The sequence below is a fragment of the Gallibacterium genomosp. 2 genome, from assembly GCF_000771895.1.
GTDB lineage: Bacteria > Pseudomonadota > Gammaproteobacteria > Enterobacterales > Pasteurellaceae > Gallibacterium.
Window position 1 is genome coordinate 115,343 of sequence record NZ_JPXY01000014.1, and the last position, 57,671, is coordinate 173,013.

Annotated in this window: 52 protein-coding genes, 2 pseudogenes and 1 other annotated feature (2 of these 55 running past the window's edge); of the genes and pseudogenes, 35 read left to right on the top strand and 19 right to left on the bottom strand. The window is 38.4% G+C overall.

The window, feature by feature from the left end; translation table 11 throughout:
• From rsxD to P375_RS03015, 5 genes are all read right to left on the bottom strand, one after another.
• Positions 1-51, bottom strand: partial view of an electron transport complex subunit RsxD gene (gene rsxD, locus P375_RS02995; protein ID WP_039134170.1) — the 5' end (the start) only. The gene continues 1,020 nt to the left of window position 1, outside the view; only the first 51 of its 1,071 coding nucleotides appear in the window; the start codon lies at positions 49-51; the stop codon falls past the left edge of the window.
• Positions 44-2,365 carry an electron transport complex subunit RsxC gene (gene rsxC, locus P375_RS03000; protein WP_039134173.1) on the bottom strand — a complete coding sequence of 774 codons (2,322 nt, stop codon included), beginning with the start codon at positions 2,363-2,365 and terminating at the stop codon, positions 44-46. The genes rsxD and rsxC overlap by 8 nt, the downstream gene beginning before the upstream one ends.
• Before the next feature lie 10 nt (positions 2,366-2,375).
• Positions 2,376-2,984: an electron transport complex subunit RsxB gene (gene rsxB / locus P375_RS03005; protein ID WP_039134175.1), complete on the bottom strand. Its 609-nt coding sequence runs from the start codon at positions 2,982-2,984 to the stop codon at positions 2,376-2,378.
• Complete coding sequence (rsxA, locus tag P375_RS03010) at positions 2,984-3,565, bottom strand: electron transport complex subunit RsxA (protein ID WP_039134177.1); 582 nt, start codon at positions 3,563-3,565, stop codon at positions 2,984-2,986. The genes rsxB and rsxA overlap by 1 nt, the downstream gene beginning before the upstream one ends.
• A gap of 96 nt (positions 3,566-3,661) precedes the next feature.
• Positions 3,662-4,390 (bottom strand): SanA/YdcF family protein, encoded by a 729-nt coding sequence (locus P375_RS03015; protein WP_039134179.1) that lies wholly within the window; start codon positions 4,388-4,390, stop codon positions 3,662-3,664.
• A gap of 185 nt (positions 4,391-4,575) precedes the next feature.
• Between P375_RS03015 and rppH the strand changes: the two are divergent.
• The 16 genes and pseudogenes from rppH to P375_RS03095 form a co-directional block, all read left to right on the top strand.
• A pseudogene (rppH, locus tag P375_RS03020) lies at positions 4,576-5,044 on the top strand (RNA pyrophosphohydrolase); the annotation flags it as partial.
• A gap of 136 nt (positions 5,045-5,180) precedes the next feature.
• A complete protein-coding gene (locus P375_RS03025) occupies positions 5,181-5,969 on the top strand; it encodes a sulfite exporter TauE/SafE family protein (RefSeq protein WP_039134181.1) in 789 nt (262 codons plus the stop codon).
• 7 nt (positions 5,970-5,976) lie between these two features.
• The gene (gene lgt, locus P375_RS03030) at positions 5,977-6,792 is read left to right on the top strand and encodes a prolipoprotein diacylglyceryl transferase (protein WP_039134183.1); all 816 of its coding nucleotides are present in this window, start codon (positions 5,977-5,979) and stop codon (positions 6,790-6,792) included.
• A complete protein-coding gene (locus tag P375_RS03035; RefSeq protein ID WP_039134186.1) occupies positions 6,776-7,627 on the top strand; it encodes a thymidylate synthase in 852 nt (283 codons plus the stop codon). The genes lgt and P375_RS03035 overlap by 17 nt, the downstream gene beginning before the upstream one ends.
• Positions 7,628-7,926: 299 nt before the next feature.
• Positions 7,927-8,574: a cytochrome c biogenesis heme-transporting ATPase CcmA gene (gene ccmA / locus P375_RS03040; RefSeq protein WP_039134189.1), complete on the top strand. Its 648-nt coding sequence runs from the start codon at positions 7,927-7,929 to the stop codon at positions 8,572-8,574.
• Positions 8,575-8,576: 2 nt separating this feature from the next.
• Positions 8,577-9,239 (top strand): heme exporter protein CcmB, encoded by a 663-nt coding sequence (ccmB, locus tag P375_RS03045; RefSeq protein ID WP_039134192.1) that lies wholly within the window; start codon positions 8,577-8,579, stop codon positions 9,237-9,239.
• Positions 9,240-9,268: 29 nt separating this feature from the next.
• The gene (locus P375_RS03050; RefSeq protein WP_013746524.1) at positions 9,269-10,006 is read left to right on the top strand and encodes a heme ABC transporter permease; all 738 of its coding nucleotides are present in this window, start codon (positions 9,269-9,271) and stop codon (positions 10,004-10,006) included.
• 12 nt (positions 10,007-10,018) lie between these two features.
• Positions 10,019-10,231 (top strand): heme exporter protein CcmD, encoded by a 213-nt coding sequence (gene ccmD / locus P375_RS03055; protein WP_039081710.1) that lies wholly within the window; start codon positions 10,019-10,021, stop codon positions 10,229-10,231.
• Complete coding sequence (gene ccmE / locus P375_RS03060; RefSeq protein ID WP_039134195.1) at positions 10,228-10,767, top strand: cytochrome c maturation protein CcmE; 540 nt, start codon at positions 10,228-10,230, stop codon at positions 10,765-10,767. The genes ccmD and ccmE overlap by 4 nt, the downstream gene beginning before the upstream one ends.
• Entirely contained in the window at positions 10,764-12,722 is a 1,959-nt protein-coding gene (locus P375_RS03065) for a heme lyase CcmF/NrfE family subunit (protein WP_039134198.1), read from the top strand. The genes ccmE and P375_RS03065 overlap by 4 nt, the downstream gene beginning before the upstream one ends.
• The gene (locus tag P375_RS03070) at positions 12,715-13,281 is read left to right on the top strand and encodes a DsbE family thiol:disulfide interchange protein (protein WP_039134201.1); all 567 of its coding nucleotides are present in this window, start codon (positions 12,715-12,717) and stop codon (positions 13,279-13,281) included. Before P375_RS03065 ends, P375_RS03070 begins: the two co-directional genes overlap by 8 nt.
• 5 nt (positions 13,282-13,286) lie before the next feature.
• The gene (locus P375_RS03075) at positions 13,287-13,760 is read left to right on the top strand and encodes a cytochrome c-type biogenesis protein (protein WP_245176413.1); all 474 of its coding nucleotides are present in this window, start codon (positions 13,287-13,289) and stop codon (positions 13,758-13,760) included.
• Entirely contained in the window at positions 13,761-14,660 is a 900-nt protein-coding gene (gene ccmI / locus P375_RS03080) for a c-type cytochrome biogenesis protein CcmI (RefSeq protein WP_039134207.1), read from the top strand.
• Between the two features lie 19 nt (positions 14,661-14,679).
• Positions 14,680-15,192, top strand: a complete 513-nt coding sequence (gene mobB, locus P375_RS03085; RefSeq protein ID WP_039134210.1) for a molybdopterin-guanine dinucleotide biosynthesis protein MobB — start codon at positions 14,680-14,682, stop codon at positions 15,190-15,192.
• 3 nt (positions 15,193-15,195) lie between these two features.
• A complete protein-coding gene (locus P375_RS03090) occupies positions 15,196-16,599 on the top strand; it encodes a DHA2 family efflux MFS transporter permease subunit (RefSeq protein WP_039134213.1) in 1,404 nt (467 codons plus the stop codon).
• 129 nt (positions 16,600-16,728) lie between these two features.
• Positions 16,729-18,333, top strand: coding sequence for an ABC transporter substrate-binding protein (locus P375_RS03095; RefSeq protein ID WP_039134216.1), 1,605 nt, complete (start codon positions 16,729-16,731; stop codon positions 18,331-18,333).
• 74 nt (positions 18,334-18,407) lie between these two features.
• Here the strand turns inward: P375_RS03095 and hisD are convergent, their stop codons facing one another.
• The 4 genes from hisD to mtr all read right to left on the bottom strand — a co-directional run bounded on the left by hisD (position 18,408) and on the right by mtr (position 22,889).
• Entirely contained in the window at positions 18,408-19,694 is a 1,287-nt protein-coding gene (hisD, locus tag P375_RS03100) for a histidinol dehydrogenase (protein ID WP_039134219.1), read from the bottom strand.
• Positions 19,695-19,703: 9 nt separating this feature from the next.
• Positions 19,704-20,603 carry an ATP phosphoribosyltransferase gene (gene hisG / locus P375_RS03105; protein WP_039134222.1) on the bottom strand — a complete coding sequence of 300 codons (900 nt, stop codon included), beginning with the start codon at positions 20,601-20,603 and terminating at the stop codon, positions 19,704-19,706.
• 30 nt (positions 20,604-20,633) lie between these two features.
• Positions 20,634-20,753: a sequence feature (His leader region), on the bottom strand.
• A gap of 127 nt (positions 20,754-20,880) precedes the next feature.
• Positions 20,881-21,633 (bottom strand): class I SAM-dependent methyltransferase, encoded by a 753-nt coding sequence (locus P375_RS03110; RefSeq protein ID WP_432430738.1) that lies wholly within the window; start codon positions 21,631-21,633, stop codon positions 20,881-20,883.
• Between the two features lie 2 nt (positions 21,634-21,635).
• Positions 21,636-22,889, bottom strand: coding sequence for a tryptophan permease (mtr, locus tag P375_RS03115; RefSeq protein ID WP_039134227.1), 1,254 nt, complete (start codon positions 22,887-22,889; stop codon positions 21,636-21,638).
• Between the two features lie 311 nt (positions 22,890-23,200).
• Here mtr and P375_RS03120 point away from each other — a divergent pair, with 311 nt between their 5' ends.
• The 6 genes from P375_RS03120 to P375_RS03145 all read left to right on the top strand — a co-directional run bounded on the left by P375_RS03120 (position 23,201) and on the right by P375_RS03145 (position 30,746).
• Positions 23,201-24,472 (top strand): NupC/NupG family nucleoside CNT transporter, encoded by a 1,272-nt coding sequence (locus P375_RS03120; RefSeq protein WP_039134230.1) that lies wholly within the window; start codon positions 23,201-23,203, stop codon positions 24,470-24,472.
• Positions 24,473-24,576: 104 nt separating this feature from the next.
• Positions 24,577-25,356 (top strand): deoxyribose-phosphate aldolase, encoded by a 780-nt coding sequence (deoC, locus tag P375_RS03125; RefSeq protein WP_039134233.1) that lies wholly within the window; start codon positions 24,577-24,579, stop codon positions 25,354-25,356.
• 29 nt (positions 25,357-25,385) lie between these two features.
• Positions 25,386-26,615 carry a phosphopentomutase gene (gene deoB, locus P375_RS03130; protein ID WP_039134235.1) on the top strand — a complete coding sequence of 410 codons (1,230 nt, stop codon included), beginning with the start codon at positions 25,386-25,388 and terminating at the stop codon, positions 26,613-26,615.
• A gap of 20 nt (positions 26,616-26,635) precedes the next feature.
• The gene (gene deoD, locus P375_RS03135; protein ID WP_039134239.1) at positions 26,636-27,355 is read left to right on the top strand and encodes a purine-nucleoside phosphorylase; all 720 of its coding nucleotides are present in this window, start codon (positions 26,636-26,638) and stop codon (positions 27,353-27,355) included.
• 475 nt (positions 27,356-27,830) lie between these two features.
• The gene (locus P375_RS03140; protein WP_039134242.1) at positions 27,831-29,198 is read left to right on the top strand and encodes a diaminobutyrate--2-oxoglutarate transaminase; all 1,368 of its coding nucleotides are present in this window, start codon (positions 27,831-27,833) and stop codon (positions 29,196-29,198) included.
• Positions 29,199-29,213: 15 nt separating this feature from the next.
• Positions 29,214-30,746 (top strand): pyridoxal phosphate-dependent decarboxylase family protein, encoded by a 1,533-nt coding sequence (locus P375_RS03145; protein ID WP_039134244.1) that lies wholly within the window; start codon positions 29,214-29,216, stop codon positions 30,744-30,746.
• A gap of 93 nt (positions 30,747-30,839) precedes the next feature.
• On the opposite strand, the gene P375_RS03150 is transcribed toward P375_RS03145, so the two are convergent.
• The 3 genes from P375_RS03150 to mobA are packed head-to-tail and all read right to left on the bottom strand — an operon-like array spanning position 30,840 to position 33,071.
• A complete protein-coding gene (locus P375_RS03150; protein WP_039134247.1) occupies positions 30,840-32,201 on the bottom strand; it encodes a PFL family protein in 1,362 nt (453 codons plus the stop codon).
• Between the two features lie 10 nt (positions 32,202-32,211).
• Positions 32,212-32,484: an ACT domain-containing protein gene (locus P375_RS03155; RefSeq protein ID WP_013746546.1), complete on the bottom strand. Its 273-nt coding sequence runs from the start codon at positions 32,482-32,484 to the stop codon at positions 32,212-32,214.
• Positions 32,481-33,071 carry a molybdenum cofactor guanylyltransferase MobA gene (mobA, locus tag P375_RS03160; RefSeq protein ID WP_021460759.1) on the bottom strand — a complete coding sequence of 197 codons (591 nt, stop codon included), beginning with the start codon at positions 33,069-33,071 and terminating at the stop codon, positions 32,481-32,483. Before mobA ends, P375_RS03155 begins: the two co-directional genes overlap by 4 nt.
• A 74-nt stretch (positions 33,072-33,145) precedes the next feature.
• On the opposite strand from mobA, the gene P375_RS03165 reads away from it, so the two are divergent.
• From P375_RS03165 to P375_RS03175, 3 genes are all read left to right on the top strand, one after another.
• Positions 33,146-33,412, top strand: a complete 267-nt coding sequence (locus tag P375_RS03165) for a YihD family protein (protein WP_039134255.1) — start codon at positions 33,146-33,148, stop codon at positions 33,410-33,412.
• Between the two features lie 13 nt (positions 33,413-33,425).
• Positions 33,426-34,067, top strand: a complete 642-nt coding sequence (gene dsbA / locus P375_RS03170) for a thiol:disulfide interchange protein DsbA (RefSeq protein ID WP_039134259.1) — start codon at positions 33,426-33,428, stop codon at positions 34,065-34,067.
• 69 nt (positions 34,068-34,136) lie between these two features.
• Positions 34,137-34,466 (top strand): DUF413 domain-containing protein, encoded by a 330-nt coding sequence (locus tag P375_RS03175; RefSeq protein WP_013746550.1) that lies wholly within the window; start codon positions 34,137-34,139, stop codon positions 34,464-34,466.
• A 73-nt stretch (positions 34,467-34,539) separates the two neighbouring features.
• Here the strand turns inward: P375_RS03175 and nirK are convergent, their stop codons facing one another.
• Positions 34,540-35,634 carry a copper-containing nitrite reductase gene (nirK, locus tag P375_RS03180; protein ID WP_039134263.1) on the bottom strand — a complete coding sequence of 365 codons (1,095 nt, stop codon included), beginning with the start codon at positions 35,632-35,634 and terminating at the stop codon, positions 34,540-34,542.
• Between the two features lie 303 nt (positions 35,635-35,937).
• Here nirK and pdxA point away from each other — a divergent pair, with 303 nt between their 5' ends.
• The 5 genes and pseudogenes from pdxA to P375_RS03205 all read left to right on the top strand — a co-directional run bounded on the left by pdxA (position 35,938) and on the right by P375_RS03205 (position 40,318).
• Complete coding sequence (gene pdxA, locus P375_RS03185) at positions 35,938-36,936, top strand: 4-hydroxythreonine-4-phosphate dehydrogenase PdxA (protein ID WP_039134265.1); 999 nt, start codon at positions 35,938-35,940, stop codon at positions 36,934-36,936.
• A gap of 26 nt (positions 36,937-36,962) precedes the next feature.
• Positions 36,963-37,409: pseudogene (locus tag P375_RS03190) on the top strand (ROK family protein); the annotation flags it as partial.
• A gap of 376 nt (positions 37,410-37,785) precedes the next feature.
• On the top strand, positions 37,786-38,553 hold the full coding sequence (locus P375_RS03195) for a tetratricopeptide repeat protein (RefSeq protein ID WP_039134268.1): 768 nt from the start codon (positions 37,786-37,788) through the stop codon (positions 38,551-38,553).
• 63 nt (positions 38,554-38,616) lie between these two features.
• The gene (locus P375_RS03200) at positions 38,617-39,444 is read left to right on the top strand and encodes a nucleotide-binding domain containing protein (RefSeq protein WP_280643090.1); all 828 of its coding nucleotides are present in this window, start codon (positions 38,617-38,619) and stop codon (positions 39,442-39,444) included.
• 118 nt (positions 39,445-39,562) lie between these two features.
• Positions 39,563-40,318: a DeoR/GlpR family DNA-binding transcription regulator gene (locus tag P375_RS03205; RefSeq protein ID WP_039081680.1), complete on the top strand. Its 756-nt coding sequence runs from the start codon at positions 39,563-39,565 to the stop codon at positions 40,316-40,318.
• 155 nt (positions 40,319-40,473) lie between these two features.
• On the opposite strand, the gene P375_RS03210 is transcribed toward P375_RS03205, so the two are convergent.
• The 4 genes from P375_RS03210 to P375_RS03225 all read right to left on the bottom strand — a co-directional run bounded on the left by P375_RS03210 (position 40,474) and on the right by P375_RS03225 (position 44,728).
• Positions 40,474-41,415 carry a hypothetical protein gene (locus tag P375_RS03210; protein WP_039134270.1) on the bottom strand — a complete coding sequence of 314 codons (942 nt, stop codon included), beginning with the start codon at positions 41,413-41,415 and terminating at the stop codon, positions 40,474-40,476.
• 9 nt (positions 41,416-41,424) lie between these two features.
• Positions 41,425-42,828, bottom strand: a complete 1,404-nt coding sequence (gene uxaC, locus P375_RS03215) for a glucuronate isomerase (protein WP_039134273.1) — start codon at positions 42,826-42,828, stop codon at positions 41,425-41,427.
• Between the two features lies 1 nt (position 42,829).
• Positions 42,830-43,675 carry an SDR family oxidoreductase gene (locus P375_RS03220; RefSeq protein WP_039134332.1) on the bottom strand — a complete coding sequence of 282 codons (846 nt, stop codon included), beginning with the start codon at positions 43,673-43,675 and terminating at the stop codon, positions 42,830-42,832.
• Positions 43,676-43,744: 69 nt separating this feature from the next.
• Complete coding sequence (locus P375_RS03225; protein WP_039091230.1) at positions 43,745-44,728, bottom strand: TRAP transporter substrate-binding protein; 984 nt, start codon at positions 44,726-44,728, stop codon at positions 43,745-43,747.
• Between the two features lie 239 nt (positions 44,729-44,967).
• Between P375_RS03225 and P375_RS03230 the strand changes: the two genes are divergently transcribed.
• Genes P375_RS03230 through uxuA form a run of 5 tightly spaced genes read left to right on the top strand, consistent with a single transcriptional unit; the run spans position 44,968 to position 51,177 of the window.
• The gene (locus P375_RS03230) at positions 44,968-45,453 is read left to right on the top strand and encodes a TRAP transporter small permease (RefSeq protein WP_039134276.1); all 486 of its coding nucleotides are present in this window, start codon (positions 44,968-44,970) and stop codon (positions 45,451-45,453) included.
• 15 nt (positions 45,454-45,468) lie between these two features.
• Positions 45,469-46,770 carry a TRAP transporter large permease gene (locus tag P375_RS03235; RefSeq protein WP_039134284.1) on the top strand — a complete coding sequence of 434 codons (1,302 nt, stop codon included), beginning with the start codon at positions 45,469-45,471 and terminating at the stop codon, positions 46,768-46,770.
• Between the two features lie 22 nt (positions 46,771-46,792).
• Complete coding sequence (locus P375_RS03240; protein ID WP_039134286.1) at positions 46,793-49,186, top strand: TIM-barrel domain-containing protein; 2,394 nt, start codon at positions 46,793-46,795, stop codon at positions 49,184-49,186.
• 9 nt (positions 49,187-49,195) lie between these two features.
• Complete coding sequence (locus P375_RS03245; protein ID WP_039134288.1) at positions 49,196-49,957, top strand: FCD domain-containing protein; 762 nt, start codon at positions 49,196-49,198, stop codon at positions 49,955-49,957.
• A 35-nt stretch (positions 49,958-49,992) separates the two neighbouring features.
• A complete protein-coding gene (uxuA, locus tag P375_RS03250; protein ID WP_039134290.1) occupies positions 49,993-51,177 on the top strand; it encodes a mannonate dehydratase in 1,185 nt (394 codons plus the stop codon).
• A gap of 70 nt (positions 51,178-51,247) precedes the next feature.
• On the opposite strand, the gene P375_RS03255 is transcribed toward uxuA, so the two are convergent.
• Both P375_RS03255 and P375_RS03260 read right to left on the bottom strand, forming a co-directional pair.
• Positions 51,248-51,709: a toxin-activating lysine-acyltransferase gene (locus P375_RS03255; RefSeq protein ID WP_080735123.1), complete on the bottom strand. Its 462-nt coding sequence runs from the start codon at positions 51,707-51,709 to the stop codon at positions 51,248-51,250.
• Positions 51,710-51,744: 35 nt separating this feature from the next.
• Positions 51,745-57,671 carry the 3' portion of an RTX toxin GtxA gene (locus P375_RS03260; protein WP_039134293.1) on the bottom strand. Its footprint extends 190 nt past the window's final position, so 5,927 of the gene's 6,117 nt are visible here — the last part of the coding sequence; its start codon lies beyond the right edge, outside the window; it ends in the stop codon at positions 51,745-51,747.

Here is a 57,671-nt window from a genome sequence, read left to right on the forward strand (position 1 = left end):
GGCGGTCAAACTATGGGAATGTACGTGAGGGGAACTTGCCATTCTAAACATTATCTTGATTTCCTTCTCTTGCTACTTTTTTTGCCTTTGCTCTGGCTATTGCTGCTGCAATTGCCGCTTTTCTAGGATCTGTATGCTGATGATTATCAATGGAATGATGATCAGCACTAGGACTTTGTTGCTGATCTAATGTTTCGTCTGTTGTTATTAAAATGACTTTTTCTGCTTCCGCAAGCGTTTGTGCTTTTTTCGCTTTAGCTCTGGCGATAGCAGCGGCAATAGCTGCTTTACGTGGATCGGTATCCGCGCTGCTTTCAGTTGCCACTGAAGAAGATTCGGTAGCACTATTGTTGTTTTCCGCTTGCTGCGCTTTTTTCGCTTTAGCTCTGGCAATGGCGGCGGCGATAGCGGCTTTACGTGGATCGGTATCTGCGCTGCTTTCAGTTGCTGCTGAAGAAGATTCAACAGCATTATTGCTGTTTTCCGCTTGCTGCGCTTTTTTCGCTTTAGCTCTGGCAATGGCAGCAGCGATAGCGGCTTTACGCGCATCGGTATCTGCGCTGCTTTCAGCTGTTACTGAAGATTCGGCAGCACTATTGTTGTTTTCCGTTTGCTGCGCTTTTTTCGCTTTAGCTCTGGCAATGGCGGCGGCGATAGCGGCTTGTTTATTCTCTTTATCCGTTGTTTCCAACTCTGTCAGTTGAACGGTTTGTGTTTGTGCCTGTTTGGCTAAACGGCGAGCTTTACGAGCTGCCATAATATCGCTGTTATCAGGCAATATTTCACCTTTATCGTTAATGATAGTTTTGATTTGTGGTATTGCATTGGTTGCCTGTTTTTGACGAACACGTTCCAATGCAGCTTGCACAGGGTCAATGCCTTGTTGTTTTGCCATCTCTGCTCGACGAGCTTCCGCCGCTAGTTGAGTTCGGCGATCTCGTTCCTGTTTTTCTCGTTCCATTCGAGCTTGTTTAGCTTCAAAACGGACTTTCGCCTCTTCCGCTAGTTTTGCTTTTAATTTCAATTCTGCAATTTTGGCTTTTTCTTGGCGAAAATACTGGATAAGTGGAATATTGCTCGGGCAGACATAGGCACAAACGCCACACTCAATACAATCTTTTAGGTTGTACTGTTCTGATTTTTCGTGATCTTCGCTGCGCGCAAACCAATAGAGTTGCTGTGGCATCAATTTAATTGGACAGTGATCGGAACAGGAAGAACAACGAATACAATTACGCTCTTGCGGTGGTGGCTGATATTCAAAATGATCCGGCGCAATTAGGCAGTTAGTCACTTTGGTTACCGGTGAGTTGAGATTTGGTAAAATAAATCCCATCATCGGTCCGCCCATAAATATAGGGAAACGATCATCATATTGATAACCGGCTTGTTGTAACAGGTGGTAAATCGGTGTCCCGATTCTTGCCCACACATTACGAGGTTGAGGAATTTTATCACCAGTTAGAGTTACTACACGTTCAATCAATGGTTCATCATCAATAATCGCTTTTTTTACCGCAAATGCAGTAGCAACATTGTTCATTAGCACGCCAATTTGTGAAGAGCGCCCATTATTCGGCACTTCCAGACCAGTTAAAACCTGAATTAATTGTTTCGCCGCACCGGAAGGGTATTTGGTTGGAATCACGCGAATTTCAATATCGTTAGCACCGGATAAGGCTTGTTGCATAGCCTCAATAGCTTCCGTTTTATTATCTTCGATTGCCAACACCACTTTTTGTGGTCGTAAAATATAACGTAGAATCCGAATGCCTTCGAGAATATCAAGACTGCGATCACGCATTAAGCGATCATCACAGGTAATATAAGGTTCACACTCTGCGCCGTTAATAATCAATAATTTAACTTTATTTTCTGCACTGGCGATTTTAGAGGCAGTCGGAAACGCGGCACCGCCTAAACCGGCAATGCCGGCTTGATAGATTTTTTGTAACAATTGTTCAGGCGGTACAGTAAGAAAATCTTCGATAGGTTGGCGTTCATGCCACTGATCTCTGCCATCGGCTTGTAAAGTGATAGTCGTTTCTGGTAAGCCGGACGGATGTGAAGAAGCATAATCGCCGATAGCGGTAATGGTGCCGGAAGTGGGAGCGTGTACGGGTAACGTGCGATAATCATCGCCTTGAGTTAAGGCTTGCCCTTTTAGTACATAATCGCCAACTTGAACTAAGAGCTGACCAGCTTTACCGGAGTGCTGTTTCAATGCAATGTAGTAAGTGTTAGGTAGTTTTAATCGGGAAAGTCTAGTGCCATTCGATTGCTGTTTCATTTCCGGTGGATGAATCCCGCCGGGAAAATCCCATAATCGATTTTTATTTATTCTGATTAATACATCATCTAACATCTTAACTTTCCTATGATTTTACTTGCTCCGGCTCATTTTGCGGTTGTACCTGCACGACAGGGATAATTAATTTTTGATCATATTTCCAGTTCCAAGAATCGAGGGAAGGTTTGACTTTTTCCATCGTAATACAATCAGTCGGACAAGGAGCAACGCATAATTCACAACCGGTACATAGCTCAGGAATAACAGTGTGTAATGCTTTATTAGCACCGATAATGGCATCAACTGGGCAAGCTTGAATACATTTTGTGCATCCAATACACATTTCTTCGTGGATAAAAGCAACTTTAGGCACAGGTTCTTCTTCAAATACGCCTTGCGGTGCATCCACACCGAGTAAATCTGCCAATTTTTCGACTAAAGGTTGTCCGCCGGGAACGCATTTAGTGATGATATCGCCATTGGCAATCGCTTCTGCATAAGGTCGACAACCCGGATAACCACATTGTCCACACTGGCTTTGTGGTAATAAAGCATCAATTTTGTCCACAATTGGGTCAGCTTCTACTTTCAGTTTAATCGAGGAAAAACCTAAAATGGCTCCGAAAATTAAAGCAAGTAATGCAATACTGATTAAAATCCACATATAAGGGGATAGAGATAATAACCAAGACATCAGACTCTCACTAATCCACTAAAACCCATAAAGGCGACAGACATTAATCCGGCGGTGATTAAAGCAATCGATGCACCACGAAACGGAAAAGGTACATCGGCAGCTTCAATCCGTTCACGAATAGCAGCAAACAGCACCAGTACTAAAGAAAAACCAAGTGCAGCACCAAAACCGTAAATAACAGATTGGATAAAATTATGTGCTAAATTAACGTTTAATAAAGCAACACCAAGCACAGCACAGTTGGTGGTGATTAACGGTAAAAAGATACCGAGTAAGCGATAAAGTGTAGGGCTAGTTTTATTAATAACCATTTCTGTAAATTGCACGACAACGGCAATCACTAAAATAAAGACTAATGTGCGTAAATAGATAGCGTTTAATGGTAACAAAATATAGTGATCAACCAAATAGGCAACTAATGAAGCAACAGTTAAAACAAAAGTTGTTGCTAGCCCCATTCCAACAGCAGTATCCACTTTTTTGGAAACTCCCATAAATGGGCATAAACCTAAGAATTTGACTAACACAAAATTGTTGATTAATGCAGTACTGATAATTAAAAGAATATAACTCATCATTGATCTATCGCTAAAAATAAGAGGGCTATTATCGTGTTTTCTTGAGGCAAGAACAATAGCCAAAAGCGAGTATTTGTTCGATTTTTATCGTAAGAATTACTTTTCAGGGGGCGGCAAAATTGGTGGCGGTAGCGGTTCTGGTTTGCCTAAAAAATAGGGCTGTTTACCGAGCATAATATCTAAAACTGCTTGCACACGGGCAAAAAATTCACGAAAACGCACCCAAGTATAGCCTTCTGGATTATCCGCCTCATAGCAAATAGCATCAATATCATAATGTTTGGCAATAAATAAGGCTCGTTCACAATGGAAACGCTGGGTGATAATGGTTAAAGATTGTGCTTTGAAAACTTTATCAGCACGAACAACTGAATCAAGCGTGCGAAAGCCGGCATAGTCAAAAAACATAGTTTGTGACGGTACCCCCATTTTTAATAAATCTTTAAACATTCTTTGTGGTTCATTGTATTGGAGCGTTCTATTATCACCGCTGAGCAACAGATAATTGACTTTATGGTGTTTAATTAATGATTCAGCAGCGGATAGGCGATTATAATAAAATAGATTTAACGTATTGTTTTTAAAATATTTTGAAGTTCCCAGCACCAATCCATAAGGTCGATAAGGCAGAAGATCAATATTGCGATAGATACGATCTTTTACCCACCAGCTGATGCCAACATCAACGGTAACCAACAATACGATAGTAAGTGAAAGCAGTGAGAGTATAAACATAAGGCATTTTTTGTAGTGTGTAGCGGCGACACGTTTGCAGTAAGCAAACACATTATGTATCAATGTCTGTAATGCGTGTGATTTGCTCATTTGCTTAAACTCTTTTTGCTTCAATTATCAGTGATAGATTTTATACTATCATAAAAGCAGAATGAGATCTGTGATAATGCGTGATTTTGTGTATGGAGCCGAATCGGAAACTTGAGAAAAAAACGATAGTATGAAACAATCAACGTTATCTTTTTTATCTGAATGTAAGTTTAAGGTTGTCGATAGTGATCGATTTCGACGGTTATCGTCCTAACGTCGGTATTGTTATTTGTAACCAAAAGGGACAGGTCTTTTGGGCGAAGCGATATAATCAAAATTCGTGGCAATTTCCTCAAGGTGGCATTAATCCAAAAGAGACGCCGGAACAAGCGATGTATCGTGAGCTCTATGAAGAGGTCGGCTTAACCGCCAACGATGTCAAAATTATTTATAGTTCAAAACACTGGTTGCGTTATAAATTACCTAAACGTCTTATCCGCCACGATTCACGTCCGGTTTGTATCGGGCAGAAACAGCGTTGGTTTCTGTTACAACTCGTCAGCTCGGAAAAGAATATTAATATGAATGTTGGCTCATCGCCGGAGTTTGACGGTTGGCGCTGGGTCAGTTTCTGGTATCCGGTCAGACAGGTGGTGTCATTCAAACGGGATGTTTATCGCAAAATTATGAAAGAATTCTCAACGGTCTTATTTAGCCAAAGAGAAGATGAAGCTGTTTCATCTCCGGTAAATTATCAGAACGTTCAAAATAAGCGTACTTACGCCAATAATAAACGCTCTTCTTCCGCTAAATATCCAAAACGTTTGTTTAACAAAACAAGGGGTTAGCAATGCTCACATTTTTTCTTATCTGTTTAGTGGTCGGTGCGCTTGTCGGATTTCTCGCCGGGTTATTCGGCATCGGCGGGGGGTTAATTATTGTGCCGGTGCTGGTCTATTTATTACCGATGGCAGGCATTCCGGATAATTTATTGATGTCATCAGCGTTGGGCACTTCGTTCGCCACCATTGTCGTTACCGGTTTTTCTTCCGCACAACGCCACCATAAATTGGGCAATATTGTTTGGGATGCCGTGAAAATTTTGGCACCTGTCATTATGGTAACTACATTTATTTCAGGGCTGTTTATTGGCAAACTGGATAAAGCGATTGCCAGTAAAATTTTTGCCTGTTTAGTCGTCTATCTTGCATTGAAAATGGCGTTGTCGATTAAGCCAAAACAGGCAGTGAAAACATTGACTAAAACGGCTTCGGTAGTTGGTGGAATATTGATTGGTATCGCTTCCAGTGCTGCCGGAATTGGGGGCGGCGGTTTTATTGTGCCGTTTTTAAATTCTCGTGGCATCGATATGAAAAAAGCGATTGGGTCGTCCGCTTTCTGTGGAATGCTGCTTGGTTTGTCCGGTATGTTAAGTTTTATTATTGGCGGCTGGAATGCCGATATGCCGGATTACTCTTTGGGTTACGTCTATTTACCGGCGGTGGTCGGCATTACCGCGACCTCATTCTTTACTTCAAAATTGGGTGCGACAACAACAACCAAATTGCCGATTCCTACCTTAAAACGTTATTTTGCGTTGATGTTGATTGCCATTGCGATAGATATGTTTATTAAATAGAGTGGTTATGAATAGCGAATTTTTTACCTATCCTCAATTTGATCCTGTCATTTTTGCTGTCGGACCGATTGCGCTGCGTTGGTACGGCTTGATGTATTTGATCGGTTTTTTATTTGCGCGCTGGTTGGGAATGCGTCGAGTAAAACGCCCTAACAGCGGCTGGAGTGCCGAGCAGTTTGATAATTTGCTTTTCAATGGATTTTTAGGTGTATTTTTGGGTGGGCGTATTGGGTACGTGCTATTTTATCAATTTGATCTTTTTTTACAGGATCCGCTTTATCTGATTCGTGTATGGGAAGGTGGAATGTCATTTCACGGCGGTTTAATTGGTGTGATCGTTGCGATGTGGTTGACAGCTAGAGCACAAAAACGGCAATTCTTTGCGGTAGCTGATTTTATTGCTCCACTCATTCCATTTGGTTTAGGAATGGGAAGAATTGGTAATTTTATTAACGATGAATTATGGGGTAGAGTAACGGATGTTTCTTGGGCGGTGTTGTTTCCGAGCGGTGGCTATTTACCACGACATCCGTCACAACTATATGAAGCCTTTTTGGAAGGCGTGGTGTTGTTTATTATTTTAAATCTGTTTATTCGTAAACCTCGTCCAACCGGCGCAGTTTCAGGTTTGTTCTTGTTCTGCTATGGTGTATTCCGTTTTATTGTTGAATTTTTTAGAGAGCCGGATCCTCAGTTAGGGCTTTATTTTGGACACGAAATTTCAATGGGGCAGATTCTTTCGACACCAATGATTATTATTGGGCTTTTAATTATTTGGTTTGCATATCAGCGTAAGGGGAAAAACAATGAAACAGTATCTTGATCTTTGCCAGCGTATTATTGATGAAGGCGTTTGGGTAGAAAATCAAAGAACCGGAAAACGTTGTTTGACCGTGATTGATGCCTCATTAACTTACAATGTTGCTGATAATGAATTCCCGCTGATTACCACTCGAAAGAGTTTCTGGAAAGCGGCTATTGCTGAGTTATTAGGCTATATTCGTGGTTATGACAATGCTGCGGATTTCCGTAAATTGGGAACAAAAACTTGGGATGCGAATGCTAATGAAAATGCGGCGTGGCTTGCTAATCCGTATCGTAAAGGTGAAGATGATATGGGGAGAGTTTACGGTGTTCAGGGGCGTTCTTGGCGTAAACCAAATGGAGAAACTATCGATCAGTTGCGTAAAATAGTTAGTGATTTAACCAAAGGGATTGATGATCGAGGTGAAATTTTAACGTTTTATAATCCGGGCGAGATTGAGCAAGGCTGTTTGCGTCCTTGTATGCACACACATACATTTTCCCTATTGGGGGATACTCTATATTTAACTAGTTATCAACGTTCTTGTGATGTGCCACTCGGTTTGACTTTTAATCAAATTCAAGTGTTTGTTTTTTTAGCATTAATGGCACAAATTACCGGACATAAACCTGGAAAAGCGTTTCATAAGATTATCAATGCACATATTTATGAGGATCAACTGGCATTAATGCGTGATGAGCAATTAAAGCGAGAACCTTACCCTTTACCACAGTTAGAGATTAATCCTGATATTAAGACATTGGAGGATTTGGAAACTTGGGTTACGTTAGATGATTTCAAAGTGCATAATTATCAGTGTCATCCGGCAATTAAATATCCGTTTTCTGTTTAGTTGAATAAAAGATAGCACTGTATATCCCAGGTTTTAAGCAGTGCTATCTTGGTTATTTAAGTAACTTCATAAAAAGATCCAGCATTGGTGCTATTTTGCGGTAGATCAAAAAAAAGTGTGTTACTAATATATCAAAAAGAACTTATATATCAATGAATTAAAATTCATTTAATCTTATTTTATACCGAAAATTACTACCAAAGAGGTATAATTCGTATTCAGATAAAAATACCACCTATTGACTGCTTGTGTTAGAATTTCCGCCCGTTAAATTAATCTCAAAGTGCATTTATAAATATATGAACTCGATCAATCAGTTACAGCTTAATCATCTCAGTTGCCAACGAGGTGAACGCATTTTGTTTAACGATGTTAATCTCTGTTTCCAGAGTGGTGATTTTGTACAGATTGAAGGGCATAACGGAGTGGGTAAAACAACGCTGTTACGTGCATTAAGTGGGCTTTCTCGACCAAGAGAAGGGCAGGTTTTGTGGAATAATGAGCCGATTTTGCAACAGCAGGAAGAATTTAATCAAAATTTACTGTTTTTAGGGCATCATTCTGGCACTAAACCAGAATTATCAGCTTGGGAAAATTTGCGTTTTTTCCAAAAAACAACTAATAGTCGTCAACAGGTGGAGGTATTGTGGGAAACCTTACAAGTTGTGGGATTGCTAGGGTATGAAGATATTCCGGCAAATCAATTGTCGGCTGGGCAGCAAAAACGTGTAGCATTGGCGAGATTATGGTTATCAACCGCTCCATTATGGATTTTAGATGAGCCGTTTAATGCGATTGATAAACGTGGCGTGCAGGTTTTGACAAATTTATTTGAGTTTCACATCAATCAAGGTGGAATCGTGATTATTACCAGTCATCAAGATGTACCGAGTCGATTAGTGCAAAAAGTGCAGTTGGAAAAATATAAATTTATTGAAAGCGAATAAAGATGATTTTTTACGAAGTAATTAAGCGAGAATTACAAATCGCAATGCGAAAACCAGGTGAGATCTTAAATCCGCTGTGGTTTTTTTTAATTGTAATTACGCTATTCCCATTGGTTGTCGGGCCTGAACCTCAATTGTTATCCCGTATTGCTCCAGGTATTGTTTGGGTTGCAGCATTATTGTCGGCATTACTCTCTTTTGAACGCTTATTTAAAGATGATTATTTGGATGGTTCTTTGGAACAGCTGATTTTATTGCCGATGCCTTTAGCAATGACCGCACTTGCCAAAATTTTCTCACATTGGCTATTAACTGGATTTCCTTTGATACTGTTATCGCCGATTGCTGCGCTTTTATTATCACTTGAAGTGGATGTATGGTGGGCATTGGTACAAACCTTATTTATCGGCACACCCATTTTAAGCTGTCTAGGAGCTGTAGGAGTAGCGTTAACTGTGGGGTTAAGAAAAGGTGGTGTGTTATTAAGTTTATTAGTTGTGCCGTTATTTATTCCGGTGCTTATTTTTACAGCAGCTGTATTAGATGCCGCTTCATTACATTTGGCGTACGGTGGACAATTGGCGATTTTGGGCGCAATGTTGGTGTTGGCTTTGGTCAGTTGTCCTTTTGCGGTAGCGGCGGCATTACGCGTAAGTTTGCAATAACAATAAATAAATAGAAGGGTAGAAAAATTATGTGGAAATGGTTACATCCATACGCAAAACCGGAAACGCAATATCGTATTTGTCAGCGTTTGATCCCGTTTTTAGGCATTGCTTCACTGCTTGTACTTATGATCGCGATGATTTGGGGGTTGGCATTTGCACCGGCAGATTATCAGCAGGGCAATAGCTTCCGCATTATGTACATTCACGTGCCAGCAGCCATTTGGTCAATGGGCATTTATGCTTCAATGGCAATCGCTGCTTTAGTGGCATTGGTTTGGCAAATTAAACAGGCGAATCTTGCTATGGTGGCAATGGCGCCGATTGGTGCCGTGTTTACTTTTTTGGCATTGGTAACAGGGGCAGTTTGGGGAAAACCGACTTGGGGAACCTGGTGGGTTTGGGATGCACGATTGACTTCTGAATTAATTTTATTATTTCTCTATTTTGGCGTTATTGCGTTATATAGTGCCTTTCAAGATAAGAGTATCGGTGCTAAAGCGGCAGGTATTTTATCGATTGTCGGTGTGGTGAATTTACCGATTATTCACTTTTCGGTGCAATGGTGGAATACCTTACATCAAGGGGCAAGTATCACAAAATTTGAAAAACCATCTATTGCTACAGAGATGTTGATCCCGTTATTGTTAGCGATTTTAGGTTTTATGTTATTGAGTGTTTATTTAACAGTGGTGCGTTATCGTAATGAATTGCTCAGTGCGGATAGGAAACGTGCGTGGGTGCAAACATTGGTCGCAAAAAAGTAGAAGGAAGAAAGAATGACACCATTTTTTGACAGTTGGAGTGCTTTTTGGCAGATGGGAAACCACGGTTTATATGTGTGGCTCTCTTACGGTATTTCAGTGATTTCAGTATTGGCATTAGTGGTTATTAGCCATAGAAATAAAGCAAAAATTTTGCAGGAAATTGCAAAAGATAAACAACGTCAACAACGAATGAAACAACAAGCCTCAACGGAGAACGGATTATGAACCCACGTCGTAAATCAAGACTGTATTTAGTGTTATTTGTACTTGCCGGTATTGCGATTGCGGCAGGGCTAATGCTGTATGCGTTACGTCAAAATATTGATCTTTTTTATACACCGAGCGAAGTAATATATGGCAAAAATAATGATGCTGTTTTGAAGCCTGAGCCTGGGCAACGTATTCGGGTTGGTGGAATGGTAGTAACCGGAACGGTTGAACGAGATCCGCAGAGTTTAAAAGTGAAATTTCAATTAAATGATATTGGACCGGCAATTAATGTGGAATATGAAGGGATTTTGCCAGATCTTTTCCGTGAAGGACAAGGTATAGTTGCACAAGGTACGTTAAAAGATGCAACGACATTAGTGGCAAGTGAAGTATTGGCAAAACACGATGAGAATTATGTTCCACCTGAATTGGGTGAACAAATGAAAAAAGTTCATAATCCAATGGGCGTATCTGAGAAAGATCTTAGCTCAGAATCGGAACGGGATAAAATGATGTTAGAACAAAAATCGCAAGCTGAGGAGAAACAATGATTGCTGAACTCGGGAATTATGCGTTAGCGTTGTCATTGGCGATAGCTGTTTTACTGACAATCGTGCCGTTATGGGGTGTTAAACAAAATAATCCATTATTAATTTCCTTAGCAAGACCGATGACGGTGGGGTTATTTTTAACCCTCTCCTTTGCCTTTTTTGCATTAATGTATCTGTTTGCGATTAACGATTTTAGTGTGCAGTATGTGGTAAATAACTCAAACAGTCAGTTACCGATCTATTATCGTTTATCCGCCGTTTGGGGATCGCACGAAGGATCTTTGTTATTGTGGATTTGGTTGTTAAGCTGTTGGAGTTTGGCAGTTGCTGTTTTTAGCCGTCGCTTACCTCAAGATTCTATTGCCAGAGTATTAGCAGTAATGGGAATGATCAGTATCGGCTTTCTGATTTTTGTCATTTTTGCGTCTAATCCATTTACACGAACATTTCCGGAGCTACCGGTTGATGGTAAAGAGTTGAATCCGATGTTGCAGGATATCGGGCTGATTTTCCATCCACCGTTGTTGTATATGGGATATGTTGGTTTTTCAGTGGTTTTTGCATTTTCTATTGCTTCTCTAATGAGCGGTAATTTGGATACTGCTTGGGCAAGATGGTCAAGACCTTGGACATTAGCGGCTTGGTGTTTCCTAACTTTGGGAATTGTGTTGGGATCTTGGTGGGCTTATTATGAACTCGGTTGGGGTGGCTGGTGGTTTTGGGACCCAGTAGAAAACGCTTCTTTTATGCCGTGGCTTGCCAGTACAGCGTTATTGCACTCTCTTGCGGTAACAGAAAAACGTGGCAGTTTTAAAGCTTGGACGGTTTTATTGGCAATTCTAGTCTTTTCTCTCTGTTTATTAGGCACATTTTTAGTGCGTTCCGGTATTTTAGTTTCCGTGCACGCGTTTGCTTCTGATCCAACTCGAGGATTGTATATTCTGGCTTATCTAGTGATTGTGATTGGCGGCTCGCTGGCGTTATATGCTTATAAAGGTAGCCAAATTCGCTCTCGGGATAATTATCAACGCTATTCACGAGAATCAATGCTGTTACTCAATAATGTGTTATTGATGACGGCGTTGGCGGTAGTGTTGTTAGGTACATTATTGCCATTGGTACATAAACAGTTGGGCTTAGGTTCAATCTCAATTGGTGCACCGTTTTTTGATCAGATGTTTTTAATCATTATGGTGCCTTTTTCTTTATTGTTAGGCATTGGGCCTTTAGTGAAATGGCGGCGTGATCAATTTTCCGTTATTAGAAAACCGGTTGTGATCAGTGTAATTGTAATGGCGTTATTGGGTTTTATTTTGCCGTTAATATTAGCAGATAAAATAACAGTTAGTGTTGTCTTAGGTACAATGATGACGGTAATTATCGTATTGTTAGGTGCTTATGAATTACAGCAACGTGCTACACATCGCAGTTCATTTTTGCAAGGTATCAGTAAACTTTCTCGTTCACATTGGGGAATGTTTTTTGCCCATATTGGTGTCGCAGTAACCGTGTTCGGCATTGCTTTTAGTCAGAATTTCAGCATTGAAAAAGATGTGCGAATGAGTGTCGGAGATAGTGTCGAGGTCGCAGGTTATCAATTTACTTTCAGTCAGGTTAAAGAGAGTAATGGGCCTAATTATTTAGGTGCTACTGCAGAAATTGATGTGAGTAGAGAGGGCAAAAAAATTACTCGATTGGAGGCAGAAAAACGTTTTTATCAAGTAAGTCGAATGAGTATGAGCGAAGCGGCAATTGATGCTGGCATTACACGCGATCTTTATGCAGCGTTGGGCGAACGTTTGGATAATGGTGCTTGGGCGGTAAGACTCTATTATAAACCATTTATCCGTTGGATTTGGTTTGGTGGTTTATTGATGGCATTCGGCAGTGTTTTATGTATGTGTGACCGCCGTTATCGTTTCAGTAAATTGGTTAAGGGTGCAGTTTATGAATAAAAAACTCTATTTGCCGTTAATTATTTTTTTAATCTTTGTGATTGTTGCAACAGTAGCGTTGATTCGTAATGCACAGGGAGAAGATCCGAAAGCCTTGGAATCTGCATTGGTTGGTAAAAAAGTACCGGTTACAGCACACTTAATGAATCTATTTGATCAGAGCAAATCTTATAACGATCAACTATTTTTACAGCAAAAACCGCTATTGTTAAATGTATGGGCAACTTGGTGTCCAACCTGCTTTGCTGAACATCAGTATTTAAATCAATTAGCGAAACAAGGAATTACCATTATTGGCATCAACTATAAAGATGATGTTGAAAAAGCAAAAAAATGGCTGAATGATTTAGGTAATCCTTATCAAGAGGTGATTAACGATCAAAAGGGAAGCTTTGGTTTGGATCTCGGTGTTTATGGTGCACCGGAAACGTTTATTGTTGATTGCCAAGGCATTATTCGTTACCGCCACGCTGGAGACATAAATCAGCAAGTGTGGCAGCAGAAATTACAGCCGCTTTATGAGAAATATGCGGAGGAGGCGGTATGTTCAGCCAAATAAAAAAAATGTTGTTTGTGCTGTTGTTATCTTTCGGATATGTTGTTGCTGCTAATGCTGCTAATGCTGCTAATGCTGCGATTGAGGCGTTACATTTCAGTTCTACTGAGCAGGAGCAAACTTATCATCAATTAACTCAGGAGTTGCGCTGTCCGCAATGTCAGAATAACAATATCGCTGACTCTAATGCTTTAGTGGCGACAGATATGCGTGGCAAAGTGTTTGAACTGCTACAACAAGGGAAAAGCAAACAAGAAATTATTGATTATATGGTAGCTCGTTACGGTAATTTTGTTACTTATGATCCGCCACTTACTGCTGCGACACTGGTTTTATGGTTGGTGCCATTATTTCTTTTAGTTGTTGGTGTGATAATTTTTTGGCGTAAACGTCATTCATTAGCAGATAATGCAATTGAAGAAGATTTAGATGATGCTCAACAACAGCGGTTACAGCAGTTATTAAAAAAGGATAAAGCATAGATGAATTTTTGGTTAAGTGTTTTAGCATTAACATTGGTAATTGCCGTTATCTGTTTTTTACCGTTGTTACGAAAAACTAAAGAAGCAACGGAAATAAAACGTGAAGTATTTAATAAAGCCTTTTATTTCGATCGTGTGAGAGAAATTGAGGAGGCTGCAAAGCAGGGATTATTGGATAACGAGCAACAATTAAAAACAGAATTACAGCAGTCGTTATTATCCGATATTCCGGAACAGTCTAACGCGACACCGCTTTCAGTACGGCACTTCGGCAAAATATGGTTTGTTTCCGCTTTTTTGTTGTTGCTAACAATGGCGTCAGCAAGTTATTTTGCAGTTGGATCTTGGCGAGCTGAACAGATGTTGGAGCAATCTTATCAAAACTTACCGCACTTTTTTGAGCGTTTGAAAGATGAACAAAAACAACCATTATCCAATGCTGAATTGGAGCAGTTTATTGTTGCGTTGCGCCAGGAATTGCAGCGTAATCCTGAAAATGCTGAATATTGGTGGTTAATGGGACAGATGGCGATGGCAACAGATAAAGCACAATTAGCGATGGATAGTTATGCCAAAGCCTATCAATTACAGCCAAGTGATCTTACCTATAAATTGGCTTACGCCAGAATTTTAATGTTTTCTCAAGATCAAAATGACAATAGCAAAGGACGGGCGTTATTATCGGAAGTAATTCGTCAAGATCATAGTAATGCCGATGCATTAGGCTTGTTGGCATTTGATAGTTTTCAGCGTGGTGATTATAAAATGGCGATTGTCAGTTGGAATATGATGTTGCAACTGTTGCCAAAAGATGATCCGAAACGTGAATTATTGGAGCGTAGCATTGAAAATGCGCGTCAAGAAATGCAACGGCAACAGCCAAATTCATCACAAAAATAAAAAAGAGGGGGTAGTGATAATGATCCCGATGCTGGGTATTACAGGATATAGTGGTACCGGAAAAACGACATTATTGGAAAAGTTATTGCCATTATTAGCAGCACGTGGGATTCGTACGGCAGTGATCAAGCATACTCACCACAATGTGCAGTTGGATAAACCGGGAAAAGATAGTTGGCGAATGCAACAGGCAGGGGCAAAACAGGTTATTATGACTTGTGATCAACGCTGGGCATTGATGACGGAAACGCTCGCACCGGTTTCACTGAATTATCTTGCAGCTCAATTTGATCCGCAGTTGGTCGATCTCATTTTGGTAGAGGGGTTTAAACAGGAACCTATTGCAAAAATTTTGTTGCATCGTCAACAATTGGAAAAGCCACTGCCTGAAGTAGATGATTACACCATTGCATTGGCGTTAGATTATCGTTTATCCTTAAGCACAACAAATGTACCTCAGTTAGATATTAATCAACCACAGCAAATCGCTGATTTTATTGTTAAATATTTCAATCATAATCAAGGGAAGTAGTCTATGGCTTCTCAGCTAAGTAAAGAGTATCGAGGCTTGGCGTGGATCTCATCGATTGCGTTTTTTATGCAAACGCTCGATGTTACTATCTTAAATACTTCATTACCGACTATTGCACGCGATTTAAATGAATCACCGCTAAATATGCAGTTAACCATCATTAGTTATGCATTAACTGTAGCATTGTTTATGCCACTTAGTGGCTGGATTGCAGATCGCTATGGTACGTTGAAAGTTTTTCGCTATTCAGTGGCGATGTTTGTTATCGGCTCGATATTCTGTGCTTTCTCCTCTTCATTAAATGTTTTAATTTTATCTCGTATTGTGCAAGGTGTTGGTGGCGCAATGATGATGCCAGTTGCCAGATTAACTTTGATCAAAACAGTGCCGAAAAGTCAGTTGTTATCGGCGTGGAATTTAATGGCAATGGCAGGATTAACCGGACCGATTATGGGACCGTTACTTGGTGGTTTTTTGGTAACTTATATGTCTTGGCATTGGATTTTTTTAATTAATATTCCGGTTGGTGTCATCGGTATTTGGTGTGCACGTTTTTATATGCCTAATTTGATAGGAACAGCAAGTAGATTTGATATTATTGGTTTTGCCCTGTTTTCCGGTGGAATTGTTCTGGCTACATTAGGTTTGGATTTTATTGGTGAAGCTATGCGTAATAAGGCTTTGGCTTCTTCATTTGTTGCCATTGGCTTTTTACTGGTTGGAAGTTATGTGTTGTATGCTAAAGGTAAAAAACGGGTGCTATTTCCGCTTTCAGTCTTTAGAAATACCACTTTTTCGTTAAGTATGATTGGCAACATTTTGATCAGACTTTCTTCCGCCGGCGTACCTTTTTTATTACCGTTAATGTTGCAGTTGGGTTTGGGCTATCCGCCGGATAAAGCCGGAATGATGATGGTGCCGTTGGCAATCAGTTCAATTATTATGAAGCCGATTAATACTAAAATTATTGCGAAGTTCGGCTATAAAAAGACTTTAATTTGTGTCAGCATTTTATTAACTTTGGCTATTCTATGTTTGGGCTTGGTCGGTATTTATCAGCAATTATGGTGGACCATTATCAGCATAATGTTTTATGGTGCTTGTATTTCAATGATTTTCTCCAGTGTCAATACTTTGATGGTCAGCGAATTAAAAGATGATCAAGTTAGTGCTGGTACAACGCTATTAAGTGTGGTACAACAGATTGGTATCAGTTTAGGAATTGCCGCTGCTTCTGTGGTATTAAACTTATACTATCAGCATACAGCACAAGGTACGGAGTTGATTGCGAGTTTTAGTTATACCTTCTTTACCTTATCTATTTTTGGCATATTATCGTTGGTAACATTCTTGTTTTATCGAACAGATGTTGGGGCTGTAATGCAAAATAAACGTGGTGAATCATAGTTATTCAATTTGGTTATAAAACGAAACTTTTTGTTATTTCAGTTTAAGTTCTGATTGACTATGCTATATCGCTATAGTGCGTAAGTTTGATCTTGGACGCATAATAAAACATTACTTAGGAGTAATCAGATGAAGTTAAAATCAATTTTTGCTTTAAGTGCAGTGGCAGCGACTTTATTAGGAGCAGCTAATTTTGTTTATGCAGATAAAACCTTTATTAACTGTACCAGCCGTTATCCGCAGGGAATTAGCCCGGCATTGGTAATGGATGGCATTTCTTATAATGCCAGTTCACAGCAAGTTTATGATCGTTTAATTAACTTTAAACGAGGATCAACTGAGATTGAACCGGGATTAGCAGAAAGTTGGGATATTTCTACCGATAATTTGACTTATACTCTACATCTTAGAAAAGGTGTAAAATTCCACAGTAGTAAAAATTTCAAGCCAACACGTGATTTCAACGCTGATGATGTGATTTTTTCTTTTATGCGTCAGCTTGATCCTAATCATCCTTATCACAACGTGTCGAAAGGCACCTATCCTTACTTTAATGCGATGAAATTTCCGCAATTATTAAAATCGGTTAAAAAAGTGGATGATAATACCGTAGAAATTACCCTAACTCGTCCAGATGCTACCTTTTTACCGACATTAGGAATGGATTTCCTCTCTATCTACTCATCGGAATATGCAGATCAAATGATGAAAAAAGGTACGCCGGAAAAAGTAGATACCGATCCGATTGGAACAGGTCCATTTGTTTTTGCAGGTGCAAAATTGGATCAGGCACTGCGTTATAAAGCTAACCCAAATTATTGGCGTGGTAAAACCCCGATTGATACTTTAATTTTTAGTATTACGCCGGATGCCACAGCACGTTATGCAAAATTGCAGAAAGGGCAGTGCGATATGATTGATTTCCCGAATGCTGCAGATCTTGAACGGATGAAGAAAGATCCTAAAGTTCAATTAGTTTCTCAACCGGGATTAAATGTTGCTTATATTGCGTTTAATACTGAGAAAAAGCCGTTTGATAATGAAAAAGTACGTCAGGCATTAAATTATGCTGCGGATAAATCAGCGATTATTGAATCCGTGTATCAAGGTGCTGGTATTCCTGCAAAAAGCCCTTTGCCACCTACAATTTGGAGCTATAACAACAGTATTCAAGATTACCCATTTGATTTAGAAAAAGCGAAACAGCTTTTAGCGGAAGCAGGTTTCCCTAATGGTTTTGAAACCGAACTATGGGTGCAGCCGGTGGTGCGTGCTTCTAACCCTAATCCTCGCCGTACCGCAGAAATTTTACAGAATGACTGGGCAAAGATTGGTGTAAAAGCAAAATTGGTCAGTTATGAATGGGGTGATTATATTAAGCGCACTCGTGCTGGAGAGTTTACTGCCGGAATTTATGGTTGGTCAGGTGATAACGGTGATCCGGATAACTTTTTATCGCCGTTGTTAAGTTGTGAAAATGCCAATAACGGTAGTAACTATTCTCGTTGGTGTAATAAAGAGTTTGATGCTTTGCTGGCAAAAGCGATCGTCACTTCAGATAAAAATGTGCGTACTCCGTTATACGAACAGGCACAGGAAATTTTCCATAAGGCAGTGCCGTGGATTCCAGTGGCTCATTCGGTCAGTTATACTCCGTTAAGCCCACGTGTTCGTAATTATGCGCAGAGTCCTTTTGGCTATAATGCGTTTTATGGTGTTGATGTTGTTGAGTAAAGTTTAAAGAAGCAAAAGAAAAAGCAAAAGTGGGTAATTTGATTTACCCGCTTTTTGTTTGCTTTGTTACCTGCTTATTTTAAGCTGTTGCATCTCAGGGTAACGGCATTTTTATGCGCTTGTAACTGTTCAGCTTCTGCCATTAATTCAACGGTTTGCGCTAGATCTAAGAAGCCTTGCGGCGTTAATTCCTGAACGGTCATTCGTTTACTAAAATCTGCTAAACCAAGACTGGAGCTAGTTTTACTATAACCATAGGTTGGTAAAACGTGGTTGGTACCGGAGGCATAATCACCCATACTTTCCGGTGAATAGGCACCTAAGAAAATTGAACCGGCGTTATCCAACTGCGGCAATAAGGCTCTTGCCTCTTTCACCTGAACAATTAAGTGTTCAGGCGCATAATCATTACTGATTTCAACACATTGCGCTAAATCCTGTGCCAAAATAATACGACTGTGTGATAACGCTTTTTCAGCCGTTTCCGCACGTGGCAGCTGTGCAAGCTGGCGTTGAATTGCCAATTCTGTCTGCTGTGCCAATGTTTCACTGGTGGTAACCAAAATAACTTGAGAGTCAGTACCGTGTTCTGCCTGTGATAACAGATCTGCCGCCACAAATTCCGGATTAGCAAATTCATCAGCGATAACCAATACTTCTGAAGGCCCAGCTTGCATATCAATAGCAGCACCGTTAGGATCTTGGCTAACTTGACGTTTTGCTTCAGTAACAAAAGCATTTCCCGGTCCGAAAATTTTATCTACTTTCGGGATAGATTCTGTACCGAATGCCATAGCCATTATCGCTTGAGCGCCGCCTACCTGATAAATGGTTTCTACTCCACATAAAGAAGCTGCATATAGAATTTCATCTACAATAGGCGGTGGGGAACAGAGAATAATCTGTTGACAACCAGCGATTTTAGCCGGTGTTGCTAGCATTAATACTGTTGAAAACAGCGGCGCAGAACCACCCGGAATATAAAGTCCAACTTTGTTGATTGGGCGAGTTAACACTTGACAACGAACGCCTGATTGAGTTTCTAAATCAACAGGTTGTGGTTTTTGTGCTTGATGAAAAGTTGCAATATTACGTTGTGCAGTCTGAATAGCTTGTTTTAATTGTGGATCAATACGAGCTTCAGCTTCAGTAATCTGTTGTTTGGTTACTTTTAGCTGGGGCAATTTAACCTTATCGAAACGCTCATTGAGTTGAAACAGCGCCGCATCGCCTTGAGAAAGAACTAATTCACGGATTTCATCCACTGCCGCTTGAATCGTTTTTGAACTACCGATAGCTGGGCGTTGCATTGCTTGGCGGCGTTGTTGTTGATCTAAATTATTCCAAATAAGAGTCTTCATAACGATTCCTTAATTCATCATTTTTTCTATTGGTAATACTAGAATAGAACTTGCACCGATTGCTTTTAATTGTTCCATTGTTTCCCAAAATAGGTTTTCTTGGCTTACCATATGGAGTGCTACACGATCATCTTCGTTTGCCAGTGGCAAAATAGTTGGATCTTCAACCCCCGGTAATAAAGCGACAACTTCTTTTAATTTGCTCTTAGGCGCGTGCAACATAATGTATTTAGATTCTCTTGCCTGCATTACGCCTTGAATACGTGTTAATAATTTATCAATTAATTGTTGCTTTGTCGGTTCTAAAGTTCCGGTTTGTTGAATTAAGCAGGATTTTGAACGATAAATAACATCGACTTCACGTAATCCATTTGCTTCAAGAGTCGCACCGGTAGAAACTAAATCGCAAATGGCATCGGCTAATCCGGCACGAGGCGCTACCTCAACCGAGCCGTTTAATAAACAGCTTTTGAATTTTAAGCCACGTTCATTCATAAAGCGTTTTAATAATTGCGGATAAGACGTTGCGATACGCATATTATTGAGTGATTCTGGTCCATTATATTCGGCATCTTGAGGCACGGCTAATGATAAACGGCAGCCACCGAAATCAAGACGAGTCAACATTTTATAATTGGCTTCTTCACCGCTGGATAGTCGTCGAAGTTCTTCTTCCTCCAGCACATTCTCACCGATAATACCAAGATCTACCACTCCATCGAAAACTAATCCGGGAATATCATCATCACGAACACGCAAAATATCTATTGGTAAATTCTCTGCGTAAGCGATTAAACGCTGTTCATTTAAATTAATTTTTACCCCGCATTGTTTGAGTAATTCTTGTGATTCTTTACTTAAACGACCTGATTTCTGCATGGCGATGCGTAAACGAGATTTATTTGACATTGTGTAACTTCCTTTTTTTACTTGTTAAATATTAAAAAACCCTTCGAAATAACTTCCGAAGGGTGTAGCTGAAATTTGTACTCTCGGAAGTTGAATCTTCCAAGCAATACCAAACGCCTGAAAGATTATTCAGTAACGTGATGGTGATGATGAGAGTAACGAATAAATAACATTTGCTTAATCCTAATTGAAAAACTTTATTTAAACTATGCGATTTTTTTTGATTATGCAAGTTTTTTCTCTAAAAAAAGGATAAATTTTAAACTCTTTGTAACCTTTATTGTTTTATTGCTTTCACAAATAAGAGTACTGGACGATGTTGTAGATCTTTAAACTCCTGATGCCATTGCTTTTGATCGGTAAGCATAGGTTCTTGCAATTGTTCTATTTGAAAACCGTTATTGATCAGATCATTAACGATGGTTGATATAGTACGATGATAGGTTTTAAATGGTTGTTTAAACCAATTTCGTTGTCGTTCTCCTTCATCACGATAAAAGTTGAGCCGATAAGCAATTTGCTGTTTATTTTCATCTTTTAACCATCGATCGCCACCTTGATAGCAGGTTACAATTGGGTGTTCCTGAGAGAAAATGAGCTGTCCGTGCGGTAGCAATTTTGCGTAAATTTGTCGTAATAAATCAGGAAAATTTTCGATGTAATGAAAAGCAAAAGAGCTAGTAATGATGTCAAATTGCAGATCGGTATATTGAGATAGATCCTGCATCGCTCCAGCAAACAATTTAAATTGATTAGTATTAAATCCGGCACTTTTAAGATTTATAGCCGCTTGTTCTAGCATTTTTGTTGATAAATCAATGCCGGTTACTTGTTTAGCGCCTTGCTGTAAATAGTGCAATAAATGCGAACCAGTTCCGCAACCGAGATCAAGGATAGTTTTATTGCTCACATCCCCAACCATTGCAAACATCGTTGGTTTTTCAACAACTTCATTTAAGCTAATCGGATTTTTCCGAAGTTTTTGATATAACTCGAAAAAATCCGCTTGATCATAGATGCTGGTTTGCATTATTAACCTTTAAATATAGGTAAATAGCCGAAACGAGCAGCTAACTGTGCAATGATATTTAACACACCGAATAGGATGATGAAGTAAATCATAAAATTGCCACCGAATACAGTATAGCTTTGCTCAGGGAATTTTTTGCGGCAGGCGCGAGCCAATAATGCCGGAACAATTGCAGCCCAAATTGTTGCAGCCAAACCGGCATAACCAATGGCAATAACGAAACCGAAAGGGAACTGCAAACTAAGTAATAGCGGTGGTAAGAAAGTGATCAACGTTGTTTTAGTTCTACCGCTAATGCTGTCATCAAATTTAAAGAGATCAGCAATGTAATCAAAAAGCCCTAAAGTAACACCTAAGAATGAACTGGCAATTGCCATATAGGCAAAGAAATTCAGAATAACCGCCATATATTCTGTTTGAATATATTTATTCAAAGCACCAAGCAATGCTGCAATATCACCATCTTTTTCGATAACCGGTGCAAATTCTTGACGAGGCAAATTTCCTTGAATTGCCAGCTGCCATAATACATAAATAAATAATGCGATTAATGTACCTAAAATGATCGCATTTTGTACTCGTTTACCATCGCGATCATAATATTTCACTAAGCTTGGCACATTGCCGTGGAAACCGAAAGAAACTAAGCAGACAGGCAATGCTGCAAGCAAATAAGGTAGATAACTTTGCTCACCTTGGGCAATGGTATTGAATAAAACTTCAGTTTTTACTGAAGTTAATAAGCCGGTGGTGGAAAGGAAAAAAGCAACGACCATACCAAAAATTAACACAGTGGTAAAACGGTCTACCGCTTTAGTTGATAACCAAACAAATGCGGCAAGAATTAAGCAGAAGATAAGTGAACCATAGCTTCTTCCCAGTTCAACTGCATTGCTATCGGTGGTAAGTAGTTGATTAAGCAAATTTTCTGTAATGCCACCACCTGAGGTTATATAGGCGTAAGTTAAAATATATAGGACAAATACAAGTGATAAACTATTGATAATATTCATACCATTACCAAGCAAATCTTTAACAATGGTGCTGAAACTTGCTCCGGTAGGATAATGAAGATTAGCCTCTAGAATCATTAATCCGGAGGTAGTCATACAGAACCAAGTATAGATTAACGCAAGAATTGAGCCGACAAACCATAAGCCGGCGGTCGCGGTCGGGTTAGCAAACATTCCGGCACCGATTGCCGTTCCGGCGATAATCATTGCACCACCAAGTAAGGAAGGAATTTTTTGGTTCATAATCTGTTCTCCGATAAAAATTTTGCACTATTATAGTAGTACATTTTAAAAAGTAAATAGTGAAACGAATGTATTTTTCAGTAGATAAAGCGAACAAGAAAAATTTTTTTGTTATAAAAAATGAGGCTAAATGATAAAAATGTGCTTTAAGTAATCGATTCCGTTCTCATTTTTACAATTTTTTCAGCAAATTTTTCAGAAAAAAGGTATAGTTATCAGCGTTTATCCTAAGGTAGAGAATATTTGATGCTATGGGATAACTTGAGGGTTTCTTCTATCAATTAATAGCCATTTTCCAATTAGGGGTAGTTATGGACTCACTTATGAGTATTATCGGCATTATTGTGTTATTGGCAATTGCCTTTCTATTATCAAATAATCGCAAAGCGATCAGTCTTAGAACGGTCGGTGGCGCATTCTTAATTCAAATCGGTATCGGCGCATTGGTGCTTTACTCGGAGTTAGGGCGTCAAGCATTGCTCGGTGCGGCAGAAGCTGTGAACAAAGTTATTGCATACGGTAATGAAGGAATTAGTTTCCTTTTCGGTGGTTTGGTCAGCGATAAAATGTTTGAATTGTTTGGCGGTGGCGGCTTTATTTTTGCTTTCCGGGTCTTGCCGGCAATCGTTTTCTTCGCTTCTTTAATTTCTGTGCTTTACTATTTAGGAATTATGCAATGGGTTATCCGTTTAATTGGTGGTTTCCTTCAAAAAATTCTTGGTACATCTAAAACAGAGTCTATGTCAGCCGCTGCCAATATTTTTGTAGGACAAACTGAAGCCCCATTAATCGTGCGTCCGTATATAGCCACAATGACCCAATCTGAATTGTTTGCAATTATGTGTGGTGGATTAGCTTCTGTAGCTGGTTCAGTAATGATCGGTTATGCACAAATGGGCGTACCGCTTCCATATTTGATCGCTGCATCCTTTATGGCAGCACCGGGTGGATTATTATTTGCAAAAATTCTATTCCCACAAACTGAAAAAACGAACGATGATTTGAAATCAAATGATGTTGATGAAAAGCCATCCAATGTGCTTGATGCGGCAGCAATGGGCGCTTCGTCAGGTATGCAATTAGCAATGAATGTCGGTGCGATGTTACTTGCTTTCATTGCATTAATTGCGTTATTGAACGGTATTATCGGTGGCGTTGGCGGTTGGTTCGGTTATGGTGAGCTTAATCTACAAACTATTCTTGGTTGGGTGTTCCGTCCGTTAGCTTGGGTGATCGGCGTACCTTGGAATGAAGCTGAAATTGCCGGTGCAATGATTGGTGAAAAATTGGTATTGAATGAATTCGTTGCTTACGTTGATTTCGTTAAATATCTTTCTCCTGACTCTTCGATAGTCTTGGCGGAAAAAACGAAAGCGATCATTACTTTTGCGCTTTGCGGTTTCGCTAACTTCAGCTCAATTGCGATTTTAATCGGTGGCTTGGGTACAATGGCACCGAATCGCCGTAAGGATATTGCTCGTCTTGGTATTAAAGCGGTTATTGCCGGTTCGCTTTCTAATTTAATGAGTGCGGCAATTGCAGGATTATTTATCGGTTTGGTTGGGCCTGTATTAATGGGATAGTAGTTGTGCTAGAATAGCTCATAGTGAAACACCACGACAATTTGTCGTGGTGTTCTGTTATCAGGGGATAGAAAACGTTTGCTTTTTATAAAAAAGGAATAATTATGACAATACTTACTCTTACTCAAGCGGCTGAATTAGCCCTATCCTTAATGGATTTAACCACATTAAATACCGATGATACTGATGAGAGTGTGATCTCACTTTGTGATAAAGAACAAAATAGTATCGGACAGACTGCAGCGGTTTGTATTTATCCACCATTTATTCAAACTGCAAAAACAAGATTACAACAACTAGGTTATCCGCAAGTGAAAGTGGCAACTGTAACTAACTTTCCACAAGGCGCAGCAGATATTGAATTGGCGAAAGCCGAGACTGAAATGGCAATTAAAGCTGGAGCTGATGAAGTGGATGTAGTATTTCCATATCGTGCTTTAATGGCAGGCGATGAGAAAATTGGAGCAGAATTGGTAAGAGCCTGTAAACAGGTATGTGGGAATAAAGTACTCAAAGTGATTATCGAAAGCGGAGAATTAAAAACGGCGGAGTTGATTCGTAAAGCTTCTGAAATTGCCATTCGTGCTGGTGCTGATTTTATCAAGACTTCAACTGGAAAAGTGACGGTTAATGCAACTTTGGATGCGGCAAAAGTTATGTTGGAAACTATTCGTGATTTAGGTGTTCAAGATCGTGTCGGTTTTAAAGCAGCAGGAGGTGTTCGCACTGCTGAAGAGGCTCAGCAATATTTACAACTTGCAGCGGATTTGTTCGGTGAACAGTGGCTTATACCTCGTCATTTCCGTTTTGGTGCTTCAGGTTTATTAAATGATTTATTATCAACTTTAGGTGAGAAGAAAATAGCGGCGAGTGTCGGTTATTAATCATCATAATCAAATGAAAGAGGGATATTATGAAACGTGTATTTATTATGATGTTGGATTCTTTCGGTATTGGGGCGGCGGAAGATGCTGATAAATTTGGTGATGCCGGTTCTAATACTTTGGGTCATATTGCACAACGTTGTGCTGATGGATTGGCTAATGAAGGGCGTGAAGGCGTATTGAAAGTGCCTAATTTGACTAAATTAGGGCTAGGATTGGCAGCGAAAGAGTCGTGTGGCGTATTTCCAGCTGGTTTGGATGAAAATGCGGAGATTATTGGCGGTTATGCTTATGCGAAAGAAATTTCATCAGGTAAAGATACGCCATCTGGTCACTGGGAAATTGCCGGTGTGCCAGTTTTATTTGATTGGGGTTATTTCCCAAAACACGAAAATTCATTTCCACAGGAGTTATTGGATCGTATTGTGGAAAAATCAGGCATTCCAGGCTATTTAGGTAATTGCCATTCATCCGGTACTGTTATTTTGGATCAATTGGGTGAAGAACATATGCGTACTGGTAAACCAATTTTTTATACGTCTGCTGACTCTGTATTTCAAATTGCTTGCCACGAAGAGACTTTCGGTTTGGAAAAATTATATGAACTTTGCCATTTAGTGCGTGAAGAGTTGGAGGGGTACAATATCGGTCGTGTTATTGCGCGTCCGTTTATTGGCGATAAAGCAGGTAATTTCCAACGTACCGGAAATCGTCACGATTACTCTATTGAACCGCCTTCAGCAACGGTATTACAAAAATTAGTTGATGAAAAACAGGGCGAAGTGGTGTCAATTGGTAAAATTGCTGATATTTATGCTCATACAGGCATTACTCGTAAAATTAAGGCAACCGGCTTGGAAGAGTTATTTGACCGCACATTAGAAGAGGTGCGGGCAGCCGGAGATAAAACAATTGTATTTACTAACTTTGTGAATTTTGACTCTGATTTTGGGCATCGCCGTAATGTGGCAGGATATGCATCAGCATTGGAATATTTCGATAAACGTTTGCCTGAATTGCTCAAATTGGTTACTGGGGATGATCTATTAATCATTACTGCTGATCACGGTTGTGATCCAACTTGGAGTGGAACCGATCATACACGTGAACATATTCCGGTGCTTTTATACGGTGCAAATGTGCCAAAACAATCTTTCGGTAAACGTGAAACTTTTGCCGATATTGGGCAGACCATTGCGAATTATTTTAGTTTGAGTGCAATGGATTATGGTACAGCAATGATTGATTTTGAAAAATAAATAATAAGAGGAAATTAGATATGGCAACTCCACATATTAATGCAGTTGATGGTGCGTTTGCAGATGTTGTATTAATGCCGGGTGATCCGCTTCGTGCGAAATATATTGCGGAAACCTTTTTAGAAAATGCGGTTGAAGTGACCAATGTACGTAATATGCTTGGTTATACCGGCACTTACAAAGGTCGTAAAATTTCTGTGATGGGACACGGAATGGGAATTCCTTCCTGCTCTATTTACGCAAAAGAATTGATTACTGAATATGGTGTGAAAAAAATTATTCGTGTTGGTTCGTGCGGTGCAGTTCGTCAAGATGTAAAAGTACGTGATGTGATTATTGGATTGGGAGCTTGTACTGATTCTAAAGTGAATCGTATTCGCTTTAAAGATAATGATTTTGCTGCAATTGCTGATTTTGATATGGCACAAGCAGCTGTTCAGGCGGCAAAACAGAAAGAAGCAAAAGTGCGTGTAGGCAACCTTTTTTCAGCTGATTTATTCTATACACCGGATGTTGAAATGTTCGATGTTATGGAAAAATACGGTATTCTTGGCGTGGAAATGGAAGCTGCCGGTATTTATGCGGTGGCGGCGGAATATGGCGCAAAAGCATTGGCGATTTGCACCGTTTCCGATCATATCCGTACCGGAGAACAGACCAGCGCTGAAGAGCGTCAATTAACCTTCAATGATATGATCGAAATTGCATTGGAATCGGTTCTAATCGGTGATCAACAATAAATTTTAATGATTTAACTAGGGTGCTTGTTAGCACCCTAATTTTTGTAGAAAGCAAAGAAAAAATTGGATTATTTGTATAAAAAACACTTCCTTTTTTAATAAAAATCGGTACTATACCGCCCTCATTGTAAATCAATAATTAGCATAATGTAATTATTGATTCAGCAAAATCTCCTCAATGGATGAAAATATGCCGTTTATGGCGAAAGTATTTAGTTTGAGATGGTGTAATCATTCTCAATCAGAACAATTCATTGAACAATGTGTTTAGTGTTGTTTTATGAATTGAATCATCTTCTCCATCAATTGTCATTAGATTGATCCCGAGAAAGATAAAAAAGCTGAAACGCTTTTTTTAATAAGTAGCGAGTCAAAATGCCCCATGGCATCTGTTTTTTCAGGAACAGAAAGCTTAGGCTTCCCGCAAGGCACCCGACTTATTTTTTTCACCTCTATTAGAAGGTTTAGTTTTATTATGACAATTATCACTCCTGTAAAATCAATCGATAACGCCACTAATGCCTATTATTTGGATCGCCAAAATAAAATGGAATCCAATGTGCGTAGTTACCCAAGAAAATTACCTTTAGCGATTGCGAAAGCATCTGGTTGTTGGGTAACTGATGTGGAAGGGAATGAATATTTAGATTTCTTAGCTGGTGCTGGTACATTGGCACTTGGTCATAATCATCCAGCAATTAAACAAGCCATTTTAGATACCATTGAAAGTGGTTTGCCATTACATACTTTAGATTTAACTACGCCGTTGAAAGATGCTTTTACCGAAGAATTACTCTCTTTCTTTCCGAAAGATAAATACTGTTTACAGTTCTGTGGTCCATCAGGTGCGGATGCAAACGAAGCGGCGATTAAATTAGCCAAAACCTATACCGGACGCGGTAATGTGATCGCATTTTCAGGTGGCTTCCACGGAATGACTCACGGCGCATTATCGTTAACCGGTAATTTAGGTGCTAAAAATGCGGTACAAAATCTTATGGCTGGTGTGCAATTTATGCCTTATCCGCATTCATATCGTTGCCCATTTGGTATTGGTGGAGAGGCAGGAGCAAAAGCTGTTACCCATTATTTTGAAAACTTTATTGAAGATGTTGAAAGTGGGGTTGTTAAACCAGCGGCTGTTATTTTAGAAGCGATCCAAGGAGAAGGTGGTGTAGTGCCAGCACCAATTGAATTTCTACAAAAAGTACGTGAAGTGACACAAAAACACGGTATTTTGATGATTGTTGATGAGGTGCAAGCTGGATTTTGTCGTTCAGGAAAAATGTTTGCTTTTGAACACGCTAATATTGAACCTGATATTGTGGTGATGTCGAAAGCCGTTGGTGGTAGTTTGCCATTAGCAGTATTAGCTATTCGTAAAGAGTTTGATGCTTGGAAGCCGGCAGGTCATACTGGTACTTTCCGAGGAAATCAATTAGCGATGGCAACTGGGTATGCTTCTTTAAAAATTATGCGTGAACAAAATTTAGCACAAAATGCACAAGAGCGCGGAGACTATTTAAAAACAGCATTGCAAGCATTAGCAAAACAGTATCCTTGTATCGGTGATGTGCGTGGACGTGGTTTAATGATGGGAATTGAAATTGTTGATGAACGTCAGAAAGCCGATCACACCGGCGCATTCCCAGGTGATGCTGATTTAGCAGTGGCTATCCAAAAAGCTTGTTTTAATAATGGTTTATTATTAGAGCGAGGTGGTCGAAATGGTAATGTTGTACGTGTGCTTTGCCCGATTATCATCAGCCAGCAAGAGTGCGAAGAGATGATTAAACGCTTTACAAAATCATTGGTGGAAGCGTTAGCAGCGGTTCGTGGTTAATTGAGGGTAAAAACAATGCCAATGTTATCTCAACATAAACAGGCCTTATTTTGTCGTGATGAGCAATCTATTCAAGATTATCAGCGTGCAATGAATAAAGCGGTCAAGGCTGTTTGTCAATGGTTGCAGAATGACAAAATGTATACCGGTGGCAGTATCCGCCGGTTACGTTCAACGATTGAATTTGCGCCGACAAAAGAGGGGGCCGGTTTAGAAAATACCTTACAACGATTGGTAACCATTTTCCTCAATCCAAGTTTAAAAGTGCATCATCCGCACTCTTTGGCACATTTACACTGTCCGACAATGGTGTCCAGCCAAATTGCTGAAGTGTTGATTAATGCGACCAATCAATCAATGGACTCTTGGGATCAAAGCCCTGCCGGTTCAATTATGGAAGAGCAGTTAATTAATTGGCTGCGGCAAAAAGTCGGTTATGGCGAAGGCACTGCAGGGGTATTTACTTCCGGCGGAACGCAATCCAATTTGATGGGCGTATTGTTGGCACGAGATGCCTGCATTGCTAAACATTGGCAAAATGAAGATGGCTCGGAGTGGTTAGTGCAGCAAAACGGTCTGCCGCCGGATGCTCTGCAAAAAGTGAAAGTGGTTTGTTCGGAAAATGCGCATTTCTCGGTGCAAAAAAATATGGCAATGATGGGAATGGGATTTCAGTCAGTGGTGACTGTACCGACCAATGAAAATGCACAAATGGATATTGCGGCATTGGAAAAAACGCTAGCCGAACTTCAAGCGCAAGGCAAACTGGTTGCTTGTGTGGTGGCAACTGCCGGTACAACCGATGCCGGTGCGATTGATGATATTGAAGCGATTCGTGCTATCAGCGATCAATATGGTGCGTGGTTGCATATTGATGCGGCGTGGGGCGGTGCATTATTGTTATCAAAAGATTTTCGTCATTGGTTAAATGGTGTGGAGAAAGCCGATTCCGTTACGTTGGATTTCCATAAGCATTTTTTCCAAACCATTTCTTGCGGCGCATTTTTATTAAAAGATGAACGTAACTTCCGTTTCATTGATTACAAAGCAGATTACCTCAATTCAGAATATGATGAGGAGTATGGCGTACCGAATTTGGTGGTGAAATCGTTGCAGACAACACGCCGTTTTGATGCCTTAAAATTGTGGTTCACAATGGAAGCATTAGGTGAAGATCTTTATGCATCGATGATCGATCACGGAGTGTATTTGGCGCGAGAAATTCGTGATTATATTAATGCTACCGATGATCTGGAAATGTTAGTTGAGCCGCAATTTGCCTCTATTCTATTCCGTGTGAATCCGCAAGGTTATCCGGCAGAATATGTTGATCTGTTAAATCAGAATGTGGCGGATGAGCTGTTTGCTCGCGGTGAAGCCAATATTGGTGTAACAAAAGTGGGTGAACAACAAGCCTTAAAAATGACGACATTAAGTCCGATTGCGACTTTGGATGATGTGAAATCTTTATTAGATCAGGTTTTATCTGAAGCGGCTAGAATTAAGGATGCTATTGTTGCCGGCAATTATGTGCCGCCGATAGCGTAAAACAGAAAAATGGTGCAGCGTGTTTTGCTAAGCACCAAGAGTGTTGTAAGCAGACAAGAGTAGCAAGCCTTTTGTCTGCTTTTCTTTTTTTCATCAGTTTTTCAATGATTGAACCGGTGCCGGAATGCGTCCGCCGCGATTAACGAAAATTTCGCAAGATCCCTCTTTAACCGGCATAATCGGTGCATAACCGAGTAGACCGCCAAACTCAACCATTTCACCGACATCTTTGCCCGGAACAGGAATAATACGCACAGCGGTGGTTTTACTGTTAATCATCCCGATTGCTGCTTCATCAGCAATAATGCCGGAAATGGTACTGGCGGAAGTGGAGCCGGGAACAGCGATCATATCCAAACCGACAGAGCAAACAGCCGTCATTGCTTCTAATTTATCCAATGTTAAAGCGCCTTGTTTAGCAGCAGCAATCATTCCTTCATCTTCGGAAACAGGGATAAAAGCACCGCTTAAACCACCGACAGAACTGCTCGCCATCATTCCACCTTTTTTCACTGCATCATTAAGTAACGCTAACGCAGCAGTTGTACCGTGTGTTCCGCAAACACTTAGCCCCATTTGCTCTAAGATACGAGCAACGCTATCTCCGATAGCAGGAGTTGGAGCCAGTGATAGATCTAAAATGCCAAACGGAATGCCTAAACGTTTACTTGCTTCTTGCCCAATCAGCTCCCCTACTCGAGTAATTTTGAAAGCTGTTTTTTTCACCACTTCTGCTACTTCAGTTAAGGTTACCGCTTGGCTATTTTCTAGAGCAGCTTTTACCACACCGGGACCTGATACTCCTACATTAATCACCGCATCACCCTCACCGGCACCGTGGAAAGCACCAGCCATAAAAGGATTATCTTCCACCGCATTACAGAAAATCACTACTTTGGCACAACCGAAACCTTCTGGCGTGATTTCAGAGGTCTGTTTAACCATTTCGCCAACCAATTTAACTGCATCCATATTAATGCCAGCTTTGGTTGAACCGATGTTGACTGAACTACAAACAATATCAGTGGTTTTCATTGCTTGAGGAATAGAGCGGATTAATACTTCATCAGAAGGACTCATCCCTTTATGCACCAATGCGGAAAAGCCACCGATAAAAGATACGCCGATAGCTTTAGCGGCACGATCTAAGGTTTGAGCAATCGAAACATAAGAATTTGCTTTAGTAGCTGCAGCAATCTGTGCAATAGGTGTGACGGAAATGCGTTGGTTTACGATAGGAATGCCGTATTTAGCTGAGAGTTCTCGAGCAGTTTGCACCAGATCACCGCCAATACGCACAATTTTGTTATAAATATTTTGATTTAACACATCAATGTTATCACTGATACAATCGTGTAAATCGATACCGATAGTAATAGTGCGGACATCAAAATTTTGATCCGATACCATTCGCAATGTTTCTAGAATTTCATAAGATTGAATACTGTTGCTCATATAGCCACCTTTAAATGCGGTACATTGCGTTAAAAATTTCAGTGTTTTGTAGGCGTAAATCTAATCCTAATTTTTGCCCCTCTTCACTGCAATAAGCGGCTAAGGTTTGATAATCTTTTTTACATTCAGTGGTATCCACCAATAAAATCATTGTGAAATAACCATCCATTAATTGTTGGCTGATATTCACAATGTTGATCTGTTGTTCGGCAAGTAATTTTGCGACATCATAGACGATACCGATTCGGTCTTTACCGATGACGGTTAATACAGATTGATTCATTTCAAATTCCCTCTTTGGTGATAAAAAGCTAATTGTTCGAGTGAGTTTATGTTTGCAAAACAGGATTTTTGTGCTGAAAAATCAGCAGTTTCATAATGATGTTGTTGAAAAAACTGTAATACACGCCGATTTCCCTGTTGTAAATAATTGTTCAAATCGGCACTTAAAGTTCGTTTTAACAGGCAACAGGTCGGATGCTCACGCTCACCATCAGTAACATAAACAACCTCTGTGTTGGTGCGGCGTTTATCCAACAAACGAGTTACTAAATTTACAGGTAAAAAAGGCGTATCACAAGGCACAAATAGCACCCAATCGTGTTTTGCCGTCTGTAATCCGCTAAACATTCCGCTTAACGGACCAAGAAAGCCCTCAATGTGATCTGAAATCACCGGCAAGCCGCTTTCGGCATATTGTGATAATGAACGATTTGCACTGATGATTACTTCATCGACTTGCGTTGCAATTGCTTGATAAACCCATTGATATAATGGTTTTCCTTGTAATCGCTGTAAGCCTTTATCAACACCGTTCATTCGCCGAGCTTGCCCACCACACAAAATAACTGCACTAATCTGTTCCTGCATTGTAATCTCTTTTTGGCAATTAAAAAATTAAGTGGTATTATCGCACACCAACTAAAAACTGTGAGGAAAATCCGATGAAATGTCATCGTTTAAATGAAGTTTTAGAACTATTGCAACCTTATTGGTCAAAAGATCCGGATTTGAATTTAATGCAAATTTTGCAAAAAATTGCTAAAGAAGCCGGTTTTGATGGCGAATTAAGTGAGTTAAGTGATGAGGTGATTATTTATCATCTGAAAATGGTGGATAAAGATAAAAATGAACCGATTCCGGGAATAAAAAAAGATTATGAAGAAGATTTTAAAACTGCGCTACTAAAAGCGCGAGGAATTATTAAATAGGAGTTTAACAACGATGAAAAAATTGTTATTGGCAATCGTAACCTTGTTTTTTGCGGTCAATGTGTCACCGGCAGTGGCGGCGGAAAATTTTACTGAAGGAAAGGATTACACTTCGCTTGGCTTTAAACCGCATCCTGATGGTGGTGTGATTGAGTTTTTCTCCTTTTATTGTCCACATTGTTATGACTATGAAATGAAATTCCATATTCCGGAAAAAATTAAACAATCTTTGCCGAAAAATGTTGAATTTAAACAATATCACGTTAATTTCTTAGGTGCTCAATCAGAAAATCTAACTCGAGCTTGGGCGTTAGCAATGGCGATTGGTACTGAAGATAAAGTGCGTGCGCCTTTATTTGAAGCAGCTCAGAAAAACAGCCTATCTTCAATGGACGATATTCGTCAAATCTTTATTGATAACGGTATTGATGCGAAAGAGTTCGATGGCGCAATCAATAGTTTTGCTGTTAATGCATTAGTATCCGCACAAGAAATGGCAGCAGAAAAATTTAAAGTTCGTGGCGTGCCGGATTTCTATATCAATGGGAATTACCATATCGAAACCGGCAATGACAGCGGTTTCTCAAAAGTGCAGACGATTGAAGAGTTTATTCAACGTTATGTCGATTTAACCCAATATCTTTTGAAAAAATAATTGACTTACGGCGAAAAGTTGCTTAAATGCGATTTTTCGCTTTTTGATTAAAATGAAGGAATTTTAACTATGTCTGAAAGTTTTAGCGTTACTCGTCGTTTCTTTGATGATAAAAATTATCCGCGCGGTTTTGCGCGTCACGGAGATTACACCATTCGTGAATCTCAAGCGTTGGAAAATCACGGTTTAGCTTTTCTTGAGTTAGAAAATGGTAGTCGTGAACCGGTTACTGAAGAAGAAAAACAATTTGTCGCGTTTTGCCGTGGTGAACGTCCGGCAGAAACCTTTTTTGAAAAAACTTGGGCAAAATATCGTGCGCGTATTTCTCGCACCAAACGTGTTTATACCTTAACAGGTGAATTATCAAACGATGCGGTTGATGATTACAATGCCGACTAAGTTTTAGAAAGAAAATGAATAGAGCAGAAAAACGGCAACGATAAACGTTGCCGTTTTTTATGCTTGAATTTGATTAGTGCTGAAAGCCGGTAGAAACATCTGCATCCGGATTGCGTTTGTTATACGGCTCATCCTTTAGTTTGCCGCTAAAGATCGCTGGATTTTCATCACCTGTTACCATTAATGTTCCCTTCGCACCTTTCTCAGTACGAAAAATGGAATGATCTACGAAAGTGTATTGTCCCGGCACCGGAATAGTCGTTTCCGCTATCATCGCCCCACCGGCTGGAATTAACGTGGTCTGCACATTATGATTTTTTAACGAACCGGCCTCGACATAGACTGTATCAAACGTTTTCCCAATCAAATGAAAAGAAGATACTTTGTTTGGGCCGGCATTACCAACGTAAAAACGCAATTTTTCACCCACTTTGGCTTGCAAGGCCTTATCTCCCATCATTGAGGCAAAATGACCATTAAAAACGACATAATCCGGTAATTCATAACTGGCTTTTTGTGAACTGAAAACCTGTAATCCCGGCTCACCAAATTCACCACTGGTATAAAATTCGTTTTGTACAATGTAAAACTCTTTATCAACCGGCGGCAATCCCGCTTTCGGCTCCACCAGCATTAGCCCGAACATTCCTTTACCAATATGTGTCGGTGCGCCGGGCATTGCGGCACAATGGTAAAGATAAAGTCCGGGAGAGAGTGCTTTGAAGCGATAGATACTGGTGTGCCCCGGCAATGTATTACTCGCCATTGCCGTTCCGTCAGGTGCTGCTGAAGAGTGGAAATCAATGCTGTGCGGTAGTTTTGAGTTAATCGGATTGGATAAATGCACTTCCACCGTATCGCCCTCACGCACACGAATAAACGGTGCTGGTGTAGAGCCGTTATAAGTCCAATACTTAAATTGTACTTTTGGCATAATTTCCATTATTTTTTCTAATGCTTCCAATTTCACTATGACACGAGCCGGATAATCACGTTTAATTGGTGCAGGCACATTCGGTGCAATTGTTAATTCTGCATCAATGACAGGAAGTGATGAAATTTCTTCTTCATCATTTTGTTGAACATTGATTGATTGTGCCTTAGCAAATAAGCTCAAATTGACGATTAAAAATACAGAAAGTAGTAAGTTTAGAGTTGTTTTTTTCATAGTTTCAAATGGTATAAGGAGAATATCAATCGAACTATTCTAGTGAATGAAATAGATTTTTCCAATAATCATAAAGATTTATTAGTTCAACCTATTTTTAATAGATCATTTATCGCATCATCACATCTAACCTACAAAATGATTAAATAAACTCTTTTTGATTTAATTTAATCATTTTGTGATCTTGTTCACAGTTTTTACAGCTTATTTTGCATATAATTCCAACGAAATTTAGGAGTATGAGGAAGTTTATGTGATTTTCTTATATTTATATGATTAAATTTAATCAATAAGGAGTATTAAATGAAACCAGTTTTAGGCATAACAATGGGGGATGCTGCAGGGATTGGGGCTGAAATTATTGTTAAATCTCTGTCGGATAAACATCTTTATGAAATTGCTCAATCCGTTGTCATTGGCGATAAGAAAATGATGCAACGAGCATTGGATTTATTGCAATCACCGTTAAAGATAAATGTTGTAGAAAATTTAGATAATTTAAATACGAAATATGGAACTATCGATTTGATCGATTTGGATAATGTGCCTGCTGATTTGATTTATTCTCAAGTAGATCCTCGAGCGGGTAAGGCAGCATATGAATATGTGGAAAAGGCGGTTCAATATGCTATGGAAAATAAAATTCAAGCGGTGGTAACAGCACCTTTGAATAAGGAAGCATTACACGCTGGTGGGAAAATGTTTCCGGGTCATACTGAAATTTTGGCGCAATTAAGCGGCACAAAAGATTATTCAATGATGTTAGTGAGTGAAAAACTTCGTGTTATTCACGTGACAACGCACGTTCAGCTTCGTAAAGCCTGTGATTTAGTGAAAAAAGAACGGGTATTGACAGTCATTAAATTAGCAGATGAAAACGCAAAAATGCTTGGTTTTAAACAACCAAGAGTTGCAGTAGCGGGATTAAATCCGCATTCAGGCGAAAACGGAATGTTCGGTGATGAAGATAGTAAAGAAATCGTACCGGCTGTTGAGGCGGCAAAACAGTCAGGAATTAATGTCAGTGGCCCGATCCCACCGGACACTGTGTTTCATCGTGCTGCCAATTTAGATGAATTCGATATTGTGGTGGTGATGTATCACGACCAAGGTCATATTCCAATTAAATTGTTGGGATTTGATACCGGTGTAAACGTTACTGTCGGTCTACCGTTTATTCGTACTTCTGTCGATCACGGTACGGCATTCCCGATTGCAGGTAAAGGGATCGCGGACAGTAAGAGTATGACTGAATCACTTTATCTTGCCGCTCAAATGGCACAGATAAAATTTGGAAATTAAGTTTAATTAGGAGCGAATTATGTCTACATATGCAGCTCAACTACCACGCATTAAAATTGCTCGGCTGGGATAATGCACCAATTTACCAATGTGGCTGTGGCAATTCCGCCTGTTTAGACACCTATCTTTCAGGGCGAGGCTTTGAAATGCTTTACCGCGATCTCAAAGGGGAAAGCCTATCTGCCAAAGAAATTATTCAGCGTTTTTATGCCGAAGATCAAAGTGCGGTGGAATTTGTGGCAATGTTTGTGGAACTCGCTGCCATTTCTATCGGCAACATCATCACCGCCCTTGATCCCCATCTCATTGTGCTAGGCGGTGGCTTGTCGAACTTTGATTATCTCTACCAAGCCTTATCCAAAGCCCTCCCCAACCACTTAATGCGAAGTGCCAAAGTGCCAGCAATTAAAAAAGCCAAATACGGCGATTCCGGCGGCGTGCGTGGGGCGGCAGCGTTGTTTCTTTCTCGTTAAAGATAACCCCTCATTTTTTCAGCAAATTTAACCGAACGGGGCAAACCCTCGCTCGGTTTTTTTCGTTTTCTTATCAGCTTATAAAACAGGCATGTTCTCTTAAAAGTGCGGTGGTTTTTTAAACCATTTTTCATCATCTCCCCTCTTAAAATTAGATTAAATATTCAACAATTTCAAGGGAGTATACTCCCTGTTGTTCTCTCTTTACAGAGAGAACAAAACCCTTTGCCGAAAGGAAAAAATCTTGTTACTTCGATTGAAATATGTACAACAGAGAGAAGGGAATATTCTCACTGCTTTTTTCTTTGTGAAAACCTTTCTCTTTGCATTATCGTTTCAATCATTGGTTTAAATCACTTTATATAAGGAAAACACAATGAAATTCACAAAAACATTATTAACCACCGCTCTTTTTTCATTTTCTGTATTAAGTGCCTCGCCAATGGCATATGCGGTTTCAGATCCAATAACACAGTTCCAACAAGGCGTTGATGCGTATGAACGCAGTGATTTTATTACCGCATTGCAATTATGGAAGCCTTTAGCCGAGCAGGGAGATGCAAGTGCTCAATTTAATTTGGCTTTGATGTATCATAAGGGAAAAGGGGTAAAACCGGATTATTTCCAAGCGGTGAAATGGTATCAAAAAGCGGCAGATCAGGGAGATGTAGATGCTCAATTTAATTTGGCTTTGATGTATGACGATGGGAAGGGAGTAAAACAAGATTATTTCCAAGCGTTTAAATGGTATCAAAAAGCCGCAGAGCAGGGATTGGCAAAGGCTCAATTTAATTTGGCTTTGATGTATGAAAATGGACAAGGAGTAAAACAGGATTATTTCCAAGCGGTGAAATGGTATCAAAAAGCGGCAGAGCAGGGAAATGCAAAGGCTCAATTTAAATTGGCTTTGATGTATGAAAATGGACAAGGAGTAAAACAGGATTATTTCCAAGCGGTGAAATGGTATCAAAAAGCGGCAGAGCAGGGAAATGCAAAGGCTCAATTTAAATTGGGGATAATGTATAGCTTAGGACAAGGTGTTAAACAAGATCTCAATCTTGCCAAAATGTGGGCAGGCAAAGCCTGTAAGAATGAACACCCAAAAGGGTGTGAGTTATATCGTATGTTAAATGAAGGAGAATAAATGCGAGCAAAATTAGCCTTATCTGCGAAGCGGGATTAGATATGGGGTGCTACAGTTAATGGGATTCCTGTTGCAGATACTCCATCTGGAAAGGATATTATTTGCCCAGTAACCTCTTCAATTATGACGGATCTTTTACCGAATGCAGAGCAAGTTTCATTCAGTACAGAACAAGAATTATTGCAAAAAGTGCAATCTTCCACTTTAGAGCAAATAGTTGTTGATGCAAAAACAGAAAATGATTTAGAAATAATTGCTCATGTTATTGATCACTTAGGTAAGTCAGTGATTCCTGTAGGGTCAGCAGGTTTGGCTAATAAATTAAAACTTCAGACATTACCCTCTTCAAATAATAAGAGAGCTTTAACTCATGGAAGAAGCCTAATCTTGGTAACATCTATCCACGAAACTAGCCAAAATCAAGTTGATGAATATATTGCACACAATGGCGGTGATTCAATAGTTTTTAACCCATCTCCGTCACAATTACTCAATCATAAAATCTCGGCAAAAGCATTAAGAGAACAATTAAATGCATTAATTACCTCTAGTGAAGCTGACGTCATCATTAGAGCTAATCCAACAAAAGTTGTTAGTGCAGAAAACGATATAAATATGATTGCTAGAACACTTGCAAAGGATTTGGCTGAATTAAGTTTATATTGTTTAAATCATAAACATTTTGATCATTTAATTTTATTTGGTGGTGATGGGGCTGCGACACTCTTGGAGCAAATGAATGTCACAGAGATGAAATTGCTTTATTCGATCGTTCCGGGAGTACCGGTCTGTCAGATTCAAAATGGACAATATAAAAATTTAACTGTAATGACAAAATCAGGAGGTTTCGGAAATAATCACTTATTAAGTGATATTATGAAATTGAATTAACATTAATGTATTGCCGACTATTTGAGAAAAACAAAAATTTAGTGAATAATTAATATATTCTTAAACGTTTCAACACGCATTGTCTTTAATGCGTGTTTTCTCATACTTAGGGGCGAATATGTCTGCAGACCGTTTAGATCAAATCCTGTTATTTTTAAAAAATCATAATTTGGCAACTGTTGATCAGCTAGTGAAAGCAACAAATGCATCGCCAGCAACAATTCGTCGCGATTTGATTAAACTTAATCAGCAAGGAACGATTATCCGAACTCACGGCGGTGTGAGTCTAAATCAGTTTATTCCATTTCAACCTACCACTAATGAAAAGCAACTGAAGTTTATGGTGGAAAAGGATCGGATTGCAGAATATGTTTCTTCTTTTATCAGTGCAGGAGATTCTATCGTTTTAGATGCAGGAACAACAACGCTGAGCATTGCAAAAAAAATTGCTCATTTACCATTAAGAGTAATTACTACAGATCTTCATATTGCGCTTTTCTTGTCCGAATATAAACAAATTGAATTAATGATTACAGGAGGCTATATCGACAGTTCTAGCCAATCATGCATTGGTAATCACAGCCTTTCTTTATTGAATAATATTTATCCGGATTTAGCTTTTATTAGCTGTAATTCGTGGAGTTTAGAGAGAGGAGTAACTGCTCCAACAGAAGAAAAAGCCGAGTTAAAAAGTGCTTTGTTACAGCACGCTAAACGTCGAGTATTAGTTGCTGATAGTAGTAAATATGGCAAGTATTCTTTATTTGGTGTAGCAAAACTATCTGAATTTACTGATATTGTGACGGATGATAATTTAATTAGCTCCATACGTCCTATTTTATCGAAAGAAAATTTTAAATTAGTGTTAACCTGAAAAAAGCTGTCGTAAATTAGTTTTTGAGTTGATTTAATCATTTTAGTGAGATCTGTTAAGTATACACCATGCTGTTTTCTGAAATTGTATTAATATTGCATTCATACCAATAAGATCTTGCACCCTACTTTATAGGTAGAGTGCAAGCTTGTTAATTATTTTTTATTTTGATAAATCAATACCGCTCTATCATCAAAGCTATAACTTCCTTTTGCAACGCCTTTTGTTGAAGGATGCTTTATTCTCATTCTATCTGATTTTAAGGTGCTATGTAGTTCTTCTTCGTAAGCCTGAATAGAAGGCTCTTTAGGGTAGGTTTCATAACCATCAGAACTAAGTTCAATAATTTTTGGTGTATGATCAAACTTCCAAACTTTTAATTCGGAATTAGGAATATCAAAACCATCAATTGCCCAAAATTGAAATGCTTTCGGGGCATTTGGGTTATTTTGAAATTCAGATTGACGTTTTAGCAATGGTAAAATGTAAAAACGACCTAAATCATTTTCAGCCACTTGTTCATCAGTTAAGCCTAGTTCTTTAATCACTTTCACTCGCAAAGCACTATTTAAGGTATCGACTAATTTCTCCTCATCATTATAAGCAATGCCATCAATTCTTGCTTTAGAATCACCAATTGCAACTAATTCATTGGTATCAAAGTTATACCAAATTAATGTTGCAGTTGGGCGAAAAAGCGGATTTTTAGCAAAATCAATGTCTTTATTTTGCGAATAAAATTTTTGATATTCCGCATTGATCCGTTTCAGAACCTCTTCTTTAGGTGTGTTTGGCGGTAAAGATTGGAAAACAGTTTGAATAATATCTCGGCTTACACGTCCCCCTTTTTTGCCATCATATTTTTTCCCTGATTTATCTGTCGCCCCATCAAAAACGGCTAGATAATGTTCATTAAAGAATAGCCCATCTTCACATTGTGCATTATTTTTTTCGCCTGCTCCAATTTTTGATTGAATAAAATAGTTTACTTTTCCGTGAGTAAGTACTTCTTGCTGAGGTTTATCATAAACTAAATCATCAGTGGCAAATGCTTGTAAAGAAAGCATACTAAGTAAACATAAAGCAAACTTTTTCATTTTCACTCCTTATTTAAAATAGCGTTTCGCATTATCAAAACAAATGTTTTTGACCATTTGTCCGAGTAAATCGAGATCATTAGGAGCTTCGCCGTTTTCTACCCAATTTCCCATCATTTCACATAAAATTCTGCGGAAATATTCGTGGCGAGTGAAAGAGAGGAAGCTACGGGAATCGGTGAGCATTCCGACAAACTGGCTTAACAGTCCAAGTTGAGCCAGTTGTTGTAGTTGGCGTTGCATTCCGTCTTTTTGATCGTTGAACCACCAGCCTGAGCCGAATTGGATTTTTCCTGCAATGCCTCCTGTTTGGAAGTTACCAATCATACTAGCGATCATTTCGTTATCGCGGGGGTTTAGACAATACAAGATCGTTTTTGGAAGCTGGTTGGTTTGATCCATTAAATCCAACAAATTTGCTAACGGTTCGGCATAAGTGCGATCGCCAATGGAATCAAAACCACTGTCTGCCCCTAATAAACGAAACATTCGCGTATTATTATTGCGTAAAGCTCCAATGTGCATTTGCATCACCCACTGGCGTTCACCATATTCTTTGGCAAGCCAAACTAAAAGTGCGGTGCTAAATTGAGCGATTTTTTCTTCGTCTAATGTTTTACCTTGTAAACGTTGTTGTAAAATTTGATCTAAAACTCGTTCTTCAGGAATTGGGGCAAAACGAACAATTTCCATCCCGTGATCAGCAGATTTACAGCCATTACGATCAAAATGTTCAAGGCGTTTTGATAAGGCTTGTTTCAATGTATCAAAGGAACAGATCTCAATATCACTTACTTCTGAAAGTTGAGAGATATATTTGGAAAATCCATCAAGCTCGATTTTGAATGCTTTATCTGGACGCCAACTTGGCACAACTTCAATATTAAAGCTAAGATCATTGGCAATTTGTTGATGATATTCAAGGCTGTCAATTGGATCGTCTGTTGTGCCAGACAGCTGAACATTCATCTGCTGCATTATGCCACGTGCTGAAAATTCGGGCTGTTGCAACATTTCATTGCATTGATGCCAAATTTTTTCGGCTGAGTCAGGGTTAAATAAGATTTGAGTAATGCCAAAAGGGCGGCGTAATTCCAAATGCGTCCAATGATAAATCGGGTTACCAAGACAAAGCGGAACGGTTTTCGCCCAAGCGAGGTATTTTTCATAGTTTGACGCATTTCCTGTAATGAGGTTTTCATCAATGCCCGCCGTTCGCATTGCTCGCCATTTGTAATGATCCCCTTCTAACCAAATTTCACTGAGATCGTTAAATTGACGATTTTCCGCAATATCTTTCGGGCTAAGGTGGCAGTGATAATCAAAAATCGGCTGTGGTGCGGCGTATTGATGATAAAGCAATTTTGCTGTTTCACTGGATAATAAAAAATCCTGATCCATAAACGCTTTCATTTTACACCCCACTATATGCAGAGAATCCACCATCAACAGGAATGATGACACCATTAACGAAACTGGAATATTGGCTGTCGATCAAAAATAATAATGCCCCTAATAATTCTTCTGGTTCACCAAAACGTGCCATTGGGGTGTTGGTGAGAATTTTATTGGCTCGGGCGGTTGGATTGCCATTTTCATCAAATAATAATGCCCTATTTTGGTTGCTGACAAGAAAGCCTGGGGCGATGGCGTTACAGCGAATCCCCACTTTTGAGAAATAGACGGCAAGCCATTGAGTGAAGTTGCTGATTGCCGCTTTGGCTCCCGAGTAAGCAGGGATTTTAGTGAGCGGCGTAAAGGCGTTCATACTGGAAATATTGACGATATTTGCTCCTGCTTTCCCCATCATATCTTTGGCGAAAACTTGGGTTGGCAATAATGTACCTAAGTAATTGAGATTAAATACAAATTCGATGCCTGATTTGTCCAAATCAAAGAAAGTTTTAGTATGTTCCGGTAAATCCAGTTGATGAAATTCGTTATCGGTTGTTGCTTTAGGATTATTACCACCAGCACCATTAATTAAAATGTCACAAGTGCCGAAATCTTCTGCAATAATATTACGTGTTTGTTGAATACTTTCTAAATCAAGTACATTGGTTTTATAAGCTTTTGCGATTCCACCTTGTTGGGTGATTTCATTAGCTACTTTATTTGCCGCTTCTAAATTGATATCAAGTAATGCAATTTTTGCTTGAGTTTTTGCTAATTCTTTTGCCAAAAAGGCGCAAAGCACACCGCCAGCTCCGGAAATGACAATTACTTTGTCTTTGAAATTATGGTTTTTGGATATCTCTATCATAATATAATACCTCTTAAAATCTTAAGCGACACACTATTGGTATTAGAATGTCGCTATCTATTTGATTTATTTACCTAATTCCTCAATGCGCTCGATATAGCCTTTTAATACAGGATTTTGTTTGGCTGTATCGTGCATACTTTTAACTGCGTCAATAAATGGTTGTTTATCTACTTCAATAAATTGCACATTTAATTGTGTTTTTGCTTTTTCAACCTCTTCAGCAATCATTTTGGTCCAGAGATCTTTGTGATACATCATAGAGTCATTGGCTGCTTTTTTAAGGGCGGCTTGTTGTTCTGGAGTAAGTTTATTCCAAGATTTAGTACTGATTAATAAAACATCTGGAATCATAGTGTGTTGATCTTCACTAAAGAATTTTGCAACTTCACCGTGACGAGCGAGAGTTAATGCTGTTTCATTATTTTCAGCACCATCAACAACTTTTTGCTGTAATGCGGTATAGAGTTCACCGTAGGCGAGAGGAGTTGGTGAGGCTCCCATTAATTTGATCATTTCAACTGCTGTTGGGCTTGGTTGTACACGAATTTTTAGACCTTTAAGATCGGCAGGTGTTTTAATTGGTTTATTCGCATAAAAACTTCTTGCACCACCATCATAATAAGTAAGACCAATGAATCCTTTGTCTTTAGAAGATTCAAGAATTTTTTGCCCAACATCTTTATCGACTAAGGCTTTATAATAGTGTTCTCTATCTTTGAATAAATATGGTAAGTTGAATGCACCGTATTCTGCTTCAAAGGCTTCCATTTCACTAGCATTTGATTTTGCCATATCTAATGAGCCTGATTGTAATAACTCCATTGATTCTCTCTGTGTGCCGAGTTGGCTATTTGGATAGATGCGAATAATGACTTCACCGTTAGTCAGTGTCTTTACTTCATCAGCCATATATTGCATAGAAATATGTACAGGATGGGTTTTGTCGTTGTTATGGCTAAGTTTCAATACGGTTTTAGCTTGAACTGAAAAGGCAACACCCATTGATAAAAGCGTTGTTAAAGCGGTAGAAAGAATAGTTTTTTTCATAAAAGTTACTCCTGCCAGTTAGCAAAATAAAAAGATGAAAGGTTAAAGAGGTGAACCAATCATATCCTTTACAACGATGTTAAATGCGTTGTTGGCTTAAATATAATCATATTGAAAAAGAGTTCAATCCAATTTTTCTAAATTGGTGAACCAGATCACAAAATTTAAATCTTCTTGTTGATTTTTTTCTTATTTTGAACAGAATTGGAATACCAATTTGAAAAGGGGAGATAATTGGTATGGAAAAGTTCATTAATTTAATTAATAAAATCCTTTCAACAATGTGTGTCATTTTGTGTTCAGTATTGGTGTGCTGCGTGGTATGGCAGGTTTTTTCTCGTTATATCCTTAATACGCCTAGTACCTACACTGATGAAATGGCGCGTTTTTTGTTTATTTGGGTTGGTCTTATCGGTGCAGCTTATGCATTAGGGAAAAAGAAACATTTAGCGATTGATTTATTAGCCACGAAATTGGAAGCAGATCCTAAAAAACAGTGTTTGTTAAATCTATTTATTAATCTTGTTGGAATCGCCTTTTCTACCATTATTATGTGTTACGGTGGATTTAAATTGGTACAGGATACAATAGTTCACGGTCAGATCTCACCAGTACTGGGTATTGAAATGGGCTTGGTATATATGGCTATTCCAATTAGCGGTATTTTTATGCTGATTTATCTAATTCGTGATGTATTGGATAACGTTAAAATGATTTCTCATTAGTTTCGGAGGCATATTATGGAATGGTCTACAGTTATTGTATTAAGTTCTAGCTTTTTCATACTCCTTTTTATAGGAGTTCCTATCTCTTTTTCAATTGGTATTGCATCATTATTAACCATAATGTTGTCATTGCCGTTCGACTCAGCTATTGCTGTTATTTCGCAAAAAATGGCATCCGGCTTGGATAGTTTTTCTCTTTTAGCAATTCCTTTTTTTATTCTCGCAGGAAATATTATGAACAGAGGTGGAATTGCATTACGCCTTATTGAGTTTGCTAAAGTAATTGGTGGGCGATTACCTGGCTCATTGGCACACGTTAATGTGCTTGCCAATATGATGTTTGGTTCTATTTCAGGCTCTGCGGTGGCTTCTGGGGCGGCAATGGGCGGTATAATGTCGCCATTACAGAAAAAAGAAGGCTATGATCCTGCTTTTTCAACGGCAGTAAATATCGCCTCTTGCCCTACAGGATTATTAATTCCGCCAAGTAATACCTTCATTGTTTATTCATTAATTTCAGGTGGTACCTCCATCGGAGCATTATTCTTGGCTGGATATATTCCAGGGATTTTGATGGGATTATCGATTATGTTGATTATCGGATTTATTGCGAAAAAACGTCATTATCCGGTTTCGCCAAAACCAACTTGCCAAGAGGCTTTGAAAAAAACATTGGATGCTTTACCAAGTCTTGGATTAATTATTGTAATTATGGGCGGTATTATTGGTGGTATTTTTACTGCTACAGAAGCATCTGCGTTTGCTGTTGTATATACCTTAATTTTAGCAATGGTTATTTATAGAGAAGTGAAATTAAAAGAACTTCCTCAAATTATTTTAGATTCTGTAGTGACCACAGCGATTGTTTTGTTATTGATTGGAACTTCTATGGGGATGTCTTGGGCAATGGCAAATGCTGATATACCTTATACAATCAGCGATGCTTTATTAGCCGTTTCAGATAATCCAATCATCATTTTGCTTATCATCAATATTATTTTGTTGGTTGTTGGTGTATTTATGGATATGACTCCGGCATTACTTATTTTCACACCAATTTTCTTACCTATTGTTACTGAATTAGGAATGGATCCTGTTCATTTCGGTATATTAATGGCATTCAATCTTTCTATTGGTATTTGTACACCGCCAGTAGGTAGTGCATTATTTATTGGTTGCTCAGTAGGTGGCGTAAAAATAAATCAGGTTATTAAACCATTGCTACCTTTTTATTTTGCATTAGTTCTTAGTTTGTTATTAATTACATATATCCCTAATATTAGCCTATTTTTACCGAGAGTTTTATTAGGATATTAATTAAAATTGGGAGAGAAATAAAATGAAAACATTAAAGAATTGGAATTTACAATATCAGCAAAATAATAGAATAGATATTGAATGTGAATATGGTTTTTTTCTGCATATTTTTGTATTAGAAGAAGATATATTTAGAATTGCTTTTGCAAAAGATCATCAATTTAGATTGCCTAATACTTGGGCTATTTCACCGAATCAACCTGATATTGAATGGACGGGACGAGATAAGTGGTCCGTAGATGGATTTAGTTTGCCTCAATATCAGTTGACTAAAGGAGATGAAACGTTAGAAATTTCAACTGAAAAGTTGAAAGTGATTATTCACCATCCATTATGGTTGGAATGGCAATATAAAACAGAATTAGGAAATTGGGAAACAATTGCTAGAGATAGGAAGACAGGTGCATATTTAATGGGAATATCACAGAATAAAACTTCTCATTTTATGCAAAGAAATACTTCAGAATATTATTATGGATTAGGAGAAAAAACAGGAAATTTGAATCGTTATGGTCGTAGATTTGAAATGAGAAATCTTGATGCAATGGGTTATAATGCAGAGAAAACGGATCCTCTTTATAAACATATTCCATTTTATATTACACATAATGAGCAGGGAAGTTATGGAATTTACTATGATAATTTATCAAATTGTTGGTTCGATTTAGGTAATGAGTTGGATAATTATCACGCTTATTATCGTTCTTATCGGGCAGAAGATGGAGACTTGGATTATTATTTTATTTTAGGACCTAAAATTATTGATGTTACTAAAAAATATTGTCGCCTTACTGGTGGAACTATATTTGGACCTAAATGGAGTTTAGGTTATAGCGGTTCGACAATGCATTATACAGATGCTACGGATGCACAAGAACAGTTAAAAAAATTTGTTGATTTATGTAAACAATATAATATTCCTTGTGATTCATTTCAATTATCTTCCGGCTATACTTCTATTAAAGATAAACGTTATGTTTTTAATTGGAATAGGGAAAAAATCCCTCAACCAAAGGAAATGACCAATTATTTCCATCAAGGGGGAATGAATTTAGCGGCTAATATTAAGCCTTGTTTATTGCAAGATCATCCTAAATATCAACAAGCGTGTGAAGAAGGGTTATTTATTAAAGATTCTCAATCTGAAGGTCCGGAAAGATCTATGTTTTGGGATGATGAAGGTTCTCATTTAGATTTTACCAATCCAGCGACAATAAATTGGTGGAAGCAGAATGTAAAAACACAATTATTAGAATATGGTATTGATTCTACGTGGAATGATAATAACGAATTTGAAGTGTGGGATGAACAGGCACGTTGTTATTATTTTGGTAATGAAAAGCCAATAAAATTATTACGCCCATTAATGCCATTATTAATGATGAAAGCCTCTTATGATGCACAGTTAGAATATAAACCAAATATAAGACCTTATTTAATTTCTCGTTCCGGTTCTCCGGGGATGAACCGTTATGTTCAAACTTGGAGTGGCGATAATCGAACCAGTTGGAATACGTTGAAATATAATATCAGAATGGGCTTAGGAATGAGCCTTTCAGCACTCTACAATGTTGGACACGATGTTGGTGGTTTTGCTGGTGATAAACCTGATCCAGAATTATTTGTGCGATGGGTTCAAAATGGTGTGATGCATCCTCGTTTTACTATTCATTCTTGGAATGATGATCATACAGTAAATGAACCTTGGATGTATCCGCAAGTAACGGAAATCATTAGAGCAACTATACGTTTGCGTTATCATTTAATGCCGTACTTGTATAACTTGCTATGGATGGCTCATAAAGATAATGAACCAATACTAAGACCGACTTTTTTAGATCACGAATATGATCATAAAACATTTGATGAAACAGATGATTATCTATTAGGCAGGGATTTATTGGTGGCTTCTATAGTTGAACCAAATCAGAGAGAAAGAAGCGTTTATTTACCTGATAATAATGTAGGTTGGTATGACTTTTGGACGCATCAATGGTATAGCGGTAAACAGACTATTACTGTATCGGCGCCTTTAGAACATATACCTTTATTTATTAAAGCAGGTACGATATTGCCATTGAACCCTTATAGTGGAAGTAATACAAAACAAGACGATTATCGTGAGTTGTTTATTGTTCCTTTTGTCGATAAAGGCGAAGTGGAATTACAAATTTTTGATGATGATGGTGAAAGTTTCGGATATTTAGAAGACAACTATTTATTAATAAATTGCCATCTGATTTGTGATGAAAACAGTATTAATCTCAAATTAAACCGTTCAGGTGCTTTCAGTCCTAAATATGACGTGCTACATTTCAAATTACCAAAAAATGAAAGCCGAGTTTTATTCGTTAATGGTAAACGGTTGGCACCAGAAGTATTGGTTCCTCTCTCTGAGATTAATTGCATTAACTAGGAAATCATAATGATTACTGAAGATTTGCGTTCTTATAAAAAAATAGGAAATGAATTAAAAAAACAACTATTTAATGGTACTTATCATATTGGTGATAAATTACCTACAGAAAGGGATTTAGCTGAGTTTTTTAATGTTAGCCGTACCGTAATCCGTGAAGCTCTGATTATGTTGGAGATTGAGGGGTTTGTTGAAGTAAGAAAAGGATCTGGAGTTTATCTTATTGATTTGCCCCGTATTGCGGAAAATGACGACTCATTAGAACAAATAGATGTTGGACCATTTGAGTTATTACAAGCTCGTCAACTTTTAGAAAGTAGTATTGCAGAGTTTGCAGCTATTCAAGCAACAAGAGCAGATATTACTAAATTAAAAGAAATCCTATTACGTGAGCGGCAAACTTTAGAACACGGTGATGAAGATTATGTAGCTGATGAAGATTTTCATCGCACTATTGCGGAGATTACTCAAAACGAAGTGATTATTCATATGCAGAAAGTGTTATGGGATTTGCGAACAAATAGCAAAATGTGGCAAGGATTACACGCCCATATACCAAATCAAAATTATCGTTATTTATGGATAAAAGATCACGAGAATATTGTATTTGCTATGCAAAAAAAAGATCCAGTATTAGCTCGTAAAGCAATGTGGCAGCATTTAGAAAATGTAAAACAGAAATTGTTTGAACTTTCTGACGTAGATGATCCAAATTTTGATGGGTATCTATTTAATCTAAGCCCTGTAGTGGTGGGAATTGAAACAAAATAAATATAACGACCAAAAGTACTATTAAGGAGTAAATTATGGAACAAACTTGGCGTTGGTACGGTCCTAACGATCCTGTATCATTAGCGGATATCAGACAAGCTGGAGCGACTGGTGTTGTGACAGCATTACATCATATTCCAAACGGTCAAATTTGGGATATTAATGAAATCAATCAGCGTAAACAGTTAATTGAACAGGCGGGATTGACTTGGTCTGTGGTGGAAAGTGTACCTGTACACGAGGAAATTAAGACCCAGACAGGCAATTATAAACAGTGGATTGAAAATTATAAGCAGACTTTGCGTAATTTAGCACAATGCGGTATTGATACGGTTTGTTACAATTTTATGCCTATTTTGGATTGGACTCGTACAGATTTGGCATACCAATTGCCAGATGGTTCTAAAGCACTTCGTTTTGATCAAATTGCATTTGCTGCGTTTGAATTATATATCTTAAAAAGACCGGGAGCAGAAGCAGTTTATACTGAACAGGAACGTCAAGCGGCAAAAGCCTATTATGACAAGATGTCAAAAGAGGAGATTGAGCAACTTACTCGTAATATTATTGCTGGTTTACCAGGGGCGGAAGAAGGCTATACGCTCGATGAATTTCAAGCTCAGTTAGATCGCTATAAGGATATTTCTCCAGAAAAATTTCGCACTCATTTGGCTTATTTCTTGCACGAAGTTGTGCCGGTTGCACAGGAAGTTGGCATTAAAATGGCGATTCATCCGGACGATCCTCCACGTCCGATTTTAGGTTTGCCTCGCATTGTATCAACAATAGAAGATATGCAATGGTTTGTGGAAACTGAACCTCTTCAAGCGAACGGTTTTACAATGTGTACCGGTTCTTATGGTGTGCGTTCTGATAATGATCTTGTTAAAATGACGAAACAGTTTGCTGATCGTATTTATTTTGCTCATTTGCGTTCAACTTGTCGTGAAGATAATCCTTTGAGCTTCCACGAAGCTGCTCATTTAGAAGGGGATGTGGATATGTTTAATGTAGTGAAAGCTTTATTAGATGAGGAATATCGCCGTTTGAATAATGGGGAAAAACGTTTAATTCCTATGCGACCAGATCACGGTCATCAAATGTTGGATGATCTGAAAAAGAAAACCAATCCAGGTTATTCTGCGATTGGGCGGTTACGTGGTTTAGCAGAATTTAGAGGATTAGAGTTGGCACTGAAGAAAATTTATTTTCAAAAATAACATTATTTTTTGTTAATATGAAAAAAGACTAATTTGCTAAATGGCAAATTAGTCTTTTGCTATCAAGTAGTTATGAATTTCCCTTCATAAAAGAAGCCTTGATTTCTTGATAAAAAGCTTCTTTCATTCTCCTGCTTTCATTCACATCAACACTTCCACCCATATGTTCAAATACCTCTGCTTTATTGTTTTTTCGCAAACGTATTGAGCGAGCAAGATAGCTGTTTCCGTGAATTTTTCCCATTAATCGGCGTAATTTAATCGTATCACGAAAACTGAATGGCGCAATGAAGTCAATAAACCATAGTCGCTCTCCACTTTGCCAATCTTGGTAGCGTAATGAGTTAGGATCTAAGATATAGCGTTTTTCAGCTTCCGCACTTAACCACGCCCAACTGGCATAGCCGATAGGCATTCCTTCCTCATTGACCAGTAGTCTACATTGCGCTTTTTCTATTGCAGGAATAATGTAATGTATCGCTGATTCAATTGGCCAGCGACGATGTAGAGCCGAATGGCTCCACAGCCACATTACTTTTCCTAAAGTTGAGAAGTTATCCATAATAATTAAACAAGATACATAGTGACCAGTTCATTAAATGTTTTGCTCGCATAATCTGTATGCCCCACACCGGACAACGTAATATAGGTATTGCCGGAAGTAATATTAACATCTCCTCCTTCAACATCATAACCACTGAATCTTAATGTGGTGTCTGAGCTTAAATTGTTGCTGAGCAGTGATAATTGTAGCTTATCTTTACCAACTTCAAAGCCTTTAATATTAGTCTGCGTATTACTATAAATATTAATGTAATGCTGATGTTCGTGATCTAATATAATTTGGTTATCCTTGGCAGCAGCATGAACTTGAAGTTCTTCACCTTTATTAAAATGTAATGTATTTTGAGCTAAATCGGCATTGGAGCTTTCTCCGGATAAAATATACTTAAATTTGCCATCATTAAGATCTAAGTAATATCCATCACCTATTGAGAATGTGCCAAATTGGCTCGCTTTTTCTATAATGGTTTTACCGATAGTATTGCCATCTTTGTTGAAAGATAAGGTAACATTGTCATCGCTATCTTTAGTGAATTGAAGGTTAAGATCTTCTGAATTCTCTAATTTTGCTAAATTATTTTTTGTCAGATCGAAGATATAATTTGTGGCGTTGGTGGATAAGAGATAAATATCTGCTCCCTGTCCGCCATAAAGTTTATTTATGCCACTTCCTCCGGCAAGTACATCATTACCGCTATAGCCTTCTAAAATATCATCGCCATCATTACCGATTAAGATATTATCTTTATGATTTCCAATAAGGTTATCATTTCCTGATGTACCTATAATATTCTCTATATCATAGATATGATCAAAGATGGTTCCTTTATAAAGCTTCTCGGACTGGAGATCAGCAACAACACCGAGTCCTTCATCATTAATCACTAAATGACGAAGATCTAATGTATCAACTCCTTCATCGCCGAAGATAGTGTCGGAACTAAGAGCATCATCTTGAATAATGGTATCATTTCCTTCGCCACCATAAATTAAATCTTTTCCTAAACCGCCATTTAAGGTGTCGTTACCGGTTTCTCCATAAAGTTTATCATCACCAGCACCACCGAAAATAATGTCATCACCCTCTTTACCATAAACAAGATCATTACCATTTTGTGCGAGGAAGTAATCATTACCTTTACTACCATACATAACATCATCATAGTCACTGGCACTGATAACTTCGACGTTGTAAAGCATATCGCTTGCATCATAAGATTTTGTTTCAATATGTAACTCTCTATACTCAACTCGTTCTTGTCGTTTACCGTATTGATGATTTTTCACTTTAATATTTTCAACAGTTACTTCTGCATCAGCAATATGTTTTGTTACAGAATAAGTACCGGCATCTCGCCCATGAACAACAATGCCGTGAATATGTTCATTATTATAACTTACACTATCTGTTCCATTACCTCCATTAAATAGAGAATGTCCGTTATCAGCAATATAAGTATCATTTCCATCGCCAGCATTGATATTGAGATTAATATGTTTCAATAATTTTCCATTTTCATCATATAAAACGGAGGCATATTTATCATTAGAAATAAAAATATTATTACCTGCGCCGTCATTAATAGTATGTTCATTTGGACCGTTAATAATAAGATCCGTATAAAAATTATTTTTGCCAACCGCTTTTCTTCGAGCTTCTTCAACACCCGGTGCAAACAAAGGACTATTAAATTTTATTAATGAGTTGCCGGGAGCAGTAATTTCTAATACTCCAGTTTTAGCGTCCATACTCAAATATTGAGCGCTGAGAGCTTTATCTATTTCACCGTTACGAATTAGTTGAGCATAATTATTTGCTTTATTCATTTGCTCAACTAATTTGGTAATAGCGGCTAATTCAATAGCACTATTTGAACTGGAAACGCCATCCAGAGTAATAATGTTATCAACATTATATAATTTGTGTAATTGCTTAAATGATTGAATGACTTCCTGACTCGCATAGAATTTATTTAATGTTGCTTCAGTATTTTGATCAAAGTATTTTTGAATATCACCATACTTTTCAATTTGATCGACATAACGTTTAGCAATATGTTCCAATGCTGGTTGTTTGATCGCCGACATAATACCGCCGATAGCTCCTCTCACTACACCTGCAATGGCCGCAATTGGTGCACCAATGACACTTGCTGTTGCTGCCACAGAGATCGCTGTAGTTGCTAAATTTAAAGCAATGTCTGTAGCGGTATATGCGGTATTAAGTGCAAATTTTTCATTTAAAAGGCTGGCTAATAATTCATCACCTTGATAACCATAAGTTTTTGTTTCTGATGCAAGAGAATCAATTTGTTTTACATATTTATGTTCGTCAACTAAGCCTTTTATCTCTAACGGACTTGCTGCCAGAGCGATTCCTGATACAGCAGCACCAATTTGTGGCAACATCGTAGTAGTACCAATTATTTTTGCAATGGATTGTGCTGTTGTGCCAACGCCAGTTGCAATCGTGCTTACCGCTTTTAATCCAATATCAAACCCTACCGCAATTTGATCCGCTTGACTCATACTAGACCAATTATGAAGTTTAATTGATGAGCCAATTAAAGAGGCTAAATTGGTTAAAATTCCTCCAGCTGAAGAGCTTATTGCTTCAGAAACGGCGGTAGAGGCATTAGAAAGGCTTAACACATCACTGACTAAGCCATTAATATTGCCAATTAATTTAATTGAGCCTTCAGCAATAGCCGCTTTTCCGCTACTTGTATTAACATCCGATTGGATTAAGTTTGCAATAGAATGCCCCATATCAATAATCGAATTGGATAACGACAGGGCTGAACCCACTTTAGGATTGCCGTCTTTGCCTACTGTTTTCACCACATCAGTGATAAAGCCATTTACATCGCTGGTGATGGCAAATGAACTGTCTACAATAATTTTCACGCCTTCTTTTGTGAGTTTATCGGCATTTGCCAATGCAGAAATATTATTTCCAATGCTTAATAGTCTGTCTTGGGATATAGACAAGATTTGATGAGCCGTATTCGCAATATTATGGCTTAGTTCACTTGAGCAGCCGGATAAATCCATAATATAGGAAACAATTTGGTTAGCAGATTTTGCCAATTCAAATGAGCTATCTGCGATAGAAAGTTTACCTTTGTCTGTTGTTGGGTCAATTTGTACAACATAAGTTAAGGTTTTGGCAGTATCTAAAATAGAATTAGATAAACCTTGGATTGGTTTGGTTAACTCTTCTTTTATTCCAATTTGATTTAAGAAATCGGTCATTATGCCATTGGTTTTTGAGATTAAATTGAAAGACTCAATAGCAATCTCTGTTTTGCCCTCCGCTGTTGAAGCATTTGCGGCAGCGAGTTTCATCGCGATACTTTCTACTTGATCTAAATGATTTTTTAAAGATTGATATGCTGCATTACCAACTTTTGTTTCTGAATTGGTTATTGTAGTGATCGATTTTACAATCTCATTAATTTGTCCGATTAAATGTGTAGAAGCAGAGGCAATTTGCTGTTTGCCATCTACTTTATTGGTGTCAGCAGATGCTAATGCAGTTATCGTTTTCGCAGTATCTAATACTAAATCAGTTAAATTGTGAGCGAATGTAGTCTTAGCATTATCTAAGTTAGCCTCTTTCAACACCTCTTCAATTAAATGATTACTTTGTGCAATTAATGTTAATGAGTTTAACGCAATAGCAACTTTTCCATCACTGCTTGAGTTATCGGCATTTGCAAGGTTAATCGCTATTTTCTCAATCGGCGCTAAATGCTTAGCTGTTACATCGTGTACTGCCGTAGAGAGTGCGTTTTGTTTTCCAGATAAGGTTAAGATATTTGAAACAATTTCATTAGCATTATTAACTAATGAAACGGATAAACTGGCGGTATTCGCTGGGTTATCACTAACAATAATATTAGTTACTGATTTTGCTGCATCTAAGACAGAATGAGAAAGACTATTAACGTTATTCAGTAGTGTTGTATCTAATCCTGTATTAGCTGTTGTTAAGGTGTTGGTTGCTAAATCGCTTACTTGACTAATAAAATCAAAAGAGAGTTTTGCAATCTCAGCTTTATCAGAAGCCGAAGACGCGGTAGCTAATTGAGCTGCTACCTCTTTAATTTGAGAAACTGAAGCATCAAATGATTGATGAAAAGCTTTACTTAAAGAAGAATCAACGTTAGCCAACGTTAATACGTTATTGAGGATAATCGTTGCGCTTTGCACCAAATCAACACTAGCTTTAGCAATGTTTTCTGAAGATTTTGCGTCAGCTAATTGAACGATATTTTGAGCTGTCGCAAATAGTGAGTTAAATAATTCTAATGTTTTCGGAGCAATGACATTATTAGGGCTCATTCCTTGCATAATATCTTTCAACATATTACTTGCATCGGATAACAGACTTAATGAATGCGTTGCAATTTCAGCGCTATTATTTTCAGATGAAGCAAGTGCTATTGCTACCGCACTATCTTTCATTTCTGTTAATGTTTTATTTACTGCATTATGAATTATATCAATATGTTGTGTTGAAATAGATGTGCTTTTTAACACAGTAGACACAATATCACTTGCTGTTTTAGAAAGTTCTAATGAACTATTGGCAATCACGACCTTTCCTTGATTGTTATTAGCATCTACTTGTACTACGTTTGTGAGAATTTTTGCTGCATCTAGCACTGAATTAGTCAAACTATGAACCGATTTACTCACATTAGTACTTAAACTCATATTATCCAAGAATTTATTGATAATATTATTTGCTTGTGCAATCAGCCCGAAAGAAGTAATGGCTATCGCAGTTTTACCTTGAGAAGAATCAATATCACTATTTGATAATGCAATAGCAAGTTGTTTGATTTGAGATAATTGCCCATCAACTGCACTATGTAAGGCGTTACCAATATCCTCTTTACCGTTAAAGGTTGTAATAGATTGAATAAGATCATTCACATTGCCAATAAGATTTGTTGATGCAACGGCAAGTTGTTCCTTTCCTAACGGTGTTGAATTATTGCCAGTGGCTAACAATGTAATACTTTTTGCTGTATTTAATAATACATCTGTTAATTCACCAACAAACTGGGTTTTTGAGGTGCTTAAATTAGCTTCATTTAGCACTTGAGCGACAATTTTGTTGGTTTGCGATATTAATGTTAAAGAGTTAATGGCAATACTCACTTTTCCTTCTTGAGACAGCACATCAGCATTTGCAAGATTGACAGCACTTTCTTCTATATTCTGTAGATTTTTAGCAGTAACATTATGAATCGCATTTAATAATTCGGTATCTTTATCCGTCATTACTAGAATATCGGAAATAACATCATTCACATTGGCTATTAATGAAATGCTATTTTTAGCGATTGAGGTTTTATCATTCATATCCATAGTAGCTATATCAGTAACTGTTTTAGCTGTGTTCAAAATAGAATGAGAAAACTGATTAATATCGGCTAAGAGTTGTGATTCGATACCTATATCACCTGAGTTTTTTAAGGCATTACTGATAACATCACTAACTTGAGATAACAGCTCAAAAGAGGCTTTAGCAATTTCAGCTTTATCTTCATTATGTGAATGTGTAGCAATATTGATAGCTGTTTTTTGAATATTTTGTAATGAGTTGTTAATAGAATGATAAACAGCTTCACTAATTGTATTATCTTTATTTGCTAATATGATACTTTTATCAACAATTAATGCCGCTTTTGCCGCTAATTCTGTCGCAGACTTAGTAATTTCGACACCACCTTTTGAATAGGCAATGTTTACAATATCTTTGGCAGCCTCAAAAAGAGAATCCAGCAAATCTAATGACTTATTAGAAATTTCGCTAATTGATGACATTTGATTGGTAATCTTTCTGAGTGTATTTGTAGCATCAGTAAGTAAGTCTAAAGAGTCTTTGAATAACACCGGTTTATTTTTAAAATCTG

What these genes read in the sequence shown, in the direction of transcription:
- rsxC (WP_039134173.1), bottom strand. Translation starts at nt 2,365, where the DNA reads ATGTTAGATGATGTATTAATCAGAATAAATAAAAATCGATTATGGGAT.
- rsxB (WP_039134175.1), bottom strand. Translation starts at nt 2,984, where the DNA reads ATGTCTTGGTTATTATCTCTATCCCCTTATATGTGGATTTTAATCAGT.
- rsxA (WP_039134177.1), bottom strand. Translation starts at nt 3,565, where the DNA reads ATGATGAGTTATATTCTTTTAATTATCAGTACTGCATTAATCAACAAT.
- P375_RS03015 (WP_039134179.1), bottom strand. Translation starts at nt 4,390, where the DNA reads ATGAGCAAATCACACGCATTACAGACATTGATACATAATGTGTTTGCT.
- P375_RS03025 (WP_039134181.1), top strand. Translation starts at nt 5,181, where the DNA reads ATGCTCACATTTTTTCTTATCTGTTTAGTGGTCGGTGCGCTTGTCGGA.
- lgt (WP_039134183.1), top strand. Translation starts at nt 5,977, where the DNA reads ATGAATAGCGAATTTTTTACCTATCCTCAATTTGATCCTGTCATTTTT.
- P375_RS03035 (WP_039134186.1), top strand. Translation starts at nt 6,776, where the DNA reads ATGAAACAGTATCTTGATCTTTGCCAGCGTATTATTGATGAAGGCGTT.
- ccmA (WP_039134189.1), top strand. Translation starts at nt 7,927, where the DNA reads ATGAACTCGATCAATCAGTTACAGCTTAATCATCTCAGTTGCCAACGA.
- ccmB (WP_039134192.1), top strand. Translation starts at nt 8,577, where the DNA reads ATGATTTTTTACGAAGTAATTAAGCGAGAATTACAAATCGCAATGCGA.
- P375_RS03050 (WP_013746524.1), top strand. Translation starts at nt 9,269, where the DNA reads ATGTGGAAATGGTTACATCCATACGCAAAACCGGAAACGCAATATCGT.
- ccmD (WP_039081710.1), top strand. Translation starts at nt 10,019, where the DNA reads ATGACACCATTTTTTGACAGTTGGAGTGCTTTTTGGCAGATGGGAAAC.
- ccmE (WP_039134195.1), top strand. Translation starts at nt 10,228, where the DNA reads ATGAACCCACGTCGTAAATCAAGACTGTATTTAGTGTTATTTGTACTT.
- P375_RS03065 (WP_039134198.1), top strand. Translation starts at nt 10,764, where the DNA reads ATGATTGCTGAACTCGGGAATTATGCGTTAGCGTTGTCATTGGCGATA.
- P375_RS03070 (WP_039134201.1), top strand. Translation starts at nt 12,715, where the DNA reads ATGAATAAAAAACTCTATTTGCCGTTAATTATTTTTTTAATCTTTGTG.
- P375_RS03075 (WP_245176413.1), top strand. Translation starts at nt 13,287, where the DNA reads ATGTTGTTTGTGCTGTTGTTATCTTTCGGATATGTTGTTGCTGCTAAT.
- ccmI (WP_039134207.1), top strand. Translation starts at nt 13,761, where the DNA reads ATGAATTTTTGGTTAAGTGTTTTAGCATTAACATTGGTAATTGCCGTT.
- mobB (WP_039134210.1), top strand. Translation starts at nt 14,680, where the DNA reads ATGATCCCGATGCTGGGTATTACAGGATATAGTGGTACCGGAAAAACG.
- P375_RS03090 (WP_039134213.1), top strand. Translation starts at nt 15,196, where the DNA reads ATGGCTTCTCAGCTAAGTAAAGAGTATCGAGGCTTGGCGTGGATCTCA.
- P375_RS03095 (WP_039134216.1), top strand. Translation starts at nt 16,729, where the DNA reads ATGAAGTTAAAATCAATTTTTGCTTTAAGTGCAGTGGCAGCGACTTTA.
- hisD (WP_039134219.1), bottom strand. Translation starts at nt 19,694, where the DNA reads ATGAAGACTCTTATTTGGAATAATTTAGATCAACAACAACGCCGCCAA.
- hisG (WP_039134222.1), bottom strand. Translation starts at nt 20,603, where the DNA reads ATGTCAAATAAATCTCGTTTACGCATCGCCATGCAGAAATCAGGTCGT.
- P375_RS03110 (WP_432430738.1), bottom strand. Translation starts at nt 21,633, where the DNA reads ATGCAAACCAGCATCTATGATCAAGCGGATTTTTTCGAGTTATATCAA.
- mtr (WP_039134227.1), bottom strand. Translation starts at nt 22,889, where the DNA reads ATGAACCAAAAAATTCCTTCCTTACTTGGTGGTGCAATGATTATCGCC.
- P375_RS03120 (WP_039134230.1), top strand. Translation starts at nt 23,201, where the DNA reads ATGGACTCACTTATGAGTATTATCGGCATTATTGTGTTATTGGCAATT.
- deoC (WP_039134233.1), top strand. Translation starts at nt 24,577, where the DNA reads ATGACAATACTTACTCTTACTCAAGCGGCTGAATTAGCCCTATCCTTA.
- deoB (WP_039134235.1), top strand. Translation starts at nt 25,386, where the DNA reads ATGAAACGTGTATTTATTATGATGTTGGATTCTTTCGGTATTGGGGCG.
- deoD (WP_039134239.1), top strand. Translation starts at nt 26,636, where the DNA reads ATGGCAACTCCACATATTAATGCAGTTGATGGTGCGTTTGCAGATGTT.
- P375_RS03140 (WP_039134242.1), top strand. Translation starts at nt 27,831, where the DNA reads ATGACAATTATCACTCCTGTAAAATCAATCGATAACGCCACTAATGCC.
- P375_RS03145 (WP_039134244.1), top strand. Translation starts at nt 29,214, where the DNA reads ATGCCAATGTTATCTCAACATAAACAGGCCTTATTTTGTCGTGATGAG.
- P375_RS03150 (WP_039134247.1), bottom strand. Translation starts at nt 32,201, where the DNA reads ATGAGCAACAGTATTCAATCTTATGAAATTCTAGAAACATTGCGAATG.
- P375_RS03155 (WP_013746546.1), bottom strand. Translation starts at nt 32,484, where the DNA reads ATGAATCAATCTGTATTAACCGTCATCGGTAAAGACCGAATCGGTATC.
- mobA (WP_021460759.1), bottom strand. Translation starts at nt 33,071, where the DNA reads ATGCAGGAACAGATTAGTGCAGTTATTTTGTGTGGTGGGCAAGCTCGG.
- P375_RS03165 (WP_039134255.1), top strand. Translation starts at nt 33,146, where the DNA reads ATGAAATGTCATCGTTTAAATGAAGTTTTAGAACTATTGCAACCTTAT.
- dsbA (WP_039134259.1), top strand. Translation starts at nt 33,426, where the DNA reads ATGAAAAAATTGTTATTGGCAATCGTAACCTTGTTTTTTGCGGTCAAT.
- P375_RS03175 (WP_013746550.1), top strand. Translation starts at nt 34,137, where the DNA reads ATGTCTGAAAGTTTTAGCGTTACTCGTCGTTTCTTTGATGATAAAAAT.
- nirK (WP_039134263.1), bottom strand. Translation starts at nt 35,634, where the DNA reads ATGAAAAAAACAACTCTAAACTTACTACTTTCTGTATTTTTAATCGTC.
- pdxA (WP_039134265.1), top strand. Translation starts at nt 35,938, where the DNA reads ATGAAACCAGTTTTAGGCATAACAATGGGGGATGCTGCAGGGATTGGG.
- P375_RS03195 (WP_039134268.1), top strand. Translation starts at nt 37,786, where the DNA reads ATGAAATTCACAAAAACATTATTAACCACCGCTCTTTTTTCATTTTCT.
- P375_RS03205 (WP_039081680.1), top strand. Translation starts at nt 39,563, where the DNA reads ATGTCTGCAGACCGTTTAGATCAAATCCTGTTATTTTTAAAAAATCAT.
- P375_RS03210 (WP_039134270.1), bottom strand. Translation starts at nt 41,415, where the DNA reads ATGAAAAAGTTTGCTTTATGTTTACTTAGTATGCTTTCTTTACAAGCA.
- uxaC (WP_039134273.1), bottom strand. Translation starts at nt 42,828, where the DNA reads ATGAAAGCGTTTATGGATCAGGATTTTTTATTATCCAGTGAAACAGCA.
- P375_RS03225 (WP_039091230.1), bottom strand. Translation starts at nt 44,728, where the DNA reads ATGAAAAAAACTATTCTTTCTACCGCTTTAACAACGCTTTTATCAATG.
- P375_RS03230 (WP_039134276.1), top strand. Translation starts at nt 44,968, where the DNA reads ATGGAAAAGTTCATTAATTTAATTAATAAAATCCTTTCAACAATGTGT.
- P375_RS03235 (WP_039134284.1), top strand. Translation starts at nt 45,469, where the DNA reads ATGGAATGGTCTACAGTTATTGTATTAAGTTCTAGCTTTTTCATACTC.
- P375_RS03240 (WP_039134286.1), top strand. Translation starts at nt 46,793, where the DNA reads ATGAAAACATTAAAGAATTGGAATTTACAATATCAGCAAAATAATAGA.
- P375_RS03245 (WP_039134288.1), top strand. Translation starts at nt 49,196, where the DNA reads ATGATTACTGAAGATTTGCGTTCTTATAAAAAAATAGGAAATGAATTA.
- uxuA (WP_039134290.1), top strand. Translation starts at nt 49,993, where the DNA reads ATGGAACAAACTTGGCGTTGGTACGGTCCTAACGATCCTGTATCATTA.
- P375_RS03255 (WP_080735123.1), bottom strand. Translation starts at nt 51,709, where the DNA reads ATGTGGCTGTGGAGCCATTCGGCTCTACATCGTCGCTGGCCAATTGAA.